This is a genomic window from Lactococcus sp. DD01, assembly GCF_001578715.1.
Lineage (GTDB): Bacteria > Bacillota > Bacilli > Lactobacillales > Streptococcaceae > Lactococcus > Lactococcus petauri.
The window spans coordinates 1,191,399-1,249,069 of the sequence record NZ_KQ968939.1 but is presented as its reverse complement, the minus strand read 5'-3'; the positions used below and the strand labels follow the sequence as shown (position 1 = coordinate 1,249,069).

Below are 57,671 nucleotides of genomic sequence, written 5' to 3'. Positions count from 1 at the left end.
AATTCGGTCATATAATTAAATCAGGCTTCAAAATGGCAAGTCTATAAGAGACGGTTGGTTCGATTCCAACTTGAAGTCATTCCTAAAAAATGCAGCTGTATGTTAGGTAGAACAATCGGTAAGTCGACGGGTTTATTAGAATTGTATAAAAAAAAGGAGGAAAATAAACTGGGACAACAAGAAACAGCAAAACAAATCTGGGACTATCTTACGTCACGCGGATGGACAAAACAGTCAGTATCTGCTCTCCTAGGTAATATGCAGAGTGAGAGCGGTATTATTGCCGATCGCTGGGAAAGTGATAGAGTTGGTAATATGAATGGTGGTTATGGGCTTGTTCAATGGACACCAGCGACAAAATATATTGACTGGGCAAAATCAAAAGGTTTAGCTTATCAAGATGTTTTCTCTCAATGCAAGCGTATTGAGTGGGAAGTTGCAAACAATCAACAGTTTTATCACCCAAGTATGACTTTTGCACAATTTACTAAGAGTACGGCATCTCCTGAAACATTGGCGGATATTTTTATTCGATATTATGAACGGCCGTTAAATCCAAATCAACCTGCTCGAGGTACACAGGCACGTTATTGGTATAACCTTTTCCAAGGTTCAACTCCAAGTAATCGTAGAAAAGTAGTTGATTGGTTCAATACACATCGTAATCAAATTACCTACTCCATGACAGGCTCTCGTATTGGTACAGATGGAACAGCAGACTGTTCGGGCAGTATTGTTATAGCCCTTAAAGAAGCGACAGGAGTTGCTTATGATTATGTTTATAATACCGTAACCTTAGGTGGCTATCTCTCAAAGTGTGGCTATACGAGAATTCTAACAGGAAATATGTCAGGTTCTAATCTGAATCAAATGCAGGATGAAGATATTATTCTACTATCTGCTGGAAATTCAATGGCGGAATCAGGAGGCGCAGGAGGCCATACAGGTGTAATTACTGGAGGTGGCAAAATTATTACCTCGACTTGCTATTATACTAATGGTCAAGCTAATACAGCAATACAAGATTTACCAATTAATAGTACATATTTAAGTAGCAACAGTTTTAAGTACTATGAAGTATGGCGCAAAGCCGGTGAATCAGAAATAGATGAAGGAGAAATTGAAATGATTTTATATAAAGTAAACGACAAAAATTCTAAAATGAATGGTTCAATCTGGATGTTCAATGGTGAACAACTCACACGCTTAGATGGTGTATCAGCAGCGAAGTTTGCAAAAAACTTTAAGACTACAGATGTCAATCAAGCCGAAATGAGTTCATTTAAAAATATTGGATTCCGTACTGTAGGTGAATTTAAATATTAAAAATTATTCCAACCTTATGGGTTGGTTTTTTATCCCAAAATAATTAGTTTTATTGTTGACAAAACTAATTAAAAGTTTTATAATCGATTTTGTTAGTTTGGTTAAAATAAAAACTAAGTAATTAAAGGAGATAAAAATGGAAAAAGAAATAAAAGCCAATAAAATAAAAAGTAAGGATTTTTTGAAACTCATTGCCAAGAGTAAACCAAAATACTCCTATTTTGCCATTGGGATGTTGTCAGGGATTGTGGGAGCGGTACTACAGCTCATTGTACCTCAAATGATACAGCCGCTTATTTCAGGATTTGCACAAGGGATTGATTATGGTCTTTTAGGAAATGTAGTTCTGGTTTACATCCTTTCGGCCTTACTTGGTGCAATTGGCGCCTCAGTGCTTGGATTTTTTGGAGAAAATGTAGTAAAAAGATTACGTTTAACAGTGTGGAATAAGATGGTTCACCTACCTGTAAAGTACTTTGATGAAGTCAAAACAGGAGAAATTGGAAGCCGCTTGGTCAACGATACAACACAAGTGAAAGATCTTTTAGCTAATACTGTACCTCAAACCTTAACAAGCCTTTTGCTTCTTGTGGGTTCAATTTTTATGATGTTTCGTATGGATTGGCAGATGACTGTAGCAATGGTGATAGCTGTTCCTATTGCGACATTGATTACTATGCCCTTGGCCACTTTTGGCCGAAAATTTGGAATCCAGCGTCAAGATGCTCTTGCAGGGTTTTCTGGCACAGCAAGTGAAGTGCTTAGCGAAATTCGTTTGGTCAAATCTTCCAATGCGGAGGTACAAGCGACACATTCAGCTGAAAAAAACATCAATAAGCTTTATAAAATCGGGCTTCGTGAAGCAATTTTTGATGGTTCCATGCAACCAATTATGATGTTGTTAATGATGTCAACAATCTTTGGATTGCTGCTTTATGGAATTCATCGTGTTGCCGTAGGAGCAATGACGATGGCCACTTTGATGAGCTTCTTGATGTATCTTATGAACATGATTGGTTCTGTTCCTACTCTAGCACTTTTCTTTACCGCAAGCTCTAAAGCCTCAGGAGCCACAGCCCGTCTGAATGAAGTTTTAGAAGAAGAACAAGAGCAGTTAAGTCTTGGAGAAAACCTAGATATTGAAGGCCAAGTTTTACGTGCAGAAAATATTAGTTTTTCATATGATGACTCTGAAGAAATATTGAAAAATATTACTTTCGAAGCGAAACCAAATACTATTGTTGCCTTTGCAGGTCCTTCTGGGGGCGGAAAATCAACTATTTTCTCTATTTTGGAACGCTTCTACAAACCAACAGGAGGAAAACTAACAATGGGGAATCATGATATTGAAAACTTAGCCCTCAAAGATTGGCGTAGCCAAATTGGGTTTGTTTCACAAGATTCAGCGATTATGGCAGGAACAATTCGTGACAACTTGACTTATGGTTTAGACGGTACATACAGTGATGCACAATTATGGGAAGTGCTAGACTTAGCCTTTGCACGCGGTTTTGTCGAAAATATGCCCGACCAATTGGACACACAAGTAGGGGAACGTGGAGTGAAGATATCAGGTGGGCAACGTCAGCGTTTAGCTATTGCACGTGCCTTCTTGCGCAATCCGAAAATTCTCATGCTCGATGAAGCCACAGCTAGTCTAGATTCAGAGTCAGAAGCAATGGTTCAAAAAGCTTTGGATAGCCTGATGAAAGGTAGAACAACATTAGTTATTGCTCATCGTTTATCCACAATTGTTGATGCAGATAACATTTACTTTATTGAAAAGGGAGCAATTACAGGAGCAGGTAAACACAGTAATCTTGTAAAATCACACCCACTTTATGCACAGTATGTTCAAGAACAACTGACCGTTGCATCATAAATAAAAAAGCTGCTTGCAATCAGCTTTTTTATTATAAAGAACTTAGTTCTTAGCACCATATACGGAGTCAGCATCTAAGAGCTTGTCTTGACGGTGCATTTGATAAAATTCTTCTAAACCGGGAGTAACACTTGGAGCAACAGCATCAAAGGCTTTAGCTTGCTGGATAGCTTGGGTCGTTGGTGGCTCAGTAAGCTGGGGCAGCTCTGGTAATAGAGGTTCATGGGACATCGCTGTGCCTGAGTAACTAAATGGCGGCACATTTCTGCCTTGATTCATATATCTGATGGTGTTGTTCAAAAGATAGACACGCATATTGTTTTCTTGTTCAATAGGCGCAGCTGGCACATAATATTTCCCACTCATATCTGGGCTTCCAACCCATACAGCGGTTGAAACACCTGTAGAGGTAGCAGCCATCCAAGCATCAGGAGCACCTTGACTACGGGCCGGTTCTGTGGCAGTATCGGGGAAATTAGAGAGCCCGGACTTAGTGGCGAAAGCATTCGGCCATTGCGGCTGAGCAGCTAAAGGCTCGGAACCATTGGGCTGTGTAACATTTTGCATGAGATTAACAAGCGAGCGAGCTGTTGAAGAACTCATGGCGCGTTGTGATTCAGGCTGAGTAAGTGGCAGTTCTTGACCATTTACCGTGACAGAAGCCACAGCAGTAGGGGTAACGCGAACGCCATCATTACCAATCGCAGAATATGCAGATGCAGACTGTAAAGGAGACAAATTATAGTCAATAGACATGGATTCTTGGTCATATTTGACAGAAGCAATACCAAGTGGCTGCATAATACTGTTTTTTTGCTCATTATTGGTCATGTTAAAGGTTTGCAGGGCTGCAGAGTTCAAGGAGTTACCAAGGGCAAAACCGACAGGAACAGGGCCATAATTATTCCCACCGTAATTCATCAGCGGTGTGCCATCAGCGTAAGTTGTAGCATTACCATTCAAGGTACTGTTTTCATTGATATAGCCATATTCAAGTGCGGGCGCATAATCGAGTAATGGTTTAATCGTTGAACCTGAAGAACGGCCAGAGGAAATTGGCAATTGTGGATTGTCCGAATTTGTATTTAAAGCTAAGATATGACCTGTTTGGGTATCAACCACAGATATTGCAGTTAAAGTACCTTCTGGCAGATTATTACGTGGAATATTTGAGACATCGGGTGCGGTATGATTTGCAACGCTCTCTAGATAATCCAAGTGTGCTTTCGTAGCATATGTTTTGACGACAACCTTAGCGTTTCTTGGTAAAGCAATCTGACCAAGCTCTTTTTGTACTTGTGCAATATAGGCTTGATAAGCATGGGGGATGCCTTGTGTATAACTTGGCTTAAGTGCGAGTTCTTTTTTCACAGCTTCGGCGCTGTCTTTGTATTCTTGGTCAGAGATAATTTTGTTGGACTTCATCACCGAAAGAACAGTCAAGGCACGTTGTTTCCCTGCGCCTTCAAAATCTTGAACATAGGTTGAAGGTGCTTGACCCAGCCCCGCTAAATAAGCAATTTGAGCAATATAGAGTGGTGTTTTCTCTGAGGTAATCATCGGTGTAGAGAAAAGGTTGTTCCAAGCAGCACCAGGGCCAATGGTTTCAGGTGTCAAACGCAAGGTGTCGAGATAACTGGTGAGAATTTCTTCTCGAGAATAGCGTTCAGCAAGGCTATGCGCATCAATCAATTCGACGATTTTTCGGGACAATGATTTATCGGCAGTAAAACCACCATGCGCAAGATTTTTTGCTAATTGTTGATCAAGGGTTGAGCCACCACGTGCACCGTTTGCGAGATGTAATTTCGTAAGTACTTCTGATAAGACGGCATTAGTTACCCCTTTGATAGAATAACCTTTAGTTTTACGGGAATAGAAGTCACTATCCTCAACTGCGACTAAAGCTTTTGTGTATAGTTCAGGAATATTTTTATCTTTGCCTGAGAGCTGTGCTGGAATGTACTTATAGATATTTGAGGAATCCTGAAGTGCTTCCCCATTAATATCCGTAATAGTAAAGGATTGGGAGATGGCTTGTGGGGAAGGCTTAAGCTCGATCGTATGTGCCTGGTGTGATTCTTTATCCAGGAGATAGACAGCACCAACAGCACCAACAGCGCCTACAAACAAGAAGAGTAGAAAAAGAACGGCAAGGGTGCGGAGAATTATTTTTTTAGCCATTATTCATCTCCTTTCTTTTTATCTTTAGTGTCCTCTTTTTTGGAGGCTTCTGTTTTTTCTTTGTCTTTTTTGGCAGAATCAGAAGAAGCTTTCTTTTCTTCAACTTTTTTCTGTGTTTGAACCGTAATTGTTTGACCTTTTAGAATACGAGTATACTGAGAAGAATCAGGTTTTTGTTGAGTTACAATCGCTGTATCTTTGTCCTCATAGTTTGGCTCCACTTCAATTTTATAATCGATGCCTGCTTGTTTTCTTATGGCCGCAAGTGTTTGACCTTTGAGATTAGGCATTTCTATGCTTGAACTTTTTAACTGTTCTGATTTTTCGACTTTTTGTTGGAAATCTGTTAATTCTTTGATACGAGCTTCTACGGTTTCCTTCTGGCTGAGATAAGCATTTACCTTGTTAAATACAGGGAGAAAGTCTACCATGAGTGAATTATTGGTAGAAATTTTATCAAATTGAAGTTGTGTGATAGCTGTGTAATTATTGGTATAGTTTACAAACTGTGTAAAGTTACTAAGGAGAGAGTTTGCATCATTGAGGGCTTGAACCGAAGCAGAAATCGTCGATTTAGAAACAGCATTATTATCTTCAATATAAGATTGAATGCTCTTCTCAGTCTGTTGTGCCAATTGGTTTGCATCTTGAATAAACTGAGGCAACTGCTCAGCTTTTAAAGTTTTTGTTTCTGCTTGGAGCTGATCAATGGAACGATTAAGGCGGGCATTCTCATAAGTTTGAGCAAGTTGCGTCATTTGCTCATCACTTGCGCCCAGCGCTTGTTGTAATTCGTCCTGATTTTGTGAAAACTGTTGTTCGGGAAGTTCGCCATTGACAATACTGTTGACGCGTTTTTCGTTCTCCTCTAACTTTTCCGCGAGTTCACTGGAAGCATTACTTAGGTAAACGTCAAGCGCATTATTTTTTAATTTTTTAATATAGTCGTTATCCTCAGGTAGGATATTCGTTGTTTCGACAATCTCTTTTTGGGACATTGACTGGAAAACAGGATAATCACGAAAAAGTATCTGTCGACCAATAATACCAGCTGTTATGATGATGATACCGAGCAAGACCGCCAGTATCATCACAATCTTATTAAAAATCTTTTTCTTCATTAAAAACCTCATAAAAATTAAGCTTAACATAAGCTATTGAACTTCTCCATTATAACAACTTTCTTACTCCGAGGAAACCGAAAAATATGATAAAATTATTAGTATGAATATCGAGTCAAAGATCAAAGATTTAACGGAGTTATTAAATAAGTACGCTCACGAATACTATACCTTGGATATGCCCTCGGTTGAAGATGCGGAGTATGATCGCCTTTATCGTGAGTTAGAAACTCTAGAACACGATAACCCACATTTGATACGCGCTGATTCACCGACCCATCGTACGGGCGATGTTGTGCTATCAGGATTTGAAAAATATACTCATGAATACAATCTCTACAGCCTAGCAGATGCTTTTTCACGTGAAGAGCTGGAAGACTTTGATGAACGTGTACGTAAAGTCATTCCAAAGCCTGAATACATTTGTGAGTTAAAAATTGATGGTCTCTCACTTTCTCTTAAATATACAGCAGGTAAACTTGTCGTAGCTGCGACACGTGGAGATGGCAGTGTAGGGGAAAACATTACAGAAAATGTTAAACGCATCAAAGACGTCCCACTGGTATTAAAAGAACCTATTGACATTGTGGTGCGAGGTGAAGCTTATTTGCCACGCAAAAATTTCGTCAAACTCAATAAGGAACGCGAACTTGAAGGTAAACCTTCCTTTGCCAACCCGCGTAATGCAGCAGCCGGAACTTTACGACAGTTAGATACGAAAGAGGTGACCAAGCGTGGCTTGGCAACCTTCCTTTATCAAGAAGCGAGTCCTGCGACAAATGACACTCAAGAAGAAGTTTTGGAGTACTTAGAAAAGCTTGGACTTGTCGTCAACAAAGAACGTGTTTTTGCGCGAAATATTGATGAAGTCTGGGCCTTCATTGAGCGCGTGGCTTCTCTTCGGGATGACTTAGACTATGATATTGATGGTGTTGTCATCAAAGTTAATAATCTAGCCGAACAAGAAGAGTTAGGCTTTACAGTCAAGGCTCCACGTTGGGCCATCGCTTATAAATTTCCAGCTGAGCTGGCAGAAACAGAAATCCTATCTGTGGATTGGACAGTAGGGCGTACAGGGGTCGTTACACCAACAGCGAATATGGTTCCTGTGACCTTAGCGCAGACGACAGTATCACGCGCCACACTGCATAATGTTGACTACATTAAGGAGAAGGATATCCGTCTTAAAGACAAAGTCATGATCTATAAGGCAGGGGATATCATTCCAGCAGTTCAACGTGTTTTGTTTGAGAAACGTCCAGCAGATTCTGTAGAAATGGCAATCCCTCAATATTGTCCGGAATGTTCATCTGAACTTTTGCATTTCGAAGATGAAGTAGCCTTACGCTGTATCAATCCGCTTTGTCCAGCACAAAATCGTGAAAAACTTATTCACTTTGCCAGTCGTGGTGCAATGAATATTTCTGGTTTGGGGCAATCGATAGTTACGCAACTTTTCAAAAATAACTTAATCAAAGATGTGGCAGATATCTATAAGTTGCAGCTTGACGAATTAGTGGCACTGGATAAGATTCAAGAAAAATCAGCAACCAAGTTATTAAATGCCATTGAAGCCTCAAAAGAAAACTCCGCAGAAAAGCTCCTTTTTGGCTTGGGTATTCGTCATGTAGGATCGAAAGCTGCTAAACTATTAATGGAGCGTTTTGGTAATCTTCGGGCCTTGTCGCAAGCAAGCTTAGAAGAAATTGCTGAAATTCCAAGCTTAGGTTCAGTTATTGCCAAAGCTGTAACCAGCTACTTTGCCACAGAAGGTGCGCAAGTCTTGCTTCAAGAATTGGCAGAAGCGGGAGTCAACTTCGACTATCTTGGTCTTAAGCCCAAGACAGACAGTGTGTTATCAGGGAAAACCGTTGTTTTAACAGGGAAATTAACAGCTATGACACGAACTGAGGCAAAAGAAAAATTAGAAGCTTTAGGTGCAAATGTCTCAGGCTCAGTTTCTAAAAAGACAGATTTAGTTATAGCTGGAGCAGATGCTGGGTCAAAACTGGCTAAAGCACAGGATTTGGGCATTGAAGTTTGGTCAGAAGAGGAGTTGCTGAAATTATGAAAGCAAGATTGATTTACAACCCAAGTAGTGGGCAAGAAATCATTAAAAAAAATGTCGCGGATATTTTGGATAAGTTAGAAAGTTTCGGCTATGAAGCCTCTGCTTTTCAGACAACACCAGAACCACAGTCTGCTCAAAAAGAAGCTGCACGTGCTACTGAAGCAGGGTTTGATCTCATTGTAGCAGCTGGCGGTGATGGCACTATCAACGAAATAGTAAGTGGAATGTCTCCATTTGATAAAAGGCCGAAGTTAGCCATTATCCCCACAGGGACAACTAATGATTTTGCGCGTGCACTTAAAATCCCACGCAATAAGCCCTTAGCAGCTGTTGAAATGATTGGGAAAAATCAGACTTTGAATATTGATGTGGGTCAAGTGAATGATGCCGAGTATTTTATCAATATTGCTGCTGGTGGAAGCTTAACAGAGCTGACTTATAGTGTACCAAGTCGTTTGAAAACAGCTTTTGGCTACTTGGCTTATCTTGCCAAAGGTGTTGATTTACTGCCCCAAATTCGTAAACGCAAAGTCAAGGTTACGCATGATGATGGCGTGTTTGAAGGTGAGATTTCCATGTTTTTTGCGGCCTTAACCAACTCTGTTGGAGGATTTGAAAAAATCGCACCAGATGCCAAACTAGATGATGGTCTGTTTACTCTTATCTTGGTGAAGACAGATAATTTATTCGAGTTACTGGCTTTGATTTCCATGGTGATTAAAGGCAGTCACGTGGATGATGTCAATATTGAATACCTAAAATCAAGCCAAATCAAAGTCGAGCCCCTCACAGATAAAAAAATGATGATTAATGTGGATGGCGAGTATGGAGGCGATGCACCAGTAACTTTCAGAAATCTCCATGGGCACATCGAAATTTTTGTCAACCTCGATGAAATCAATAATGACCATTATCTGGGAGATGAGGAAGAAGAAGATCTCGAAGCCGTTGCTCAGAAATTTGCTGAGGAAGCGGAACAACTCAAAGAAGAAGTAAAATAGAGTTAGAGCATCTTCAAAGTTATTGTTATTGATGCTGTGCAAGTTGAATTTAATCTGGAAGGGTTCCGATAGTACCCTAACTCCATTGCTCATAAAGAAACAAAATATAAAACTGTACATCATGTACAGTTTTTTTGTGCATCTTAGATATTGTCTAAAGGAAGCGTTTGCATTAGAATAAAGATAGCTTAAATACAGCAAGATGAAGGAGAAGCAATGACAACACTTAAATTAGACAAGGTTTATAAAAAATATCCGAATGCCACACAATACTCGGTGGAAGATTTTAATTTAGATGTCAAAGATAAAGAATTTATCGTCTTTGTTGGACCATCAGGTTGTGGGAAATCAACAACTTTGCGCATGATTGCAGGTCTTGAAGATATTACAGAAGGCGAATTTACTATCGATGGTAAACTGATGAATGACGTTGCACCTAAAGATCGTGATATAGCCATGGTTTTCCAAAACTATGCCCTATATCCTCATATGACGGTTTTTGACAATATGGCTTTTGGACTTAAACTGCGTAAGCATAAAAAAGATGATATCAAGCAACGTGTAGAAAATGCAGCGAAGATTCTTGGACTGACTGATCTACTTGATCGTAAACCTGCCGATATGTCTGGTGGACAACGTCAACGTGTAGCTATGGGACGTGCCATTGTTCGTGATGCTAAAGTTTTCCTTATGGATGAGCCTTTGTCAAACTTGGATGCTAAGCTTCGTGTTTCTATGCGTACAGAAATCGCTAAAATTCACCGTCGCATTGGAGCTACAACCATTTATGTCACTCACGACCAAACTGAAGCGATGACCCTCGCAGATCGTATTGTCATTATGAGTTCAACACCGAACGCGGACAAATCAGGTACTGTTGGACGCATTGAGCAGATCGGCACACCTCAAGAACTTTATAATGAACCAGCGACAAAATTCGTTGCGGGCTTCATCGGTAGCCCAGCGATGAACTTCTTAAATCTCAAAATTGAAGGCAACAAACTCATCGGTGAAGGCATCAGCTTAACACTTCCAGAAGGCCAACACAAGCTTCTTAAAGAAAAAGGTTATTCTTCAAAAGAAGTCATCATGGGGATACGTCCAGAAGATATCTCAGCCTCAATTCTTGCAGAAGAAGCTTATCCTGAAGCACAAATTGAAGCTGAAGTCACTGTCTCAGAACTTTTGGGAGCTGAAACGATGCTCTATCTGAAGGCAGGAGATGCAGAACTCGTGTCACGTGTAGAAGCAAGAGACTTCCGTCAGCCTGGCGAAAAAATCACTGTCACACTTAATCTTAATAAAGCACATTTCTTTGATAAAGATACCGAAGTACGTATTAAGGAAGGTTAAATCAAATTTATTTACAAGAAGTAAAAGCTTAGAATGCCTAGAGATAGGCATTTTTCTTGTCAAATAAAAAAACGTTTTAGTTCTTGATAGTACGTATGAAAAATGCTATGATGAAAACAGTTTGTACGAGGAGAAAGATGAAAAAAATAACTATTAAAGATGTGGCAAAAGCTGCAGGTGTGTCCATTAGTGCTGTTTCTCGTGTTTTTAATGGCTACGAGGATATTAGTGAAGAAACTCAGAAAAAAGTTTTTGCTGCGGCTGAGAAACTAGAGTACACCCCTAATAGTGCAGCGCGACACTTATCCACCAAAAAAAAGAAAATCATTGCCCTCGTTTTGAATGAAATAAATGTAACACGCGGTGTTGCGATGCCTCTCGAAATATTAGGTGGAGTCATTGATAGTGTTGACCAAACCGATTATGAATTTATGTTTATTCCGACAGACCGAAAAAAGCAGGAAAAAAAGTCGCTCTTGCAGCTGGCTCGAGAATATGATCTTTCAGGAATCATCATCCAAGGCTTACGGACATCAGATCCTTATTATGAAGAATTGTCGGGCTTACCCTTGCCAATCGTAGGAATCGATCTGGCCTTGGATGATTTGAATATCGGATCGGTAGCTGTCGATAACTATGGGGCTTCGATTGAAGTGACAGAGCGCTTAATTCATGCGGGCTATAAGAAGATTCTTTTTGTAAATGGCTCTAAAGAAGCCGTCGTTTCGCAAACACGTGAAGCCGGATATCGAAAAGGCTTAGGGCAATGTGAGCCACATGTTCTTTATGCTGATTATCAAGAACAAAAAGCATTTGATTTAATTCGGGAATATCCTGATGTGGCACAATTTGACGCTATTTATGCAGCCAGTGATTTGATGGCAATTGGGATTATTAAAGCATTAATTCAACGCCAGATGATAAATGAGATTGCTGTTGTGGGTTTTGATGACATCACTTTGGCCTCATACATTACCCCAACTTTAAGTACGGTAAGACAGAATATTAGTGAAATTACAAAAAATGCCGTTTCGGATGTGATTGAGCAGATAGAAGAAGGACGCGTACGAAAACGACTGATTCCATATGAAATTATTGTGAGAGAAAGTGCACGATTTTAGTGAGTGCACTTTTTTTGTGATATAAAATAAAAGTAAAAAAACATCAGAAGCACTTGACAAATGATAACGATTACATTACACTATAACTAGCTAAAACGTTTTAGGAGATTGAAATGAAATTCTTACTAATGATTCAACGTCTTTTAGCCAGTATGATTGATCTCATCGTTGTCTATTTGCCAGTCTTACTGATAAGCAGTAGCTTATTTCCAAGGCTGGGGAGTTTTAATCAACTTATAGCAGCTTTTCTCTTCATTGCTTACAATGCTCTAGCAGTGGCGAGTTTTGAGGGCAAAACCATTGGTAAATATTTTGCCAAGCTACGTGTAGAAGCTTTTTCAAAAAATTTAGCAGATGTCGCACAAAGGGAGGGAATTAAGATTTTATATTTAATACCACTCGCTGGTTGGTTCTTTATTGGTGTGAGTCTTGTCACCTATGGTTTAAGAGGTCAATTTTTGCACGACTGGCTCGGGAAAGGAAAGGTAATTATAGATGGTAGATAACTTATCCACTTGGTCTTTACTTTCACCCTTGGTCATGACAGTATTGGTAAGCTATGCTATTGCATGGTATTATCGTGAAAATTATGATCCGAAATACTATTTAAGAGCTTATATAGTTTATACGATTGCGTTTTTAATAACGAGTCCGGTATGGCATATTCCTCTTATCTTGATTTTAGGTATCATCCTTTTAGGAGCAGTCGTACTTATTTTCAGAAACCAACACTATTTTGATAAATAATTTTTTTAACTAAAACTAAAACGTTTTAGTGATAAGGAGTAATAAATAAATGAGCGCAAGAATGAGTTATGGAGATTGGACAATTAGTCAAGAAGGCTTTGATGTACGTTATCTTGGAAAAACAGAAAGTGTGATGAGCTTAGGGAACGGGTATATCGGCTCACGCGCGGCAGAAGAAGAATCTTATATCGGTCAAAGCAGGGATACATTTGTTTCAGGAACCTTCAACTATTTTGATATAAATGAAGTCACTGAGTTGCCAAATGTCCCCGATGTTTGGGGCATGGATTTTCAAATTAATGGTCAGCCATTTTCTCTTTTGACAGGAAAAATTGAAACTTACAAAAAAACGCTTAACTTAAAAAGTGGTCTCCTCACGCGAGAAGTGAGGTGGTCTAAAGACGATGTGTCCCTAAAAATGACTTTTAAACGTTTTATCTCCAAAAAACGGCGGCATATTATGGCTGCGCAAGTTCATATCGAAAATCTTGGTTCTCCTGTTTCCATTAGCATCAAAACAGGTATCAATGGCCAAATATCAAATGAGGGAAGTCAGCATTTTACGGAAGGTGAAAAGGGCCTCATTGATGGTAAGATTTTACAAATGTGTCCACAAACCACACACCGTAAACTGGATTTTGTTATTTCAGTTTGCCATGAGTTGAAAAAGGTTCAAGCCACATCCCGTCCGGAAATTGGGCGGCGCAGTTTCTCTATGAACTTTGATTTTAAACTTGCAGAAAATGAGCAAGTCACCTTAGAAAAGCGTGCTTCTGTTTATACCAGTATTGATAATGATATCAACGATTCCAGTATTCAAAACATGCGCCATGTGGCAGTAAGTGAACTTCAGGACTTGGAAAGTCAAAGTTTTGAAGAGCTGCTTGCTGAATCTACTCAGGCTTGGGCGGAGATCTGGCAAAAGCATCCTATAAAGATAAAATCTGAAGATCCACGTGACCAACTGGCGATTCGTTTTGCTAAATATCATTTACATAGCATGGTACCTGCCCACGATGAGAGAATGAATATCGGGGCTAAAGGCTTATCTGGCCAAGGTTATAAAGGCCATACCTTTTGGGATACAGAAGTTTTCATGTTGCCTTATTTTACTTTTACGCATCCAGAAATTGCCGAGAAATTGTTGACTTACCGTTATTTAGGATTAGCTGGTGCACACAAGAAGGCCATTGACAATGGCTATGAAGGTGCGCAGTATCCTTGGGAAGCCGCTTGGCCTACAGATGGTGAAGTGACACCGGTTTGGGGAGCAGCGGATATCGTAACAGGAAAGGCCATGAAAATCTTGTCTGGCTTTATTGAACAACATATCACCTCGGATGTAGCTTTTGGGGTAAAACAATATCTCGATGTCACAGGAAATCAAGCTTTCGCAAATGAAAAAGCTTATGAAATATTAGTAGATACTGCTAAATTCTGGGCTTCCAGATTAGAATTTGATACCTCTAGTGCTCAATATGTCATTACAAATGTTATGGGACCCGATGAATATAAAGAAGAAATTAACAATAATGCTTATACGAACTACACGGCACACTGGAACATTTCTTATGTTATTGATTTGATTGAACATTTGAAAGCTAAAAAACCAGAAGTGTACGCTAGATTAGATGAGAAATTTAACTTAGAGGCGCTACAGGCTGATCTTAAAGCGAAGGTTGATAAAATTTTCTTGCCTCAACCTACAAATGCTGGCATTATTCCGCAAGATGATAGCTATTTAAGCAAGCCTGAACTTGATTTGACCAAGTATAAATCAGCAGATGGCGTTGATGGCCTCTTCCATGACTATAATTTGCACCAAGTAAATGGTTTCCAAGTGACGAAACAAGCTGACGTATTGTTACTCATGCTGTTGTTTGAAGGATTGTTTGAAAAGGAATTAAAACTTAAAAACTTTGATTACTATGAGCCAAAAACGACACACGATAGCTCCTTGTCGCTCTCGACGCACGCTATTTTATCTGCAGACTTAGGTAAGCTCGATCAATCCTATGACTTTTTTAAGCAAGCTATGAATATTGATATGGGAGAATACATGAAATCTTCTGATCCTGGCATTCATGCGGCATCTTTAGGAGGAATATGGCAAATGGTGGTATTTGGTTATGGTGGCGTACGTATGATTGAAGGTAAGCTCCGCATTGAACCCAATCTACCTCAAGCTTGGTCTCATTTATCGTATGGTTTCGACTACCAAGGACAAGCTATTTCTGTTGAAATTGGTAAAGGAAAAATGGTTCTGACAAAAGCAGAAGGTCCTGCTCTACAATTTATCCATAAAGATCAAATCATGAATCTTGAAGACACATTAACAATTACACTATAAATTGGGCATTTCTGCCTCTAAAATAAAGGAGTTTTTCAAATGAAAAATTGGAAAAAAGTAACAATTTTCGGCACAGCAGCCTTGGCTGCTTTAACATTGGCGGCTTGTGGTCAGGGAACGTCCTCTGCAGAAGATGGTAAAAAGCTAACTATTGGTTATTGGAAAGGGTCTGATACCGAAAATGCAACCCTTGATAAAATGATTAAACAATTTGAAGAAGAAAATGATGTGGATGTTGTCCCTAAAGTTTATACAGATATCACCACACAGTTACCAACAGATCTGTCGGGCGGTACAGCACCGGATGCTTTCTATATTGACTCGGCGTTCTTTCCCTACTTACAGGAGCAAGGTGTGTTGAATGATCTGTCAGACGTTATTAATCAAGAGGATTTCTATCCAACGATTTCAAGTGCTTTTGAAGCAGATGGAAAGCCTTATGCTGCTGCAAAAGATGTTTCTACACTGGCAATTTATATTAATAAAGACATCTTTGAAAAAGCAGGGATTGATCAAGCCAGTATTCCAAAATCCTATGAAGAACTGGTCAAATGGGCACCTGAAGCTCAGGCTAAGATTGATGCAGCATATGGCAAAGGCAAGGTTTATCTGATTAACCAAAATGCTGATTTGGCACGTACATGGCCGTTCCAAATGGCAAGAGGAACGTCACCAATTACGGAGGAGGGTAAGTCTGATCTGGCTAATCCAGATTCGATAGCAGGTCTTAAAACGATTGTTGACTTGTTTAATGCGGGTGCAGCAGCAACTCCACAACAGGTTGGTGCTGGCGATGAAGGTGCAGGCTTTGCGACAGGAAAATTTGCAATGACTCTGACCGGAAACTGGAATTATAAGGTTTATTTGGATGAATATAAAGACTTGAACTTTGATATCATCCCTAACCTGACATATCAAGGGAAGCCGATGACCATGCAATTTACTGTCGGGTGGGGCGAGTATAAGAATACTAAATCAAAAGACTTAGCAGATAAATGGATTAAGTTTGTAACCGGTAAGGAAGGAATGACAACATGGACAAATGGTGTGGGTACCTTAGCAACTCGTCCAGATGTAGCTGAAGGATCAGCATTCTTGAAAGAAAATCCACGCTTGCAAGTTCATCAAGATTCGATTAAATTTGCGACATCATGGCAGTCCGGTACTAACTTAACGACCGTTCAGAATGCTTTTGGAAACTTTATACCAACAGCTTTTAAACAAGGTGCAACTGCAGATGATTTAAAAGCAGCAATGGAAAAAGCAGATAAAGAAGCCAACAGTAAAATTGGAAATTAATTAATATTTGGACAGTCAGTAAAAAATTTGAGAGTATCAGAGTTCTGGTACTTTCATAAGAGTTACTGACTGGAGGAAAAACTATGGAAAAACAAAAACGTACCAAGAGCCAGATTTCAGAAATGATTCAAGGCTATGGATTCATCACACCTGCATTGTTAATCATTTTAGTCTTCTTTGTTTTAGCGATTCTTTTCGCTGTATATTTATCCTTCAATGATGTTAATCTCATCATGCATACTTACGAGTGGAATGGATTTAGAAATTATCAAAATTTATTTCAAGACAAGCAGCTACTTCGTGCCTTGCAAAATACGGGTTTCTTTGCTCTTGTTGTTGTGCCTGTGCAAACGATTATCGCCTTAGTCATTGCTTACATTTTAGCTTCCAAGGGGATTAAAGCTAAGAAAATGTTTCGACTCATTTATTTCTTACCCACTTTGACTTCAAGTGCCGCTTTGACATTGATTTTCATGTTTGTCTTTAACCTTAATGGGCCAATCAATGGCTTTCTTGAAAGCATCCATTTGATTGATGGACCGATTAACTTTATCAATGATACAGACTGGACGTTGAAAGTAATTATGGTGATGAATATTTGGTCTACTGTACCTTACTTTATGACCATCTACCTTGCTTCGTTGGTTGATTTACCAGATGCCATGTATGAAGCAGCTGAAATCGATGGGGCGAATGCTTTTCAAAAATTGCGTTATATCACGATTCCTTATTTGCGTCCGATTACAACTTTTGTTTTGCTCACAGGTATTATTGGGACATTCCAAATGTTTGACCAAGCCTATATCTTTTCTGGAGGAACGGGAGGACCTGAAAATTCAACCTTGACAGTCAGTCTCTTGATTTTCCAATATGCTTTTGGTCAACAAAATCAAATGGGGTATGCAGCGGTCATTGCGATTATGCTTGCGATAATCATCTTCGTAGTCTCACGCATTGCTGAAAAATTGAATGGAGGAAATGGGCATGAGAAAAACTAAAAAGCAAAAAGCCTTGAAAATCTTACTTTATATTATCCTGATCATCTATGCTTTCGTCACTTTCTATCCTTTCATGTGGGCAGTAGCAGCATCATTTAAACCCTTAGCCGAAATTACATCAGGAAATTTATCACTCTGGTCTGATAACTTTACCTTGGAGCAATATCGCTATCTCTTTGATCCTGTTTCAGGCTCTCTTTTCCCACAGTGGTTGATGAACTCTATTATTATTTCTGTCATTGGTACAACTGTGAATATTTTCTTAAATACAATGGCTGGTTATGCCTTAGCTCGTCTCCAGTTTCCTGGACGCCAACGCATTTATTATGGCATTTTAGCGATGATGATGGTTCCCACTCAGGTTCTTCTCATCCCCAACTATTTGATTATCCAAAACTTGGGCATGATGGATTCCTTTGCTGCATTGATTTTACCTATGGCAATCAACATTTCAAATATTTTTATGATGCGTCAATTTTTCTTAAACTTCCCTAAGGACGTTGAGGAAGCCGCACGTATTGATGGCTTATCACGGGTAGGAACCTTCTTTCGTATTGTGATGCCCTTGGCTAAACCATCCATTGCAACACAGGGTGTTTTCGTCTTCATGGGCTTTTGGAATAATTTCCTCTCGCCCATGCTTTATTTGAAAACACAGAGTAAATTTACGCTGACTGTAGGTCTTCAAATGTTGCAATCAGCTGACCAAGGAGGACAGATGTGGAACCGCGTGATGGCAGCTTCAATCCTCACGATCTTACCTATCATCGTTCTCTACATCATCTTTAACCGTTACTTCTTACAAGGTGTACGTATGGATGGAGAGAAATAAAAACGAGGATGAATAAATAATGAAAAATTTTGAATTACGACTTGAGGACTTAGGCAACCATTCTTCAGGAAATATTGAAACTCTCTTTGCCCAAGCTAATGGTTTTATGGGGATACGTGCCAGTGAGCCAATAGCCACAGCACAAGCTACGCCGGGTGTATTTGTAAATGGATTTTATGAAAAACATGAAATTATTTATGGAGAAAATGCTTATGGTTATGCGAAACATCATGAAACAATGATAAAACTGTTTGATTTACGACGAATCGATATCGAAATAGATGGTGAAGTGCTTGAAGTCTTAAAAAATCAAGAGCGCTGTCTAGATATGCAAACAGGTTTACTTCATGAAAAGTTTGTTTATGAAACAGTTTCAGGGAAACAAATTATGCTGAGTTTAGAATCCTTTGCAAGTCATGCAGATCGGCAAGTGTATGCCCAATACTGGACAATATCAGCACTGAATTTCTCTGGTCAAGCTAAGATTACGAAAAAGGCACGGTTAATTCAGCCGCAACCTAAGAAAGCATTTGACCCACGGGTGCGTGAAGCCAGCACACAAATGCACCAAGAAGGAAATTGCTACCAAACTTTAAATAGTCAGTTGAAAATTTATGTTAAGTTCGATGCTTTTGAAGGGACAATTGATTTGAGAGAAGGTCAGGATGTTAGCCTGACACAGCTTTACCAAATATCGAAGGCCAATCATTTTGAGACACATTCTTATGAAGCATTGAAAAAGCAACAAATTGATATTTTTAAGGCCTTCTGGGAGAGTTCCGATATCGAAATCAACGGGGATGATGTGCTGCAAAAAGGTATTCGAGTAAATCTTTTTCATCTGTTCAACTCTGCTGGTCGAGATGGAAAGACGAACTTTGGAGCGAAAGGTCTGACAGGTGAGGGATACGAAGGACATTATTTCTGGGATACTGAAATGTACTTATTACCTTTCTTTATTCACACGCAGCCAGAACTGGCTAAGCAACTCCTAACCTATCGTATACATATTTTACCTGCCGCACAAGCGCGAGCAGCAGAGCTTGATTTTAAAGGTGCTTTATATCCTTGGCGGACAATTTCAGGCCAAGAAACCTCAGCCTACTTTCCAGCAGGCACAGGACAAGTTCATATAAATGCAGACATTGCACATGCTTTTAGACTTTATCATAAAGTCACAGGTGATGATGTCTTTATGGAAACAGCCAAATCAGTTATTTATGAAACGGCCAATTTTTGGTTATCTTACGGTTTCTTTTCAAAACGAGGTTTTGAGATTCACGAAGTCACTGGACCAGATGAGTATACAGCTTTGGTTAATAATAATTACTATACGAATAAAATGGCCCAACAAAACTTGAAATACGCTGCCGAACTTGCTCAACAATTTGGTGATAAAGATGAGAAGAGTAAATTATGGGCTGAAGCGGCTCAGAAAATGTATTTTGTACCTGTCAATGAAGCTGGTATTACGCCGCAAGATGAATCTTTCTTGACGAAAGAAGTCTGGCATTTTGAAGATACACCTTCAGAAAATTATCCCTTACTGCTTAATTATCATCCCATGAAAATTTATAAACATCAGGTTTTAAAGCAAGCGGATACTTTACTTGGGCATATGATTTTCGCCGATGAAACAAAGCGTGAACAAATGGGGCGGGACTTTGATTATTATGAACCAATGACCACCCATGACAGTAGCTTGTCACGTGCGGTTTATGGTGTTGTCGCGAGCCATTTAGGACGTCATGATTTAGCTTATGAATTCTTTAAAGATGCGGCTACAATGGACCTGACTGACCTGCAAGGGAATGCCAGCCATGGCATTCACGCGGCCAATATGGGAGGCTCTTGGCTAGGATTAATCTACGGCTTTGCAGGTTTACATCTTACAGCTGATGGCTTTGCTGTCAAAAATAATCTCCCAAAGGAGATAAAAGGGCTTAGATTTAAGATTAAGTTCAAAGGACAAACTAAAATATTTGAAATTGGAGAAATTGAGCATGTTTAAAGCAGTTTTATTTGATCTTGACGGGGTGATTGCAGATACCGCAGAATACCATTATCAGGCGTGGCGAATTTTAGCAGAGGAACTAGGAATTGAGGGAGTCGATCGTACATTTAATGAACAACTCAAAGGCGTTTCACGAGAGGATTCTTTGAGGAAAATATTATCTTTAGGAAACCGAGAAAATGATTTTTCTATGGAAGAATTTGCCACACTAACAAAACGGAAAAATGACAATTATTTACAGATGATTCAAAAAGTCAGTCCAGCAGACGTTTATCCAGGGATTTTAGAGTTGCTGCAAGAATTAAAGGGCTGTGATATTAAAATTGCTTTGGCTTCAGCTTCTAAAAATGGTCCGATACTTTTGGAGCGTATGGCATTAACCCCTTATTTTGATTTTATAGCAAATCCAGAAAAGGTTGCAGCCTCAAAACCAGCACCAGATATTTTCCAAGCGGCAGCAGCAGGAGTTGGTATTTCTCCAGAAGAAGCCATTGGAATTGAAGATGCACAGGCAGGAATTACAGCTATTAAAGCTGCGGGAAGTTTACCTGTTGGAGTAGGGCGTGCGGAAGACTTGGGCTCCGACATTACTTTAGTGCCTCAGACGGACTGCCTAACTTTAAATTATTTGACAGAAATTTGGGAGAAAAATAAAGGTGCTTATTAAAAGTACCTTTTTATTATTATGTGTTGGCTTTTACCTATGAAAATGAGGCTAGGAAAGTTGTGGTTTACTTACAGTGAACACTCTTTTTGTCAAAAGTGTTTGACACTCATCACTCATGGAGCCTATAATTAAAAGTGCTAAAATAGAAGTAGTCAAAAATTTAAGCGTAAGAGCTCTTGGATTTTCAGGAATATTTCCACAGAAAAAACAAATGACACCGTTTTTTCTGATGAAAAACCAAATAAATGCTTTTACATAAGGACTTTATCATGAAAAAAACTATGGATGGAAATATGGCAGCCGCACATGTTGCGTATGCTTTCTCTGAAATTGCAATGATTTACCCCATTACGCCAAGTTCACCAATGGCTGATTATACAGATGCTTGGTCGATTTCGGGCCGCAAAAATATTTGGGGACAACCTGTTAAACTGAGCGAGATGCAATCAGAAGCAGGTGCTGCTGGAGCTTTGCATGGTGCCATAAAAGCTGGAGCTCTAGCAACAACATTTACCTCATCTCAGGGGCTTTTACTGATGTTGCCCAATATGTATAAGATGGCAGGCGAACTTCTTCCTGGGGTTATCCACGTGGCAGCACGTGCTATTGCAACAGGTGCACTGAATATCTCAGGCGATCATTCGGATGTTATGGCAGCGCGTTCCACAGGTTTTGCCATGTTAGCAGCATCTAGCGTCCAAGAAGTTATGGACTTGTCAGCTGTATCCCACCTGACAACAATTGAAGCATCGGTGCCCTTTTTAAACTTCTTTGATGGTTTTCGCACCTCACATGAAATCCAAAAAATTGATGTTCTGGATTACGAAGACCTAGCAAAATTGATTAATCAAGAGAAATTAAGTGCTTTCCGTCAACGTGCGATGAATCCAGACCATCCAACTGTGTCAGGAACCAATCAGAATGCTGATATCTATTTCCAACAGCGTGAAACGGTCAATCCATATTATGAGAAACTTCCTCAACTCGTGCAAAAATACATGCGGGAAATAAATCACTTGCGTGGGACGGACTATGATCTGGTAGATTACTATGGAGCACCAGATGCCGAAGAAGTTATTGTAAGTATGGGATCTGTTGCCGGAACAGTTAAACAAACTGTTGATTACCTGAATCATCAAGGGCGCAAAGTAGGCTTTTTGAATATCCATCTTTACCGTCCATTTCCCTCAGAAAATTTTCTTGAAAAATTACCTAAAACGGTGACTTCACTTGCCGTACTTGACCGGACAAAAGAAGCAGGAAGTAATGCTGAGCCTCTTTTACTCGATATTAAAGATTTGCTGTTTGAGCAAAATATTTCTGTTATTGGTGGACGTTACGGTATAGGTGGTAAAGATACGCGACCAGAGCACATCGTGGCAGTTTTCGAGCAGCTGAAAAATAAATCTGTGAAGAAAAGCTTTACTATCGGTATAGATGATGATCAGACTCATCTTTCCTTACCGCTTGCAGGGAACTTGGATCTCACTTCAGCAGATACTTATCAAGCAAAATTTTGGGGCTTTGGTTCAGATGGGACCGTGGGTGCAAATAAAGCTGCTATCAAAATCATTGGTGACCATACGGACAAATATGTTCAAGGTGCCTTTGAGTACGATTCGAAAAAATCAGGTGGACTGACCGTAAGTCATTTGCGCTTTGGTGACAGTCCTATTCAGTCGGAGTATATGATTTCGCATCCTGACTTTGTAGCCTGCCATAATACAACTTATGTGCGCCAATATGATTTAACAAAAGGCTTGCGCCCTGGAGGGATTTTCCTCCTCAATACAAGCTGGACAGATGAACAACTTGATCGAAATTTACCTGCCCAGCTTAAAAAGTATATTGCGAAAAATGCGATTCGTTTCTACACAATCGATGCTGCTAAAATTGCACAAACCACTGGTTTGGGACGACGCATTAATACCATCATGCAAGTTGCTTTCTTTAAGTTGACCAACATTATGCCCTTTGATAAGGTCTATGCGATTCTTAAAGAGGATGCACAGAAGTATGCCCGTAAATCGCCAAAGATTGTAGAGCAAAATTTACAAGCTATGGAAGCAGCTCTGCATCATTTACATGAAGTAAAAGTACCTACCTCATGGGCTGACACAGAAGAAAAAGTTACCAAAGCCGCTCCGGCAGATACAGCCCGTAAACGCTATGTTTTCAACTTTTTAGATAAGGTCAATGCCTTTGAAGGTGATCAATTAACTGTTCAGGATGTGGCTACCAATGTAGCAGCAGGAAGTAGTCCGCTAGGGATTTCTGCCTTTGAAAAACGAGGCATTGCTTTGGAAGTTCCCGAATGGAATGGCGCTGCTTGTACGCAATGTAACGAATGTTCTTTTGTCTGTCCACATGCTGCCATTCGTCCTTTCCTCGCAGATGAAGATGAATGGAATGTGGCGCCAGAAGGCTTCAGTGTGATGGATTACCGTGGCAAAGACGGTCTGAAGTACCGGATTCAAGTTTCCGTAGAGGATTGTACAGGCTGTGGACTCTGCGTGGAAGCTTGTCCGAAAAAAGGGCAAGCCCTAAAAATGGTACCTTATGAAAGTCAAAAAACTCAAGCCATCAACTGGGCTTTTGGGATGACACTTAAGCAAAAAGAAAATCCAGCACGCTCTGGTACAGTCGCTGCTACACAGTTTAACCAACCACTCTTTGAGTTTTCTGGTGCGTGTTCTGGCTGTGGGGAAACGCCTTATATCAAACTGCTTACACAGATGTTTGGTGATCGTATGATGATCTCCAATGCCACAGGGTGTTCTTCTATTTATGGGGGGACACAGGCTGCCCCTTATGCCACAAATAATGTTGGGCAAGGTCCAGCATGGTCAAATTCGCTCTTTGAAGATAATGCTGAATACGGTTATGGTATGTGGTTTGCGAGTCAAACAAGACGGCAAAAACTTGCAGCACAGGTTAAGGTAGCCCTACCTGAAATGTCGGATACCTTAGCACAGTTAGCTGAGGATTGGCTGGAGCACCTGGAAGATTCTGAAGGTACAAGAGCACGTGCTGAAAAGTTCAAAGCCGTGCTTAAAGAGGAAAAAGAAAATTCAGCTCTGCTACAAGAAATATATAATGAAAAAGACCAATTTGTAAAACCTACACAGTGGATTTTTGGTGGCGATGGCTGGGCCTATGATATTGGATTTGGTGGATTGGATCACGTTATTGCCAGCGGTGCAGATGTAAATATCCTCGTTATGGATAACGAAGTTTATGCCAATACAGGTGGACAGGTTTCCAAAGGTACACCGGCAAGTGCGATTGCGCAGTTTGCTTCTGGCGGAAAGGTTGCTGCGAAGAAAGATCTTGGCTTTATGGCTATGACTTACGGCAATGTTTATGTCGCTCAAATCGCAAGTGGTGCAAACATGATGCAAACAATCAAAGCCTTTGATGAAGCGGAAAAACATAAGGGCCCTTCTCTAATTATTGCCTATACACCATGTATTACACATGGAAACTATGAGGGAATGAGCAAGGTGCTTGATGAAGCAAAAGCTGCAGTAAACAGTGGATATTGGCAACTTTACCGCTACAATCCAGCACTTGAAGAAGTTGGAAAAAATCCTCTGACATTAGATTTTAAACGTCCAGATTTTGGACAAGTCAGAGAATTGTTGGTGAAACAGTCTCGCTTTGCCAATCTTATGAAGGTCAATGCAGAGCAAGCAGAATTGCTTTATGCAAAAGCTGCGGCAGATGCGAAGAAAAAATTCTTACGGTATGCCCGAATGTCAGGGGATTACGAAAAATTTATTGCTCGTGAAGCAAAAGCTTCGGATAAAAAAGCTGCGCAGCCAGTTCGTGAAAAAAGAGAAAGAAAAGAACGCCCAGTAGATCCTGAGCGTGAGGCAAGACGAGCTGCACGAAAAGCTGCACGTCAAGCAAAATAAAAAAGAGAAAAGCGGCAACTTAGTGTAGGTCGCTTTTTCTTTATGTGGGAGATAACATAAAGAAATGTATTTTTGGTATAATAGTAAAGAATAAGTCAGTGAGGAGGGCAGTATGTGAGTGATTTTAGTCAAATTTTTAATCTTGACTTCTGGCAAAAAATATTGGAGTTAAACCAATCGCCTTGGCGTGTGTTCATTTCAATCATCGATATCGCTATTGTAAGCTTTTTTCTTTATTTAGCTATGCGTTTTGTACAAGGCACAAAGCTGGTCAGCTTAGTACGTGGTGTTATTATTTTTGTTCTCATAAGAATAGTTGCTGGTTTGATCGGGTTGACCACTTTAGAGTGGCTACTCAATCAAGTAATTACCTATGGTGCGATTGCCGGTGTTATTATCTTTCAACCAGAAATACGTAGAGCTTTGGAAGGGTTAGGTCGGACGACCAATCGGTTATCCGGTGGACGCAATCGGTCTATCAATAGCTATATTGAGGCATATGAAAAATCTTTTGCCTATATGTCTGAGCGTAAAATTGGAGCACTCATTGCTATTGAGCGAACACAAACTCTGAGTGAGTATGCTTCAACAGGGATAAGATTAGATGCAGATATCTCCAGTGAGTTAATCATCAATATCTTTATCCCGAATACGCCTTTACATGATGGGGCAGTGATTATTCAAGATGATAAAATTGCTGTAACCAGTGCCTACCTTCCTTTAACTGAGAAAACGGGAATATCCAAAGAGTTTGGGACACGACATCGTGCAGCTATTGGTTTATCAGAATCTTCAGATGCTTTAGTTCTTGTTGTTTCGGAAGAAACAGGAGGAATATCTATCGCTTATAATGGTGAGTTGTACGCGGATATTTCAAAAGAAGTGTTCCATGAAAAACTTATCGCTATTTTGGGACCAGAAGAAACAGGAGGCAAAAAATAATGAGAAATAATTTTTTCGCTTCAAAACTTTTTACAATCTTAGCTTCTATTTTCTTTGCAGTAATTTTATTCTTTAATGCAAGCTCTGCTGCGTTGAGAAATCAAGGTAACTCAACAACTGGAGAAGTTTATACGACAACTATTTCCAATGTACCAATTGAAATTAAGTATAATTCTGATGAATATTTTGCCAGTGGTTATAATAATACTGCTAATGTCTACCTGACAAGTTACAATCGTGTTCAGATTAATACAGAAGAAAACCCGGATTCTCGGAACTTTTATCTTGTGGTGGATTTATCCAATGCAAAAGAAGGAACAGTGACGATGCCCGTACGTATCCAACAACTTCCTAATGGCATAAATGCACAAATTGAACCTACAACCTTGACCGTTCGCTTAGAAAAGAAAGCCAGTGCTGAATTTAATGTAACACCCTTGATTGAACAAGCGCAGCTACCAGATGGTTTCAAAGTTAATGACATCAAGCTGAGTCAAGAAAAAGTCAAAGTAACAGCAGGTGAAACAAGCATCAAACAAATCCATGCCATCCAAGCGGCCTTACCAAGTGATGCATACTTAAATGATGATTACTCTGGTACGGTTACCTTGCATGCAGTTGATGCTGACGGAAAATTACTTCCCGCACAAATCAGTCCGGCGACAGTGCAAATGAAAGTGAGTGTGGAAAAGCCGTCAAAAACAGTTCCAGTTAATGTGAAGAAAACGGGAACACTTGACCAAAGTCTTTCAGACATGAAGACGTCTCTCTCTCAGAAGACAGTCACCATTTCAGGAGAACAAAGTGCTCTAGATAAGATTAATAGTGTTGATGCGACGGTAAATATATCTAATATTACGGAAAAAGAGACTGTAAATGTCGATATACAGGCAGATGGAGCAAGTGTGAAACCTAGTCAAGTAGAAGTAACAATGACTCCAGTAAAAAAAATAAATAAGTAAAAAAAGAAAAGAGAAGAATAAAATGGGTAAATATTTTGGAACAGATGGCGTTCGTGGAGAGGCAAATGTAGAGTTAACGCCAGAAATGGCATTTAAACTTGGGCGCTTTGGTGGCTATGTTCTTAGCCAACATGAAATCGGAACACCAAAAGTGTATGTAGCACGTGATCCACGTATTTCGGGTCAGATGCTTTCAACAAGCCTTATTTCAGGTCTGTTATCAGTAGGGATTGAGGTTTATGATTTGGGTGTTATTGCTACACCAGGAGTGGCTTATTTGGTCCGTAAAGAAGAAGCCTCTGCAGGGGTTATGATTTCTGCCAGCCATAATCCAGCCTTGGATAACGGAATTAAGTTCTTCGGAGCAGATGGTTTTAAACTTGACGATGATAAAGAGTTAGAAATCGAAGCTTTGATTGATGCTGAAGAAGATAAATTACCACGACCTTCTGCTGAAGGTTTGGGAATTTTACACGATTATAATGAAGCTGTACGTAAATATCAAGCATTTTTGAAAACAACAGCTGAAGGCGATTTTGAAGGTTACAAAATTGTACTCGATACAGCCAATGGTGCTTCATATACATCTGCTCGTGCTGTGTTTGCTGATTTAAATGCCGAACTCACAGTGATTGGTGAAAATCCAAATGGACTTAATATTAATGACGGTGTTGGTTCAACACACCCAGAGAAAACAGCAGATACGGTTGTAGAAACTGGAAGCGACATTGGTCTGGCTTTCGATGGTGATGCGGATCGTCTTATCGCAGTAGATGAAAATGGCAATATCGTTGATGGTGACAAAATTATGTTCATCGTTGGGAAGTATCTCCTTGAGCAAGGGAAATTAGCAAAAGATACCGTAGTTACAACTGTAATGTCTAATCTTGGTTTTCATTTAGCATTGGAAGAAGCAGGTATGAATTCCGTAGTAACGGCTGTAGGTGACCGCTATGTTGTGGAAGAAATGCGTAAAAATAATTACAATTTTGGTGGTGAACAGTCAGGTCATATGGTCTTCTTGGACTACAATACGACCGGTGATGGACAACTCTCAGCTATCCAACTTGTAAAAGTCATGCGTGAAACAGGTAAAAAATTATCAGAACTAGCAGCTGAAGTCACAATTTATCCTCAAAAACTTGTAAATGTTCGTGTAGCAAATAACGCTGCTAAAGAAGGGGCAATGGATATTCCAGCTATACGTGAAGTTATTACGGCCATGGAAGAAAAAATGAACGGCAAAGGCCGCATCCTTGTCCGCCCAAGTGGAACAGAACCCCTTCTCCGTGTTATGGCTGAAGCACCAACAGATGAAGAAGTAAATGAAGTTGTTGACACAATAGTTGACGTAGTCAAAGAAGAAATTGGCGTAAAACTATAAAAGAAAAAGATTCGTAAGGAATCTTTTTTTGTTCCCAGACATACTGCATGAAAGAGGGAAGTAGTCAATGGCCAAAGACAAGACTCCTTTAGACTTTGCTAGAGTCACACAAGACTTAGCGAAAAACAATCATTTCCGCTTTCCGGGATTTAATTACTAAAGTTCACGTGTTGAGTTGTGCTATAATAAGGCTATGAAATTAAAAGTTAATGAAGAAAAGATGCTCACATTTGCAGAGCGTCTAGGTGGCCTTCTTCAAGCACAAGATATTGTTGTTTTGACAGGAGAACTTGGTGCAGGTAAAACAACCTTTGTGAAGGGTTTAGCTGTGGGCTTAGGAATTTCGCAGATGATCAAGAGCCCAACTTACACCATTGTACGAGAATACGAGGAAGGAAAGCTCCCTTTATATCATATGGATGTTTACCGTGCAGGAGATGATCCTGACAGCTTTGACCTTGACGATTATCTTTTTGGTGAAGGCGTTTCTGTTATTGAATGGGGCGAGCTACTGGGAGAAAGTCTACCTGAAGCCTACTTAGAAGTGAAATTTGATAAATACGCGGACGGCTTTGCAACGGATGCTGAACGTGTCTTAGAACTTCTTCCACATGGACAACGCTATGAGGCACTACTAGGAGAATTATGAGCACAGAGTTACTGATTCGTGAAGCAACTCCTGAAGATAGCATAAAGCTTATTGCTTTTCTTAATCAGGTAGGAAAAGAAAGTCATTTTTTGACTTTAGATGAGGCGGGGATTCTTATGTCGCCCACGCAGATGCAAGATTACTTGACACAGATTCTTACGAAGGACAACAACGCTTATTTTCTAGCCTTTATTGGTCAAGAAATTGCTGGTGTTCTACATATTACGGCAGATTTTCACTATCGCATACGCCATATTGGGGATATTTTTATTGCTGTAAGTTCACAATTTCAAGGTTATGGTATTGCTTCTTTTTTATTTGAGGATGCCCTTGAATGGATTGAGGAGATGGACGTGATAAAGCGACTTGAATTAACTGTTCAAAAACGCAACAAAGCAGCTATCCATTTATATGAAAAGTTTGGTTTTGAGCTTGAAACAGTCCAAAAATATGGCGCACGCGATGAACATGGACAATTGATAGATGTGTATCAAATGGTCAAATTTTTCTAAGTGAAATAAGAGTGATCAGATAGAAAAAAAGAAGCCTATCTGGTTGCTTTTTTCATTTCCTGTTGTTTATTTGTAGAAATTTGATATAATTTTACTATGAAACTTTGGAAAAAATCGCTGTTGATGATCGTTGGGATCATCGCCTTAACGGCTGGAGCAGCCACTGTCTATGTTTCGACAGTTTTAGATAGCACAACAAAAGCATTTTCGAAAACCTATGCGGAAGTTGGAAGCACAGATGCGGGAAAAATTATCAAAGCGACTGAGCCATTAACAATTTTACTCATGGGTGTCGATACTGGAGGAGCTGACCGCGGAGGATCAACCAGCTGGGATGGTAACTCTGACTCACAGATCGTTATGACCCTTAATCCCAAAACGAACACAACAACGATGGTTTCTCTTGAGCGAGATGTCATGTCAAACATTTTGGATAATAAGGGTAATACTGTTTCGACACAGAAGATGAATGCCGCTTATCCGATGGGGTATAATGCAGGAGGGCTGGAAACAGGTGTCCAATATGCCATGAAGACAATCGGAGAACAGGCTGGTATTAATGTTGATAACTTCCTCATGATTAACTTTGATGGTTTGGTTAACTTGGTCAATGATGTGGGTGGTATTGATATTGACAATACAACTGGGCAGACTCTTTATATCTCTGACACAGAGCCGGAGTACACTGCGAAAGTTCCACCAGGTAAACAACACATTAATGGAGACCAAGCGCTGGTTTATTCGCGTGATCGCCATCACTTACCTAATGGAGACTATGGTCGTGCAGCACACCAGCGTGAAGTTATTTCAGCAGTTGTGACGAAGCTCTTGGCATTGAACAATATCACTCAATATCAAAAATTCTTGGACGATATTAGTGAAGACATCAAAACAAATATTCCAATCAATGGCTCAACTTTAACTTCTTTATTAGGTTATAGAGATTGTTTTAATAAAGTAGTTTCGATTCAATATCAAGGGATTGATTATATGAATCCAGGAGATGGTGGTTCTTATCAGCTGTTGTCTACAAATACGACTTTAGCCGTTCAAAACGCTTTACGAAACTCTCTGAAAAAAGAGACAGGCAATAGTTTAAGTAATAATTTAATTACATACGAAACATTAACTGGTAATATACCTGATGCCTATTTCATGCCTTCAGCAACAGTAACAGAAAATGGCAAGTCAACTGTTTATGGTATTGATGTCAATGGTTCTTTTGTAAATCTTGACAGCAGCAATTCTGCTACCTATGTTGCGACAGATGGTAGCGCAGCGACAAGTGATAAGCCAACTTCATCGGATAAAACAAAATCTTCTGAAGAAAGTCAGGCTGATGCAACTACCCCAGATCCTTATGGGGCTTCTGTAAACGATGGCGCAGCATATGGAACGACTGACCCAGGAATGGGAGGTGCGAGTGCAGATGGTACAACCACTTATGTTGATCCTTATACAGGACAATAATTGCTTCAATTAGAAAAATATGATAGACTAGACAAGTAGTGTAAAAATCTACTTGTCTATTTTGGTCCGATAGCTCAGCTGGATAGAGCATTCGCCTTCTAAGCGAACGGTCGAGGGTTCGAATCCCCCTCGGATCATGGTGCCAAACCTCGCTCCGCCTTCGTGGCGGGGCATTTTTTGTTCTAAAAGTAAAGCTTAAAAGATGGCTTTTTAAATTAAAAAAATAAAGCACTTCATGGGAAGTGCTTTATTTTATACTATATATCGAAAGGCGTACTCCGCATTAGTTCAAAGTTAGCACGCGTAATCCAACTTTAAAATCTTTTTAAAAATTTCGACGGCAGCATCATAATCCTCATAAGGCAAATTATAGGCTTCAAGAAATTGATAAGTATTGATTTGCTCAACAACATCAAAGTGTGAGATGTAGTCAATCACACATTCTTTGAGCGACATCGTGCTAAAATCTTTCGTTCGGCTGTCTGATTTGTTTAATGCGTGTATCACTTCCTCGTTCACTTTACAGAGTAGCGCAAAAGAAGTGTCACATGGACAACCAGAAATTTCGATAAATTTTTGGAAGAGTTCAAAATTTCCGCCTTCGGACACAAAGATATCCCAGAGGAAGAGGATAGCTTCTTTATTTGTTCGTTTCTCCTGAGGGCTGGTTGTATCACATTCTCCAAGACGATAGCGATCATTATTCTTAATGTGCATTAACTCATGGCACAACTTAAAGGCCTTGACCGTTTTCGGATTAAAAATAGTAATCTTTTTTCTGTTATGTGTGACAGCATCCAATGGAAAATAGTTGTCCCCGATAACTTCAATTCCATATTTTTCTATCTCAAGGATTATACGCTCTATTAGTTCCTGTTCGTTCATAGAGCCCCCACTTAGTCTTCAAGACGCTTACCTAAAATAAGTTTTAATGCCGTTTTGACTTCATCAGTAAGTGGTTTGCCATCAAAAGACACCCATTCGTCCCAGTCAACCTTACTCTCGTCTACTAAAGGAGCAAGGTCGATAGGTTCTTGATGATTGCTTTTTTCTTGGTGACCAAGGAGATAATCAACACTGACATTAAAGTATTTGGCGACTGCTGTTACTTTATCAACACCAGGTGTTTGTTTACTCCAGCGGCGTATTGTTCCATTACCATAGCCCAGATGTTCTTCAATTTGTCTGATGGATACATGCTTTTGGGCCGCTAACTCTTTTATTTTTTCGTATAAATCCAAATTTATTAACCTTTCAGAATAGCTTTATCTATTTATAGCATATTGGTATATTCTAGCTTGACAATTTATACCAATGTGCTATAATATTTCTTGTAAAGAAGATTTGCAACTTTTATAAAGAAGTCCTATAAGGTATGTGTGAGTAAGAATATACACACCAATCAATAGGTTTTTCATTCTACATTAATTGTAGCTTATTAGTATACAAAAGTCAAATTGAGATAGACAAAAGTTCTATAAAAGGTGTGAGTTGAAAAAAGGTACAGAAAGGAAAAAGATATGACAATAATCCAAACAAAAGTCTCTAGGGCTAAAGAAAGAGTTAAAATATCGCAAAGGAAAAGCAAGCAGGAAGAATTAGCCTTTGAGGAGGAACTGCTCAAGCTAGAAATAGAGCGACGCAAGCATGAAAGTAAGGAGAAACGTAGAATGCGGCGCAAGATGCAAAGAGAAAAAATGCTTGCCAACTTGCATCAAAATGATTAAGGAGGAAGACGATGAAAAAGTTATATGCGGTTTATAGAGGAGAAGCATTTTTAGATTGTGGAACAGCCAGTGAACTTGCAGCACGTTTTGATACTAATCTAGAAAATGTCTATTCAAAAGTTAGTAAAGAACGCAAAGCAAGAAGTAGGGGCCAGTCTTTTTCAGACAATACCTTGCATTGGTATAGCTTTGATGATGGTAATGATGAGAACATCTGGCTTTCTTAGCAAAATTTTCCTTTGGATGAATCAAAAACGTATGTGAGCATTTTTGGCCTCTATATTGACACATAACATAGTTGTGTAAAAGAGCTTCTAACCTAAATAATGCAAGGTTGGTCGCATTAAAGGGTTTTCAAAATAGAGTAGAAAGTTTGCAGAATAAGGGAAACTCTAAATTAGGTTAGACAAATCTATACTTGATTTTGCTATAATATAAACATGACTAGATATATGGCAACGATTGCTTATGATGGCACAAATTTTGCAGGTTTTCAAACCCAAAATAATCAACGGACTGTACAAGAAGAGATTGAAAAAGTTTTGACAAAATTAAATTCTCACCAGACTGTGATATTGCATGGCTCAGGACGTACAGATTCGGGAGTGCATGCGCATGCTCAACGTATTCATTTTGACTTACAAGGGCAGCGAGATGAGGAACGTTTACGTTTCGCTTTGGACACGCAAACCCCATCAGATATTGCCTTTCGTGAAGTCATACAAGTTGAAGAGGATTTTCATGTTCGCTTTAACAAGCATGAAAAGATTTATGAGTATTTTCTGGAAAACAGTAAAGTTCGGAGTCCTTTTCACCGTTTGTATCGTGCACATTTTCGCTATCAACTTGATGAAGATTTGATGCGACAAGCTCTAGCAGATTTGGTTGGTACACATGACTTTACTGGCTTTACAGCAGCTGGTGCTACAGTTGAAGATAAGATACGAACGATAACTCAAGCTGAGCTTGTAAAACTAGACGATGAAAACTATAAATTTATTTTTCGGGGCAATGGGTTTCTTTATAAACAAGTTCGTAATATGATGGGAACTGTGATTAAAATAGGAAATGGGCGGATGCCTGTCTCGCAAATTAAAAAGATTTTAGAAAGTAAAAATCGCGACCTAGCAGGTCCGACTGCTGCCCCAGAAGGGCTCTATCTCAAGGAGGTAATTTATTTTGACTAAAAATATTGTTGCTGTACATGACATTTCTTGCGTAGGTCGTTGTTCCTCAACAGTGGCGCTTCCGATTATTAGTGCTTATGGCATAGAGTGTCGACTATTGCCCACAGCGCTTTTATCAACACATACAGGTGGTTTTACCAACTTTACTTATCTTGACCTTACAGATGAAATGCGCAACATTATTCAAGCCTGGCAAGAATTAAATCTCCATATGGATGGAATTTATAGTGGCTTTATGGCTTCTGCGGAACAAATTGACGTGCTCAAAGACTTGATTGACATATATAAAGATGCGGACAATCTGGCTATCATTGATCCAGTCATGGCTGATCATGGGGAACTTTATAGTGTTTTCGATATGCACTTTGTAGAAAAAATGGGTGAACTTTTGCCTTATGCAGATGTTCTTTTGCCTAATATCACAGAAGCGTGCCTTTTAACAGGAACACCTTACCAAGAAGGTGTGCAGTCAGAAGCATTTATTGAAATGCTCATTGAAAAATTACAAGCACGTGGGGCAAAAAATGTTGTTTTGACGGGTGTTATGCTTGATGAAAAATATATTGGAGCCGCGGCTGCAAGAAGTACCGGACAGATTGACTATGTTTTGGCAGAAAAATTGCCAGGTGCATATCATGGCACTGGAGATATCTTCGGTTCTGTTTTATCTGCAGAGTTAACTAATGGTAAAACTTTAGCCGCAGCAACACGAGAAGCTGTTGACTTTGTAGTTAAATCAATAAAAAATACACCAAAGTCTGCTGACAAACGTTATGGAGTAGAATTCGAGCAAACTTTGAAAAGTAAAAGAAAGCAGGAGCAATGAAGTACTCAACTAAAAAATTAACCCTGTTGGCTTTGTTAGCTGCCTTGACATTTGTCTTAGGCTATTTCACCAAAATACCTATTCCTGGTGGTTATTTTACCTTGCTTGATGCGGGTATTTTCACGACAGCAATGCTTCTTGGAAAACGTGAAGGTCTAATTGTTGGTGCACTAGCAGGATTTCTCAATGATTTTATTGCAGGATATGCGGCATACGTGTTCTTTACCTTAGTCATTCATGGACTCCAAGGTTATTTAGGTGTTATAACAAAAAATAAAGCACTTAATTACGTGTTGGCTACTGTGGTTATGGTCGGCGGTTATTTTATAGCAGATATGTTTATTGTTGGAAGTTTAGCCGTGGCATTACCAGACATGGCAATCAATGCCGTGCAAACCAGTGTCGGTTTTGTCGTTGCTTTGCTTCTTACAGAAATTCTTAAGAAATCAGGTGCTCTTCATGGACTTAAAACAAATTAAAGAAGAAACAAAAACAATTATTGAAGATGTTATTGCAAAAACAGAGATAAAAGCTGGACAGATTTTTGTCTTGGGCCTATCTAGTTCCGAAGTCAATGGCGGTACAATTGGTAAGAACTCCTCAGCTGAGATCGGCGAAGTGATTGTCGGAACGATTTACGAAGCACTCAAGGCGCGGGATATTTATTTAGCTGTCCAGGCTTGTGAACACCTTAACCGTGCTTTACTTATAGAGCAAGAATTGGCGGACAAAAAAGATTTGGAAATCGTTTCTGTTGTTCCACAGCTTCATGCAGGAGGGAGTGGACAAGTCGCAGCTTATAAGCTGTTTAAGGCACCAGTAGAAGTTGAGCATATCACGGCATATGCTGGACTCGATATTGGCGATACAGCTATTGGAATGCACGTAAAGCATGTCCAAATCCCTGTGCGACCTCTCTTGAAAGAACTTGGCGGAGCGCATGTCACAGCTCTCAAATCACGTCCTAAGCTTATTGGTGGGGAACGTGCAAGTTATGAGTAAGTAAAAGTCTGGATAAGTGCCTCACTGGAAATTTTGCATATGAGTTGGTAATGAAGGCAAAGTGTGAGAAAATGTATTTAACAATAAAGAGGGAGGTGCAGATGACATTTAAAGTCGAAGTAGATGACCTCAGAGGGAAACCAGTTGCTCGCGAGTTCTACTGATATTCACTAATTTCTAAAAGGAGGATAGATGTTCTTATCCTCTTTTTTACTCCAGATAAAATCTAGGACCTTGACAAAAAAATCAAAATCATATAGAATAATATTCGGGCACCGCTTTTTGCGGTAAAGTCAGAAGCTCCCTTACAAGAGGGAGCTTATTTTTTTGTTTCGCTACCATCATTTGTGGCTAAAGCCACTAAATGCTGGATGGCAAGCTCTACGGAGCTTTGCCTAAGCGCCTCATTAGGAAAAATAAAAACAACTATTTTTCCATTATATTTTCCCAGGCTTAATATAGAAAACAGAGGAGATTTCGCATTGGCAACTAAGTATATTTTCGTCACAGGTGGTGGTACATCATCAATGGGTAAGGGTATTGTTGCAGCGTCTTTGGGACGTTTGCTCAAAAACCGTGGCCTTAAAGTAACTGTACAAAAATTTGATCCGTATCTTAATATTGACCCAGGGACAATGAGTCCTTATCAACACGGTGAGGTTTTTGTTACAGACGATGGTGCTGAAACAGACCTTGACCTTGGACACTACGAGCGTTTTATTGATATCAATCTAAATAAATACTCAAATGTAACTTCAGGTAAAGTTTACTCTGAAATTTTACGCAAAGAGCGTAAAGGGGAGTACCTTGGAGCCACAGTTCAAATGGTACCTCACGTTACGGATACGTTAAAAGAAAAAATTAAGCGTGCAGCAACTATGACTGATGCGGATGTTATCATCACTGAGGTGGGTGGTACAGTAGGTGATATGGAATCCCTTCCGTTTATTGAGGCTCTACGTCAAATGAAAGCCGAAGTTGGTTCAGATAATGTGATGTACATTCACACTGTGCCAATCCTCCACTTGCGTGCAGCTGGGGAGTTGAAGACAAAAATTGCACAAAATGCAACAAAAACATTACGTGAGTATGGTATCCAAGCGAATATGTTGGTGCTTCGTACAGAAGTTCCAATCACACGTGAAATGCGTGATAAAGTAGCTATGTACTGTGACGTTGATCCTGAAGCAGTTATCCAGTCTCTAGATGTGGAACATCTTTACCAAATTCCGTTAAACTTGCAAGAGCAAAACATGGATCAAATCGTTTGTGATCACTTGAAACTTGATGCACCTGCAGCTGATATGACAGAGTGGGCAGCAATGGTTGACCATGTGATGAACCTCAAGAAAAAAGTCAAGATTGCCTTGGTTGGGAAATACGTAGAATTACCAGATGCATATATCTCAGTGACAGAAGCATTGAAACATGCCGGATACCCAGCAGACAGCGATATCGAATTGGACTGGGTAAATGCCAATGACTTGGACGATAGCAATGCTGCTGCACGTTTGAAAGATGCACATGGTATTATCGTTCCTGGCGGGTTTGGTGAACGTGGATCAGAAGGTAAAATTTCGGCTATACGTTATGCACGTGAAAACGACGTTCCAATGTTGGGGATCTGTCTGGGTATGCAAATGACATGCGTGGAGTTTGCGCGCAATGTTCTCGGCATGGAAGGGGCACATTCTTACGAATTAAACCCAGAAACACCATATCCAATTATCGATATCATGCGTGACCAAGTTGATGTTGAAGACATGGGAGGAACCTTGCGCTTAGGACTCTACCCATCAAAACTAAAAGCAAACACTAAAGCACGTGCGGCATATAACGATGCGGATGTCGTTCAACGTCGTCACCGTCACCGCTATGAATTTAACAATAAATATCGTGAACAATTTGAAGCGGCAGGCTTTACATTCTCTGGTGTTTCCCCAGACAACCGTTTGGTCGAAATCGTTGAGTTAACCGATAAAAAATTCTTCGTTGCTTGTCAATATCACCCAGAATTACAATCACGTCCAAACCGTCCAGAAGAGCTTTATCAAGCCTTTGTTAAAGCTGCAGTGGAAAACATGTAAAATAAAAATCCCTACTTAAGTTGGGGATTTTTTTAGTGCTTACTTTTTAATATTTTTTCCTATCATAATTTGATATACTGGATGCAATATTGAGAGGAGAAGCCATGTCAGAGTATCAACGTATGATTTCAGGACAACTTTATAGAGCATCTAAGATTGAAAAAGAGTATGATCCACAACCAGGAAGAGTACTTGTCCAAAAGATAAATCAAACCAACCTAATGGATCAAAAAGAAATTATTGCTTTAGAGAAACAATTGTTTGGGAGTACAGGAAAATCTATTTATGTGAATCCGCCACTTCAAGTCGATTATGGTTTTAACACACACATTGGTGAAAATTTTTATGCCAATGTGGATTGTATTTTTTTGGATGTTGCACCAATCACTATTGGAGACGATGTGATGTTTGGACCTCGCGTAAGCCTGATTACACCATTGCATCCTATCGATGCAGCTGTTCGGGTTCGAGGGCTTGAATATGCAAAACCAATCACTATTGGTGATCGTGTATGGCTCGGTGCAGGTGTGATTGTGAATCCAGGTGTTAGTATTGGCGAAGGAACGATTGTAGGGTCAGGAGCAGTAGTTACTAAAGATCTGCCCGCACATGTCATCGCTGTGGGAAATCCGGCACGTATTTTAAGAGAAATTAGTGAGACAGATCAAGAGTATTGGGAGCTACAAGAAAAGGATTATTATGACACAAAAAAAGCAGATTAAAAACCTGCTTTTTTTGATCGGTCTTTGAAAGAGAGATTAATGCTTTGGTTCCACAACTCCGACTTTACTAATGAGTAAAACAAAAAGTCCGAATACCAGTGAGACAACCAAAGTGCTAAACGGCTTGTCAGCTACCCCAGCGAGTGCGGTCATGATGTAACCTACAACTTCGCCGATAACGGCTGACCAGAAAAGAGTTACAAGTACTTTCATAATAATTCTTCTTTCGATTTTTCTTCAAAATAAAGTATAATACTATTAGAGCTAAAATTCAAGAATTATGCGAAAAAAGTATAAAAACAAAGGAGAAAGGGGCCAAATGTTTGCACAACTCAACACCAAAACAGAGTACAGTTTTTTAGATAGTGTTGTCCGAGTAGATGATTATCTGAATGTGGCAGAAAAAATGGGCTATAAACAGCTCGGCATTTGTGATGTCGGAAATTTACATGGTGCTTATCACTTTGCGATTGAAGCACAAAAGAGAAACATACAGCCCATTATTGGGGTTGAGCTTGTTTTTGAGCTGGACAGTTTACCTGTATCCTTTAGTTTTATTGCTAAAAATACTGAGGGGTATAAAAATCTTTTAAAAATCTCTTCCAGTCATAATTACGGTCGTCACCGTTTTTCTGATATTGAGAGTTTTTTAAATGATGTCGTTTTAGTGGTACCAGAGTCTTATGCGAATCTCTCAGCCCTTTCACAGATTCAAGCAGAAGTATATATTGGCATCTTGCCTACAGGTGCTGGAGGAACTTCGCTTCAGTTTCCGTACCTTCCTTTTCAGCCTGTGCGCTACTTGTCACAGGTCGATAATGAAAGCCTTGAAGTTCTACATGCGATTCGTGATTTAATACCTTACAATCAAGAGTTGACTTTGTCAAATGACCAACTTTTGCAGAGACCAGAAATTTACGAAAAATTATATGCTAAGAATTATCCTCAAGCCTTAGATAATCTTGAAAACTTAGTTGCAAATATTGCGTATGACTTTAGTGAGAAGTTAGGCTTGCCTCAGTTTGATAAACAAAGAAATGCAGCAGAGCTTCTTCGTGAAAGAGCAGAAGTCAATCTGCCTGCAGGAGAAGACTATCGTGCACGTCTCAATCATGAACTATCGGTCATCCATCAAATGGGCTTCGATGACTATTTCCTTATCGTTGCCGACTTATTACGCTATGCAAGTGAAAACGACATCTATTGCGGCATGGGGCGTGGCTCTGCTGCTGGGTCATTGGTGGCTTATACCTTAGGTATCACTCATGTTGATCCGGTGGCAAATAATCTCTTCTTTGAACGTTTCCTTAATCCTGAACGTGTAGCAATGCCCGATATCGATATTGATATGCCTGATACCAAACGGTCCGAGTTGCTTGCTTATATGAAGCGGCGTTATGGTAGCGACCATGTGGCGCAGATCGTGACTTTCTCGACCTTAGGTAAACGACAAGCTTTACGTGATGTCGGAAAGGCTTTTGGGATGAACGAAGCTGAGCTTTCTTCTCTCACACGCATGTTGAGACAACGGTTTGGTTCGCTTCGTGATGAGTACGAGGAAAATCCTAAACTTAAGGCTGAAATTTTACGCGACAGTCGATTGCAGAAGGTGTATGAGATAGCTACTCGTATTGAAGGCTTACCGCGTCAAACATCGACACACGCTTCAGGCGTGGTGTTAAGCCAAGAATCCTTGGTCAATTACGTGCCTCTAAAACCATCCGATGATTTGGCCTTGACACAATATGAGGCACCGGATGTTGAAGCAATTGGTCTGTTGAAAATCGACTTTTTGGGTTTACGAAATTTAACGATAATTGAGCGATTATGTGAATTAGTACAAAAACGAAAAAATGTTCACATCGATCCTTTGCACATAGATTTAGAAGATGACAAAACGTTAGCACTTTTCCGGGCTGGAAATACTCTAGGTATTTTTCAATTTGAGAATCCACAGATGAGACGCTTTTTGCGTAATTTAGCTCCAACAAAGTTTGAGGATATTGTTGATGCGACATCTATTTTCCGTCCAGGCCCTTCACAGTTTATTCCCCAATTCGTTGCCCGCCGACATGGACAGGAAAAAGTAGAAGTCATTGACGAGACACTGACAGAAATATTAGCGCCAACCTATGGCATTATGATTTATCAGGAACAGATCATGCAAGTTGCACAACGCTTTGCCGGCTTCTCTTTGGGTAAGGCTGACTTGCTCCGCCGTGCAATCTCAAAGAAAAAAGGAAAAGAATTTGAAGAACTCCAAGCCGAATTTTTAGCAGGAAGCTTAAAGTTGGGGCACACTGAAGCACAAGCGATGGAGATATATCGTCTGATTGAACGTTTTGCTAATTATGGTTTTAATCGTTCTCATGCCTATGCTTATGCTGCTCTAGCTTTTCAAATCGCTTATTTCAAGGCGAATTATCCCGATGAATTTTATGAGGTTCAGCTTCGAGACCGTAAAAGAGAGAGCATGATTCAAGATGCTTTGGATAATGATTTTCAAATGGAGCAACCTTCCATCAATCGGATGCCTTATCATGATAGAGTAGAAAATGGTAAAATCGCCTTGGGCTTAGCAAATGTACGGAGCATTCCACGAGATATGGCATTTTGGATTGTTGAACATAGGCCCTTTAGTGATTTAGCAGATTTGGTGAAAAGTTTACCTCAAAATTTCCAGAAAGAAGATTATTTGCTACCACTTGTACAGATTGGAGCTTTTGATGACCAAGACATGAACAGAGGGAAGCTGGCTCAAAACTTATCAACTCTCATTGATTATAGTCAAAATATTCAACTGGATCTCTTCGGTGCATCTGCCTTAAAATTCTCTTTTCAAGATGCAGAAGATTATCTGCAATCCGAGAAATACGAGTATGAAAAGCAGTTTTTAGGTGTAGGGATTACGCGACACCCCTTGCAAACTTTAGCACTTAAACTGAAAACAAATTTTACAGCACTGACTGATTTGCAAAAAAATAAGCGAGCGACTGTTTTAGTCGAGCTACTTACTGTGCGTACCCATCGTACAAAGACAGGAGAGACAATGGCTTTCCTATCCACAACTGACAGTAAAGAAAATTTTGATATTACACTTTTCCCAGAAAATTATCGGCGGTTTATGGCAAATCTCGAAAAAGGAAAATTTTATTTAATTTCTGGCAAAGTTTCTGAAAGAAATGATGCTTTACAGATGCTAGCTGATCGTGTCATCGAAGTAGAAGAGACAGACCGTAAACTTTGGTTGAATCTTGAAGATGCAAGTCATAATACGCATATTTCTCGAATTTTACGGGAGTTTCCTGGAGGAATACAAGTCATTTTGCATTTTGCTGACACAAAAAAAACCACACAGACTCAAGTCTATGTGGAAGAAAATGATTTACTTTTGAACAAGTTGAAAACCTATGTCTTAAACGCTGTTTATAAATAGCGTTTTTTCTCATGATCCCACATAACCATAGATGGAGAACCACATCAGCATTGCAGCACCAAGAACAAAAAGATGCCAGACCACGTGAGCGAAAGGGAATTTATAACGGTATATAATTGCACCGACAGAGTAAATTACGCCTCCTCCAACGAGAAACCAGAAGCCATAGGCAGGCAGAAGCTGCCAGAGAGGGTAAATGGCAAAGAGGATGACCCATCCCATAACAATATAAAGGACAGTTGAACCTCTAGGCACGGTATTCCATCGTGGAAGGTAGATAGCTGTAACGACTATTCCCAAGATCGCACAAAGCCAAACAAGTGCTAACATTCCCCAGCCTAGCCAATTTCCTAATGTAACGAGGCAATAAGGGGTATAAGTTCCTGCGATGAGTAAAAAGATACCGCTATGATCAAAAACTTGAAAAACTTTTTGAGCGCGTGTAAAGTGTAGGCTGTGTGCCAAAGTTGAAAAGAGAAAAAGTAGTACAAGAGAGGCTCCATAAATTGAGAAAGCAACAATCTGTATCGGTGAATGATTGGCTACTCCTTTAAGTATGAGTAAAACAAGTCCTGTAATAGCAAGACCAGTGCCGACTCCGTGTGTGATGGCATTAAAGACCTGGTCAACAATTTGATAAGCGCGAGAAGCTGGCTTTTCCATTGATCTCCTTCTTTCCATAATAATTTCGCTTTCTAAAATCAAAATATTTATAAATTTGAAAAAGAGGATTAGCGAAATTGCAGTTCATTTGGTATAATATTAATATATATTAACATAGATTGTTTAGAAAAGAAATCGAAGTCTTTTTATTTTGATTTGGAGAAAATATGACAATTAAAATTGTGACAGATTCATCAATAACTATTGAACCAGAATTAGTAGAAGAACTTGATATTACTGTAGTTCCATTGTCGGTAACTATTGACGGGACAACTTACCTTGATTCAGACTTACCCTTGGACTCATTTATGGAAAAAATGAAGGCTTCTAAGGCATTGCCTAAAACAAGCCAACCTCCTGTAGGGGTCTTTGCAGAAAAATATGAAGAAATTGCCAGTGAAGAAGATGCGATTATTTCCATTCACATCACTGAAAGTTTAAGCGGTACAGTACAAGCAGCGCGTCAAGGGGCAATGCTATCTGGCCGTGATGTAACAGTTCTTGATAGTGATTTTACGGACCAAGGTTTGAAATTCCAAGTAGTGGAAGCCGCACGATTGGCTAAAGAAGGTCTTGGAAAAGAAGAAATCTTGAAGAGAATTAATCATGTACGTGAAAATACAGAACTGTTTATTGGGATTTCGACGCTCGAAAACCTGGTTAAAGGCGGACGTATCAGTCGTACAACCGGAATCGTGGGAAGTCTCTTGCATGTACGTATCGTGATGGAACTAAAAAACCGTGAGCTAGGTGTAATGACACGAGGACGTGGGAATAAGACATTTACCAAATGGTTAGATGAAACGGTAGAACACATCGCAAACTCTGGACGTAAAATTCGTGAGATTGGCATTTCACATGTAGAAGGACTTGATTTTTCTAATAAAGCGAAGGAAGCTTTGCAAAAATTTGTTGAAAAACCAATTTCTATCCTCGATACTAACTCTACTATTGCTACTCATACAGGACCGGGTGCTTGGGCTGTAATGATTGATTATGAATAAAAAACTGAAAATTATTCTTGAACTTGCTGGCTTTTTGCTAGCAAGTTTACTTGTATTCTGTTTGCTTTCTTTGATGAGTACTCCAGCTGGCAACCGTTTAAAAGAAGAAGTACAGGATCAAGATAAAATCGTGAATTACGTGGCATTGGGAGACTCATTAACAGAAGGGGTTGGTGATGCAACAGGCCAAGGTGGTTTCGTCCCTCTTTTAGCAAAAGAGGTAGAAAACCAAACCACAGGAAAAGTAGAGTCACAAAACTTTGGTCATGCAGGTGATACAAGTACCCAAATCTATGAAAAAATGCAGGATAGAGAAATCCAAACTGCTATAAAAAATGCAGATTTTATCACTTTGACTGTTGGTGGGAATGATGTTATGAAAGTTATCCGGGATAATGCTGCTCATCTTTCAAAACTTAAAGAAAAAGACTTTGAACAACCTGCGCGTAATTATCAAAATGAGCTGAAAAAAATCTTTGAGACTATTCGGCTAAATAATCCTAAGGCTCATGTCTATGTTTTAGGGATTTATAATCCTTTCTATATGAATTTTCCTAATATAACAGCCTTACAAACAATCATTAATAATTGGAATATCGCAACAGAGGAAACGGTAAAAGAAGAAAAAAATACGAGTTTTATTGCCATTAACGATTTGCTTTACAAAGGAATCGGAGGGGAGAAAGGGATTTCTGAAAGCCAGTCTCAAATCAATGATCTCCTTTATACAGCAGATAGTTTCCACCCCAACAATATTGGCTATCAAATCATGGCTGATGCAGTATTTAAAGAATATCAGGTGATCAATGAAAAATAAAAAAACAATCTGGAAATGGCTCTTCCTTGCTCTATTAGCAATTAATATTGGAACTTTTGCTTTTATTTCGAGCCGTGTATTTAATGTGCGGGACCAACAATCTTTGGGGCAAGTAAGTAAGCCTAAAGAGACGACAGAAGTCGCTAAAATAACGACTAATCGGGACCAGTTAAACCAGCTTATCAATACTTATCTGCAAGATTTTCAGACTTCAGACATGAGTTATAAATTCTATCTATCAAATAGTCAAGCTGTTTTAGAAGCTTCTTACCAACTTTTTGGCCAAAAAATTCCACTCTATATTTACTTTGAGCCTTTGGCTTTAAATGATGGTTCTGTTGCACTTCAGGTGAAGAATGTTTCGGCAGGGTCATTGAACTTACCAACAAGTGCTGTTCTCGCTTATGTGAAGTCAAGCATTAAGCTACCAGGCTTTGTGGAAGTCTTACCGACGAAGGATCAAGTCATATTACATCTGCCACAACTTACTTTAGCAGATAATTTATATTTAAAAGCAAATCAGTTAGATTTAGTCAGTGGAAACTTTACTTTTAATTTGATGATTCAACCTTAAAATCAGCTAAAAACCGCAGAAAAACGCTGTTTAGGCTTGCAAAGGTTCACAACATTTGATAAAATGAAAAGTGCCTAATAAGAACAGGTAAAACAAAATATGGAGGACATTTTTAAAATGGCTAACAAACAAGATCTTATTGCTGAAGTTGCAGCAAAAGCTGGATTGACAAAAAAAGATGCTGAAAAAGCAGTTAACGCTTTCGGTGAATCAGTAACTGAATTCCTCGCAAAAGGAGAAAAAGTTCAACTTATCGGTTTCGGTACTTTCGAAACTCGTGAACGTGCAGCTCGCGAAGGACGCAACCCACAAACTGGTGCAGCTATCCAAATCGCAGCAACTACAGTTCCTGCATTTAAAGCTGGTAAAGCTTTGAAAGACGCTGTTAAATAATCTAGCGTAGAAATACTGATACCGTGGTTAACCATGGTATTTTTTATTGTCTTTGAGTACAAAAATTTGTAGCTCTTGCATGTTTACTTACAGTAAAACAGAATGAAGATAACAGTTGAGTACATAATGATTTTCAAGCTGTAAAAAGCGAGAAAAAAGTGATAGAATGTAAGGATGAAAAAATGCTTCCGCTGCTTAAGCTAAGGAAGTTGCTAAATGTTATTCAGAAATGGGGAAACTAAAATCATTTACTTTGATAATTCAGCCACTACCGCTATAAATCCAGAAGTTTTACGCACATATACAGATGTAGCCACTAAAATCATGGGAAATCCCTCGAGCTTGCACAGTTTAGGAATAACTGCAACACGTCTTTTGGAGGCTTCACGCCGTCAAATCGCGGATCTACTTCATGTTAATGCAGAGGAAATTTTCTTCACGAGTGGTGGAACAGAAGGCGATAACTGGGTCTTAAAAGGTGTGGCATATGAAAAAGAAAGATTTGGGAAGCACATCATTATCTCAGCCATAGAACATCCTGCAGTTAAAAATACTGCAGCATGGTTAGCTACGCAAGGATTTGAAATTGATGAAGCACCTGTTGATGAACGGGGATTTGTTAAAGTTTCAGAGCTTGAGGGATTAATCCGCGAAGATACAATTTTGGTATCTGTCATGGCCGTAAATAACGAGATAGGCTCTATTCAACCAATCAAAGAAATCGCTAAACTCTTGGAAAATCGTCCTACCATTTCTTTCCACATCGATGCTGTCCAAGCCATTGGTAAAATAGCTGTTGAGGACTTTATGTTGGAACGTGTGGACTTTGCAACATTTTCAGCGCACAAATTCCACGGGCCACGTGGTGTCGGTTTTCTTTATATTAAATCAGGGAAACGCTTAGCCCCTCTTTTACATGGCGGTGGTCAGGAAAATAACAGGCGTTCGACGACTGAAAATGTTGCTGGTATCGCTGCTACAGCTAAGGCTCTTCGTCTTGCACTATCTGATTTTGATCATAAAGTTGAGAAAATTCGTCAAATGAAAGCAATCATCTTTGAGGAACTCTCTAAGCAAGAAAAAATTATCCTTTTTTCAGAAATGGATGACTTTGCTCCCAATATATTGACCTTTGGAATTCGTGGAGTTAGAGGAGAAGTTGTTGTTCATGCTTTTGAAAAACATGAGATTTTCATCTCAACAACATCTGCATGTTCTTCGAAGAAAAATGCTGCTGCCGGCACACTTATGGCTATGCATGTCAAACCTGATCTTGCAACCAGCGCTGTACGTGTTAGTCTGGACCATACAAATAATATGTTAGAGATTGAAGCCTTTCTTACAATCTTCCGCAATATTTATCAAGAAATGCTTAAAGTAGCGAATTGATAAAAGAATAAAAGCCCCGATTAAGTGTCGGAGCTTTTTTATCTGTTGTTTAAGTAAAGACGTGGCTAAATTACAACTATTGATGTTTCTCTTAAGTTAAGAGTTTAAGAATTAAAAATCATAGAGTTCTGTAGAGAGGTAGCGCTCGCCATTGTCGGCAGACAAGGTCAATACTTTCTTTCCTTTGCCTAATTTTTTCGCAACTTCAAGAGCAGCCCAAATTGCTGCACCACTTGAAATCCCTACAAGGAAGCCCTGGCTAAAACCAATTTCGCGAGCAGTAGTAAAAGCTTCTTCCACAGGGACATCAATTACTTCATCATAAGAAGAAGTGTCCAAAGCTTTAGGGATAAAAGGAACACCAATCCCTTGAAGTTTATGGGGCTGTGGTTGCCCGCCTGTTAAGACAGGAGAACTTGCAGGTTCTACCGCATAACTTTTGAGCTTAGGATTCGCTTTTTTCAGTACATGAGAAACCCCAGAAATAGTTCCACCGGTTCCCGCACCAGCCACAAAAGCATCCAAACCTGTTTCACCAAAAACGTCCAGTATTTCTACAGCTGTTGTGGCTTCGTGAGCAGCTGGGTTAGCCGGGTTGTCAAATTGAAGTGGAAGGAACCATCCTTTTTCTTCTGCAAGACGTTCTGCTGTAGCAATAGCTTCATTCATTCATTCCTCCAGCAGCTGGAGTTAAAATAAGTTCAGCACCGTAAGCTTGAATTAATTTACGGCGTTCAAGTGAGAAGGTTTCAGGCATGACAATCACAACTTTGTAGCCTAAAGCAGCTCCGACAAAAGCAAGTCCGATTCCAGTATTTCCAGAAGTTGGTTCAATAATAGTCCCACCTTCTTTTAGTAGTCCATCCCGCTCTGCTTGCCGAATCATATTGAGGGCAATACGGTCTTTTACTGATCCTCCAGGATTAAATGCCTCAAGTTTAACGTAAACCTCAGCACTGTCTTCAGGAAGATTGCGAAGCTTGATAACGGGTGTTTGCCCAATGAGTTCAGTAATATTTTCATAAATTTTAGACATAGAGTTCTCCTTTTATCTTTGATGATCCTGCTTCTTATTATAAAACCTACTTTATCAGTTTTACATAAAAAAAGCGAATAAGCGCTATAAAAATATAATATCAAGGATTATATAGTTTTACATTAGATAATAAATAGTATATACTTAGAAATAATGAATATTTTATTTATGGAGTTTTTATAAGATGAATACAAAACACAAATTTTTATTTGGCGCAGCTGCTGTAGCCCTTACAAGTCTTGGGGCTGTGAAAGCACAAGCAATGTCAGTACAAGAGTTGGCTGAAGCAGCAATTCCAGTCGCAAACGAATATGGTCTTTACCCCTCTGTTATGATTGCCCAAGGTATTTTGGAAAGCAGTGCTGGACAAAGTGCACTAGCTGTAAATTATAATAATATTTTCGGTGTGAAATACACTTCAGGAAATCCAGTTTATTTGCCTACACAAGAATTTCTTGACGGACAAATGCATAATGTCGTGGAACCTTTCCAAGCTTATGCTTCAGTTGCAGAGGCTTGTGCTGCACAAGCACGTTTATTACGTGGCTCTTTCTTGTATTCAGGTGTTTGGCGTGAAAATACAAGCTCTTATCAAGATGCAACCGCTTGGTTGCAAGGACGCTATGCTACAGATCCAAATTATGCCTCAAAATTAAATGCTGTTATCGCGCAATATGGTTTAACAGCTTATGATGGCGGAGAAGTCGCTACAACTTCAACAACAAGCTATGTGACAACTACAACTTCTACAGATACAAGTTCATACGGTACACAAACTTATACTGTTCAAGAAGGTGATACAGTCTATGATATTGCAGCACACTATGGTGTATCAATGGATGCAATTCTTTCCCAAAATGGTCTCTCAGCTACAGATCACATCATGCAAGGTCAAGTTCTCCAGATACCAACAGCTGGGACTAGTGCAACGACGACAACTTCAACTACAAGTGCTTCAACGATGGCAACAAGCACCGTTTCTAGTTCTTATACTGTTCAATCAGGTGATACTTTAACATCAATTGCCTCTGTTTATGGAAGAACAGCAGATGAACTTGCCGCAATGAACGGTATTACAGGAAATATCTATCCTGGCCAAACATTATCTGTATAATAAAAACATCTCTATATTAATATAGAGATGTTTTTTTGAGGGAAATTCTGAAAGCTTACTAAGCTTAATATAAAAAAGCCCAATGGGGCTTTTTTATATTAGAAAAATGGATTATAAAGTTTTTCTTTTCCAATCGTTGTGCTTGGACCGTGCCCTGGATAAACCGTATAGTCGTCGGGAAGGCTAAAAAGTTCTGCCTCAATGGACTGTAGTAATTGTGTGTGATTCCCACTTGGAAGATCTGTTCTTCCAATCGCACCAGCAAAAAGTGCATCACCGGAAAAAATAAGCTCCTCTTCTTCGAAAACAAGACTAATCCCCCCAATAGAATGCCCGGGTGTGTAGCGCACGTGGAATTTTAGCCCAGAGAGATTATAAGGTGTATCACAGACATAATATTCATCTATATTAGTCTTACAAGTGACAGGAAAGGGGAGCATTAAAGCTGAAGCATTAAGCTCGGGGTTTTTGAGCCACTCTTTTTCATTTTCATGTAGATAAACTTGAGCATTAGGATAGGCTTGCTTGAGGGTATCAAGCCCCATGATATGGTCAAAATGTGCATGAGTCAAGAGAATAGCAGTTAAAGGCTTGTCAATCTCTTGGAGTTTTGCAATAATTTTTTCTGGTTGACTGCCAGGATCAATAAGTATACTAAAAGCAGAATTGCTCAGGATATAAGCATTTTCCTGAGCAATTTCACTAACGATTTTCTCGATTATCATAAATTAATTTCCTGTTACACTAAGGTCAGAACCTTGTTTTACGACATCGCTTGGCATTTGCCAGTCTGCAACAGATGTTGGATCAGGATATAAATCTGTCATCATTGCTTTGAAAACTTTAGCAGCGATATACATATTTTCGCCATAGACAGGTTGTAGTCTATTTTTATAACCGGTCCATACAGCCATAGAATATTGTGGTGTGTAACCAACAAAGTTTTCGTCTGGTGCCATTGAACCACCTTGGAGCTGAGCTTGCGTGATTCCAGCTGTTTCAAGAGCTTTAGGATATTCAGCATCATCGTAGTTGGAAGTTCCTGTTTTCCCTGCTTCAGGAAGTCCAGGAGTTTGTGCATAAAGACCTGTAGAAAGAGCAGGTATTGTGCCGTCATTTCCTTTGATAACATCTTTGAGGATATCAGTAATAAGATAAGCAGTTGAAGACTTCATCGCACGCGTACGCTCTGGCTCATAAGTTTTTGTCGAGCCATCAGGCATTACAATTTTCGAAACATAGTAAGGTTTTGTGTAGATACCACCGTTCGAAAAAGCAGCATAGGCAGCAGCCATACGTTCAGAACTTGCACCATATTGAGAATCTGTGCTGATTGAATTACTAGAAATACCATTTGAGAAGACCATATTTCCCGGCTCATAGATGGCTTTTCCTTCGCTATCGGTACCAGTTTGTACAGGATACTTAAAGCCAAGTTTATTGGCAAAGGCAGTCGCATTATCTAATCCTACAGCAGCTAAAGTTTTAATAGCCGGGATATTACGTGAAAGAGCTAAAGCTTGTCGTACGGAGATGTTTCCTAGATACTGATTGTCCCAGTTGTTCAGTTGAATATTTTGAGCATCGGGATAGAAGTAAGGACCTGAGTCGGAAATGGTTTGGGCAGTGCTTGTATAAATGCCATTTTCAAAGGCAGGTGCGTAGTCTATGAGTGGCTTCATCGTTGAGCCCCAGTCACGAGTGGGTTCTGTAGCTTGATTTGAGCCAAAAGGAACGATTTCTTGCTTACGTCCACCGATTTGGGCAGCAACGCCACCTGTCTGTGTATCAATCAAAGTTGAAGCAACTTGAAGTTCGTCATCAGTGAATGGTACAGAATCATTGGTATTGACAATGTTGAATAGATTTTCCTGCGCTTTGCTGTCAAGCGTAGTATAAATCTTTAAGCCAGCATTTGGCGCATCTGTTCCTGTTTCTCGATTGGCTTGCTTAATGGCTTCATTGATGAAGTCATTGGCATAGTCGGGGATATTTACACCGCTCTTCAAGTCTTGAAGACCGTCATCGATTGGTGTATTGATGGCTTCATCTCTTTGTTTCTCCGTGATTTTACCATTGCGGTACATCGCATTGATTACCAAATCGCGACGATATTTCGCAGCTTCTGGGTTTTTATAAGGATTATAAGTATTTGGTGCTTGTGGCATACCCGCAAGTAGGGCTAACTGTGCGATAGACAAGTCTGTTAACGGTTTATTATAGTAAGCTTGAGAAGCTGTCCCCATACCGTAATAACCATTCGCCATATTGACTTTATTGACATAAGCAGTAAAGATTTGCTCTTTTGACCATTTTTGGTCCAGCTGTAAGGCAAGCCAAGCTTCTTGAATTTTGACTTTCATGTTTTGGTCAGCTGAGTCAGTAGAGAAGAAAGACAGTTTAATCAACTGCATATCTAAGGTAGAACCACCTTGCATATGTCCACCACGTAAGTTATTGACTAAAGAACCAGCAATACGTATTGGGTCAACACCACGTGTATTGAAAAAGCGACGGTCCTCAATTGAGGTTACAGCATTAACAAGCATGACAGGTATATTATCAGTCTGTACTAAATCACGTTGTTCCGCACCAAGAGTAGCAATTACTTTCTCATCCTTGTCATAAACGACCGTTGATGGGGGTGACTCTAATTTGCTCATATCTAATTTCGGCGCATCTTTTGCGTAATAAATAAAGAGCGCACCAGCAGCAACAAAAGTCAGAATAATTGTTGAAAAAATCAGAATTAAAGCCCATTTCAATGTTGAAATGAGAGATCTTTTAACTGCAGTGTTTTTATTTCGATTCATTTTTGATTTTTTTCGTTTGTTAGTAGGAATTTTAATTCACCTCGCAAAGTTGATTAACGATATCCAAGTAAGGGATTCTAGGAATCTGATTTGATGGGATTTGATAAGCGTGTTGCTTAATATAATCAAGAGGAATAGACTTTAAGCCTTTTTTTTCTTGATAAAAACGAATCAAATTCTCAGATGGCAAGTAGTAAGTTTCGTCCAAAGAGGCAAAGTGTAAGAGCACAAAGGCAATGCCTTTTTGTTCAAGAACTTTGGACATATGGACGATTTGATGCTCATGAAAATTTTTCAGAGGAAAACTTGTCTTCTGATGGGTTTCCTTAGCTTCAAAATCAATATATCTTCCCTGATAGACGCCAGAATAATCTGTAGTTGAAGCCTGTCTAAAGTAGGCTTCGGTAATTTTAGCACGGCTACGTTGGGGATAGTCAACCTTTACAATTTGGATAGGAGTGGGTTTTTTATGAATCACAGCGATATCATGTGCAAGATAATAATCATTAGTCGCATTGATCTCTGCTTCAAAGTTCATACCACGTTTACCAAATTTTACTGCCGATTTAGATTTTACCATATTCGGAGTACTTTTCGCAGCGTTATGCACCACTTTTTTCTCTGTTTGTTTTCCTGAAAAATTTTTTCTTTGTTTATTTAATCCTTGAGGATATTTTAGCATGTGTGTTTTTCCATATATTAAATTGTTACTTCTATTGTATAATGTAATTATAGCAAATTATTTGTCTTTTGGATTATTACAGTTAAAATGGTATCTTATTGTAGAGTTTGCGATTAGTTTCTTTACTTTCAAATTTTAATAATAGCAATAAAAATAGCTCTTTATTTTTGCTTAAGTCGTATAAAAAGTATAAACGAGGAGAAAAGATGTTTTTGGATAATCAAGAAAAGAAAAAATATGATGCCTTATATTGTGCAAGGAAGGACCCGTTATGAAAACATTGCTTATTACAGGTTACACAGCTTTTGATTTAGGGATTTTTGATGAGAAGGATATCAAAATCAAAATTATCAAAAAAGCCTTTAAAAGAAGATTGGAAGCGTATCTGGACAAAGGATTGAAATGGGTTATTTTCACGGGAAATTTAGGCTTTGAATATTGGGCATTACAAGTTTCTAAAGAATTACAAACAGAATACGAGTTCCATATTGCAAGTATTTTTCCCTTTGAAACGCAGGGAAAAAACTGGAACGAGGCGAATCAAGCAAAATTGCGTGAATTTAAAGATGTAGATTATGTTAAATATGCTTACGAAGATTACGAAAATCCAAGTCAATTTCGTCAGTATAACGATTTTTTGCTCGAAAATTCAGATGGTTCTTTAGTTTTATATGACGAAGAAAACGAAACTAGGCTCCATTTTATTACGGATAGGATGCAAAAGACATCAAATTATAATATGGAATTGATTAGATTTGAAGATTTACAAGAAATTTGTGACGATATGAACAATATGTAACATAGACACAAATTCTTACACAATAGTAAAAAAACGCACTTTTTTTAATCTATAATTTTTGGTATAATAAGTAACAAATAATAGCGCTGCTCAAGTTTAATAATTGGTTACAGCCTAGATAGAATGGGGAAAGAAAGTGGTTGATTTATACTTATCGCCTTCATGTACTAGTTGCCGTAAGGCACGTGCATGGTTGGACAAACACAGTGTCCCTTATACGGAGCACAACATTTTGACACAGCCGATGACAAATGATGACTTACGTAAAATTTTGTCAAAAACAGAAAACGGAACGGAAGATATTATTTCAATTCGGTCAAAAATATTTCAAAAGCTTGCTTTGGATCTTGATGAGTTGACCATTAACGAGTTGATTAATCTTGTAACAGAGTATCCAAACCTTTTACGTCGTCCGATTATCACAGATGATCGTTTGTTACAAATTGGTTTTAATGAAGACGAGATTCGTGCTTTCTTACCTCGTCATTATCGTCGTGCGGAAATGAAACGTGCCGTAAACGACTTCTAAATGAATAAGGGAGAGTGGAAATAATGAAAGCTAATTATCAATATCCACTTGATTTAAGTTGGAGTACTGCTGAAATGACTGCAGTGCTCTCTTTTTTCAATCAAGTGGAAAATTTTTATGAGAGTAAAGTGGACAAAGAAGAATTCTTGGAGGCTTATAAAACATTCAAGAAAATTGTACCTTCCAAGATGCAAGAAAAACAGCTGGGGCGAGAATTCGAAGAAAGCAGTGGTTATTCGCTTTATCGTGCCGTCAAGGAGGTACAAGCGAGTGAAAGACAATTTGTTCGCTTTGAAAAAGCTTAAACAAGCAAAAACTTGGGTGAGAGAAGCCGGTGCTTTTCTTCGTGATAATATTCATCAAACTTTGGAAGTTTCGCAAAAAAGTAATTTTAGTGATTTGGTGACAAATTTTGATCAGCAGGTTCAAGAAATCATCATTGAAGAAATTAGAAAGAATTATCCTGAGGATAAAATTTTAGCCGAAGAAGCCGGACGAAATACAGCAGCTTTTGACCGTAGTCAAGACAATTTTTGGGTTTTGGATCCTATTGATGGTACGATAAATTTCGTGGTGCAGCAGGATAACTTTGCTGTGATGCTGGCTTATTATGAAAAAGGGCAGCCCCAATTTGGATTAATTCTTGATGTAATGGCCGACAAACTTTATTGGAATAACGCGCAAGAAGTATATTGCAATGATAGAAGGCTTTTATATAAACCGCAAGCATTTGAAAAAAGTCTACTTTCAATCAATTCAATGATTTATCGTAAAAACTTATATAAACTAACGGACTTTAGTTTAACTACTTTAGGAGTAAGGATGTTAGGCAGCGCAGGAATGGCCTATGCGGACCTTCTTGAAGGAAAAACTGTCGCTTATTTTAGCCTTTTACAACCTTGGGATTATGCCGCAGGAGGTATTTTGACCGAAAAGCTCGGTTTTGTGACCAAAACCTTTGAGGGAGCAAAACCCAATCTTATAGACCGTCAGTACGTTTATAGCTTGCCTGCACATTTAGTTGAACAACTAATACAAAGGACAGACATAATCCTGTAAAGTTGACGAAAAGATTCATTGTGCTATAATTTAGGGTGTCTTTCAGAATAAAGAAATTATAGGAATGTATAAATGGATAAAATAATTGTCAAGGGTGGAAATACCCGCCTTAAAGGAACTGTAGAAATTGAAGGAGCAAAAAATGCTGTTTTGCCTTTGCTTGCAGCGACACTTTTGCCAAGCGAGGGAGAAATTATTCTTCGTAATGTTCCTATCTTGAGCGATGTTTACATGATGAACAATTTAGTGGATCATCTTGGAGTTGACTTAGAGTTTTCAGAAGAAAGCAAGACGGTTCACGCACAAGCAGCTACTAAAGTAAAAACAAAAGCACCCTACGAATTTGTAAGTAAAATGCGTGCCTCTATCGTTGTAATGGGTCCAATTTTAGCTCGAAACGGGCATGCTCGTGTCTCAATGCCCGGCGGTTGCTCAATTGGTTCACGTCCTATCGATCTCCACTTGCGTGGCTTTGAATTGATGGGGGCGGAAATTACTCAAGAAGCGGGTTACATTGAAGCTAAGGCTGAAACACTACGTGGTGCACATATCTATTTGGACTTCCCATCAGTAGGTGCCACACAAAACTTGATGATGGCTGCAACTCTTGCAGAAGGAACAACAATTTTAGAAAATGCAGCACGCGAGCCTGAAATTGTTGACCTTGCAAATTGGCTCAATAAGATGGGTGCAAATGTCAAAGGTGCTGGTACAGATACAATTATTATCAAAGGTGTTGAAAAAATGCATGGTGCTAACCACGCAGTCGTACAAGACCGTATCGAAGCTGGAACCTTCGTGGTAGCAGCGGCAATGACACAAGGCGATGTGTTAATCAAAGATGCGGTTCGTGAGCACAACCGTCCCTTAATTTCTAAATTGATTGAGATGGGTGTGGAGTTTGTCCAAGAAGATGAAGGACTTCGTGTTCTTGGTCCTGAAATCTTAAAAGCAACAAATGTAAAAACTTTACCACATCCTGGTTTCCCAACAGACATGCAATCGCAAATGACTGCGGCTCAAGCTATCGCTAAGGGTGAATCAACAATGATTGAAACGGTTTTTGAAAATCGTTTCCAACATTTAGAAGAAATGCGTCGTATGGGCTTAACGGTCGATATTACACGTAACACAGCCATCATCCAAGGCACACGAAAATTACAAGGTGCACAAGTTAAATCAACAGATTTACGTGCAAGTGCAGCATTAATTTTGCTTGGTATGGTTGCGCAAGGTCAAACTACAGTACGTAAATTAAGTCACCTTGATCGTGGTTATTACCGCTTCCATGAAAAATTAAAATCACTTGGAGCAGATATTGAACGTGTTCCAGAACTTGAGGAAATTGATGATTAAAAAAACGATTAAAGTATTAGGCGTTCGCCTTTCATTAGTCTTTTTAGTTCTTGTACTTGTCCTTATAGCAGGTGCAGCGGGCTTGATGTTAGGCTATGGTGTACTAGGCGGCGGACAAGCGTCCCGTGTTTTTAGTGGCGACCTATGGCAAGAAGTCATGCAACGTTTAAATCCATAAAAGTTTGCTTTTGCAAGCTTTTTTTTTGACTTAAACTCAAAGAAAAGCGCGAAAAATAATTGTTCAAAAAGTTGAATTCACTCAGTTTTTATGCTATTCTAGAAAGGTATGAAATTTCTGAGCTCAAGGCTCATAAATAAGGAGAAATAATTAATGACTGCAAGTTTTGAAAAAACTGGTGTTAACACTGGTACACTCTCATTTTCAATCGACCAAGAAACAATCAAAAACGGTCTTGACAAAGCTTTCAATAAAGTAAAAGGTAATATCTCAGTGCCTGGTTTCCGTAAAGGTAAAATCAGCCGTCAAATGTTTAACCGCATGTATGGTGAAGAAGCTCTTTTCGAAGAAGCTTTGAATGCCGTATTGCCAACTGCTTATGATGCAGCTGTAAAAGAAGCAGGTATTGAACCTGTTGCTCAACCAAAAATTGATGTCACTAAAATGGAAAAAGGTTCTGACTGGGAATTGACAGCTGAAGTAACTGTTAAGCCTGAAGTAGAACTTGGTGACTACAAAAACTTGGAAGTTTCAGTAGAAGCAACTAAAGATGTTGCTGATGAAGAAGTTGAAGCACGTTTGACACAAGAACAAAACAACCTTGCTGAATTGACTGTTAAAGAAGGTAAAGCTGAAAACGGAGATACAGTAGTTATCGATTTTGTTGGTTCTATCGATGGTGTTGAATTTGAAGGCGGAAAAGGTGCGAACCACAGTTTAGAACTTGGTTCAGGTCAATTTATCCCTGGCTTTGAAGAACAACTTGTTGGCACTTCAGCTGGCGAAGAAATCGACGTGAAAGTGACTTTCCCAGAAGACTACCAAGCTACAGATCTTGCAGGTAAAGAAGCAGTATTCGCAACTAAAGTTAACGAAGTTAAAGCAAAAGAAGTTCCAGAACTTGATGATGAATTAGCAAAAGATATTGACGAAGAAGTTGAAACTTTGGATGAGCTCAAAGCTAAATTCCGTAAAGAACTTGAAGATGCTAAAGCTGAAGCTTATAACGATGCTGTTGAAACTGCAGCTATCGAAACAGCTGTAGCAAATGCTGAAATCAAAGAAATTCCTGAAGAAATGATTCACGAAGAAGTTCACCGCGCAATGAACGAATTCCTTGGTGGAATGCAACAACAAGGTATCTCTCCAGAAATGTACTTCCAAATCACAGGTACTACTGAAGAGCAATTGCACGAACAATACCAAGAAGATGCTGGTAAACGTGTGCGTACAAACCTTGTTATTGAAGCAATTGCTAAAGCAGAAAACTTCGAAACTACAGATGAAGAAGTTAAAGCTGAGATTGCTGACTTGGCTGCACAATATAACATGCCTGTTGAACAAGTGGAAAAACTTCTTCCAGTTGACATGCTCCAACACGATATCGCAATGAAGAAAGCTGTTGAAGCAATCACAGATTCAGTTAAAGTTAAATAATTGTTTTATATAAAAATAAAAACTCATAGCCTTTGGTGG

The 57,671-nt window shown here is 39.3% G+C and carries 52 protein-coding genes, 1 tRNA gene and 1 pseudogene; 44 read left to right on the top strand and 10 right to left on the bottom strand.

Going from position 1 to position 57,671, the window contains the following annotated elements:
- Positions 1–99 precede the first annotated feature (99 nt).
- Both LACDD01_RS06005 and LACDD01_RS06000 read left to right on the top strand, forming a co-directional pair.
- Positions 100–1,326 carry a phage tail tip lysozyme gene (locus LACDD01_RS06005; RefSeq protein ID WP_061413734.1) on the top strand — a complete coding sequence of 409 codons (1,227 nt, stop codon included), beginning with the start codon at positions 100–102 and terminating at the stop codon, positions 1,324–1,326.
- 136 nt (positions 1,327–1,462) lie between these two features.
- On the top strand, positions 1,463–3,208 hold the full coding sequence (locus LACDD01_RS06000) for an ABC transporter ATP-binding protein (protein ID WP_061413732.1): 1,746 nt from the start codon (positions 1,463–1,465) through the stop codon (positions 3,206–3,208).
- Between the two features lie 42 nt (positions 3,209–3,250).
- Here LACDD01_RS06000 and LACDD01_RS05995 read toward each other — a convergent pair whose 3' ends face one another.
- Together LACDD01_RS05995 and LACDD01_RS05990 are read right to left on the bottom strand one after the other, a co-directional pair.
- Positions 3,251–5,392, bottom strand: coding sequence for a transglycosylase domain-containing protein (locus tag LACDD01_RS05995; RefSeq protein WP_061413730.1), 2,142 nt, complete (start codon positions 5,390–5,392; stop codon positions 3,251–3,253).
- Entirely contained in the window at positions 5,392–6,513 is a 1,122-nt protein-coding gene (locus tag LACDD01_RS05990; protein WP_061413728.1) for a PASTA domain-containing protein, read from the bottom strand. Before LACDD01_RS05990 ends, LACDD01_RS05995 begins: the two co-directional genes overlap by 1 nt.
- A 103-nt stretch (positions 6,514–6,616) precedes the next feature.
- On the opposite strand from LACDD01_RS05990, the gene ligA reads away from it, so the two are divergent.
- The 20 genes from ligA (at position 6,617) to LACDD01_RS05890 (ending at position 30,939) form a co-directional block, all read left to right on the top strand.
- On the top strand, positions 6,617–8,584 hold the full coding sequence (gene ligA / locus LACDD01_RS05985) for an NAD-dependent DNA ligase LigA (RefSeq protein ID WP_061413726.1): 1,968 nt from the start codon (positions 6,617–6,619) through the stop codon (positions 8,582–8,584).
- Positions 8,581–9,585, top strand: a complete 1,005-nt coding sequence (locus LACDD01_RS05980) for a diacylglycerol kinase (protein WP_019292903.1) — start codon at positions 8,581–8,583, stop codon at positions 9,583–9,585. Before ligA ends, LACDD01_RS05980 begins: the two co-directional genes overlap by 4 nt.
- A 216-nt stretch (positions 9,586–9,801) precedes the next feature.
- Positions 9,802–10,938, top strand: a complete 1,137-nt coding sequence (locus LACDD01_RS05975; protein WP_061413723.1) for an ABC transporter ATP-binding protein — start codon at positions 9,802–9,804, stop codon at positions 10,936–10,938.
- Between the two features lie 137 nt (positions 10,939–11,075).
- On the top strand, positions 11,076–12,059 hold the full coding sequence (locus LACDD01_RS05970) for a LacI family DNA-binding transcriptional regulator (RefSeq protein WP_061413721.1): 984 nt from the start codon (positions 11,076–11,078) through the stop codon (positions 12,057–12,059).
- Between the two features lie 113 nt (positions 12,060–12,172).
- Positions 12,173–12,565: an RDD family protein gene (locus LACDD01_RS05965; protein ID WP_019292899.1), complete on the top strand. Its 393-nt coding sequence runs from the start codon at positions 12,173–12,175 to the stop codon at positions 12,563–12,565.
- Positions 12,555–12,806 carry a hypothetical protein gene (locus tag LACDD01_RS05960; protein WP_061413719.1) on the top strand — a complete coding sequence of 84 codons (252 nt, stop codon included), beginning with the start codon at positions 12,555–12,557 and terminating at the stop codon, positions 12,804–12,806. Before LACDD01_RS05965 ends, LACDD01_RS05960 begins: the two co-directional genes overlap by 11 nt.
- Positions 12,807–12,855: 49 nt before the next feature.
- A complete protein-coding gene (locus tag LACDD01_RS05955) occupies positions 12,856–15,156 on the top strand; it encodes a glycoside hydrolase family 65 protein (RefSeq protein WP_061413717.1) in 2,301 nt (766 codons plus the stop codon).
- Between the two features lie 39 nt (positions 15,157–15,195).
- Positions 15,196–16,455 (top strand): ABC transporter substrate-binding protein, encoded by a 1,260-nt coding sequence (locus LACDD01_RS05950; protein ID WP_019292896.1) that lies wholly within the window; start codon positions 15,196–15,198, stop codon positions 16,453–16,455.
- Between the two features lie 83 nt (positions 16,456–16,538).
- On the top strand, positions 16,539–17,453 hold the full coding sequence (locus LACDD01_RS05945) for a carbohydrate ABC transporter permease (RefSeq protein WP_019292895.1): 915 nt from the start codon (positions 16,539–16,541) through the stop codon (positions 17,451–17,453).
- Complete coding sequence (locus LACDD01_RS05940; RefSeq protein WP_061413715.1) at positions 17,440–18,285, top strand: carbohydrate ABC transporter permease; 846 nt, start codon at positions 17,440–17,442, stop codon at positions 18,283–18,285. The genes LACDD01_RS05945 and LACDD01_RS05940 overlap by 14 nt, the downstream gene beginning before the upstream one ends.
- A 19-nt stretch (positions 18,286–18,304) precedes the next feature.
- Complete coding sequence (locus LACDD01_RS05935) at positions 18,305–20,296, top strand: glycoside hydrolase family 65 protein (RefSeq protein WP_061413713.1); 1,992 nt, start codon at positions 18,305–18,307, stop codon at positions 20,294–20,296.
- Complete coding sequence (pgmB, locus tag LACDD01_RS05930; protein ID WP_061413711.1) at positions 20,289–20,966, top strand: beta-phosphoglucomutase; 678 nt, start codon at positions 20,289–20,291, stop codon at positions 20,964–20,966. Before LACDD01_RS05935 ends, pgmB begins: the two co-directional genes overlap by 8 nt.
- Before the next feature lie 269 nt (positions 20,967–21,235).
- On the top strand, positions 21,236–24,883 hold the full coding sequence (nifJ, locus tag LACDD01_RS05925; protein WP_156468494.1) for a pyruvate:ferredoxin (flavodoxin) oxidoreductase: 3,648 nt from the start codon (positions 21,236–21,238) through the stop codon (positions 24,881–24,883).
- A 114-nt stretch (positions 24,884–24,997) separates the two neighbouring features.
- Positions 24,998–25,825, top strand: a complete 828-nt coding sequence (cdaA, locus tag LACDD01_RS05920; RefSeq protein WP_019292889.1) for a diadenylate cyclase CdaA — start codon at positions 24,998–25,000, stop codon at positions 25,823–25,825.
- The gene (locus LACDD01_RS05915) at positions 25,825–26,787 is read left to right on the top strand and encodes a CdaR family protein (protein ID WP_061413707.1); all 963 of its coding nucleotides are present in this window, start codon (positions 25,825–25,827) and stop codon (positions 26,785–26,787) included. The genes cdaA and LACDD01_RS05915 overlap by 1 nt, the downstream gene beginning before the upstream one ends.
- A 22-nt stretch (positions 26,788–26,809) precedes the next feature.
- Positions 26,810–28,171: a phosphoglucosamine mutase gene (gene glmM, locus LACDD01_RS05910; protein ID WP_019292887.1), complete on the top strand. Its 1,362-nt coding sequence runs from the start codon at positions 26,810–26,812 to the stop codon at positions 28,169–28,171.
- Between the two features lie 193 nt (positions 28,172–28,364).
- On the top strand, positions 28,365–28,820 hold the full coding sequence (gene tsaE, locus LACDD01_RS05905; protein WP_061413705.1) for a tRNA (adenosine(37)-N6)-threonylcarbamoyltransferase complex ATPase subunit type 1 TsaE: 456 nt from the start codon (positions 28,365–28,367) through the stop codon (positions 28,818–28,820).
- Positions 28,817–29,332, top strand: coding sequence for a GNAT family N-acetyltransferase (locus LACDD01_RS05900; RefSeq protein WP_019292884.1), 516 nt, complete (start codon positions 28,817–28,819; stop codon positions 29,330–29,332). Before tsaE ends, LACDD01_RS05900 begins: the two co-directional genes overlap by 4 nt.
- A 96-nt stretch (positions 29,333–29,428) precedes the next feature.
- Positions 29,429–30,802: an LCP family protein gene (locus LACDD01_RS05895; RefSeq protein WP_061413703.1), complete on the top strand. Its 1,374-nt coding sequence runs from the start codon at positions 29,429–29,431 to the stop codon at positions 30,800–30,802.
- A gap of 63 nt (positions 30,803–30,865) precedes the next feature.
- A tRNA-Arg gene (locus LACDD01_RS05890) sits at positions 30,866–30,939 on the top strand.
- A gap of 157 nt (positions 30,940–31,096) precedes the next feature.
- Here LACDD01_RS05890 and LACDD01_RS05885 read toward each other — a convergent pair.
- Together LACDD01_RS05885 and LACDD01_RS05880 are read right to left on the bottom strand one after the other, a co-directional pair.
- A complete protein-coding gene (locus LACDD01_RS05885) occupies positions 31,097–31,687 on the bottom strand; it encodes a hypothetical protein (protein ID WP_019294176.1) in 591 nt (196 codons plus the stop codon).
- Between the two features lie 11 nt (positions 31,688–31,698).
- Complete coding sequence (locus LACDD01_RS05880; protein ID WP_019292652.1) at positions 31,699–32,043, bottom strand: XRE family transcriptional regulator; 345 nt, start codon at positions 32,041–32,043, stop codon at positions 31,699–31,701.
- A gap of 279 nt (positions 32,044–32,322) precedes the next feature.
- Here LACDD01_RS05880 and LACDD01_RS05875 point away from each other — a divergent pair, with 279 nt between their 5' ends.
- From LACDD01_RS05875 to LACDD01_RS05840, 8 genes are all read left to right on the top strand, one after another.
- The gene (locus LACDD01_RS05875; protein ID WP_061413701.1) at positions 32,323–32,529 is read left to right on the top strand and encodes a hypothetical protein; all 207 of its coding nucleotides are present in this window, start codon (positions 32,323–32,325) and stop codon (positions 32,527–32,529) included.
- A gap of 11 nt (positions 32,530–32,540) precedes the next feature.
- Positions 32,541–32,756 (top strand): hypothetical protein, encoded by a 216-nt coding sequence (locus LACDD01_RS05870; RefSeq protein WP_019292650.1) that lies wholly within the window; start codon positions 32,541–32,543, stop codon positions 32,754–32,756.
- Between the two features lie 213 nt (positions 32,757–32,969).
- Positions 32,970–33,716 (top strand): tRNA pseudouridine(38-40) synthase TruA, encoded by a 747-nt coding sequence (gene truA / locus LACDD01_RS05865; RefSeq protein ID WP_061413699.1) that lies wholly within the window; start codon positions 32,970–32,972, stop codon positions 33,714–33,716.
- Entirely contained in the window at positions 33,709–34,542 is an 834-nt protein-coding gene (locus LACDD01_RS05860; RefSeq protein ID WP_061413697.1) for a pyridoxamine kinase, read from the top strand. Before truA ends, LACDD01_RS05860 begins: the two co-directional genes overlap by 8 nt.
- A complete protein-coding gene (locus LACDD01_RS05855; RefSeq protein ID WP_061413695.1) occupies positions 34,539–35,021 on the top strand; it encodes an ECF transporter S component in 483 nt (160 codons plus the stop codon). Before LACDD01_RS05860 ends, LACDD01_RS05855 begins: the two co-directional genes overlap by 4 nt.
- A complete protein-coding gene (locus LACDD01_RS05850; RefSeq protein WP_061413693.1) occupies positions 35,002–35,544 on the top strand; it encodes a TIGR01440 family protein in 543 nt (180 codons plus the stop codon). The genes LACDD01_RS05855 and LACDD01_RS05850 overlap by 20 nt, the downstream gene beginning before the upstream one ends.
- 482 nt (positions 35,545–36,026) lie before the next feature.
- Positions 36,027–37,631, top strand: a complete 1,605-nt coding sequence (locus tag LACDD01_RS05845) for a CTP synthase (protein WP_061413691.1) — start codon at positions 36,027–36,029, stop codon at positions 37,629–37,631.
- Positions 37,632–37,735: 104 nt separating this feature from the next.
- Positions 37,736–38,353 carry a sugar O-acetyltransferase gene (locus LACDD01_RS05840; protein ID WP_061413689.1) on the top strand — a complete coding sequence of 206 codons (618 nt, stop codon included), beginning with the start codon at positions 37,736–37,738 and terminating at the stop codon, positions 38,351–38,353.
- Between the two features lie 36 nt (positions 38,354–38,389).
- Here the strand turns inward: LACDD01_RS05840 and LACDD01_RS11540 are convergent, their stop codons facing one another.
- Positions 38,390–38,566, bottom strand: coding sequence for a DUF2929 family protein (locus LACDD01_RS11540; protein ID WP_017369403.1), 177 nt, complete (start codon positions 38,564–38,566; stop codon positions 38,390–38,392).
- Between the two features lie 106 nt (positions 38,567–38,672).
- On the opposite strand from LACDD01_RS11540, the gene LACDD01_RS05835 reads away from it, so the two are divergent.
- Positions 38,673–41,789 (top strand): DNA polymerase III subunit alpha, encoded by a 3,117-nt coding sequence (locus LACDD01_RS05835; RefSeq protein WP_061413687.1) that lies wholly within the window; start codon positions 38,673–38,675, stop codon positions 41,787–41,789.
- A 9-nt stretch (positions 41,790–41,798) separates the two neighbouring features.
- Here the strand turns inward: LACDD01_RS05835 and LACDD01_RS05830 are convergent, their stop codons facing one another.
- Positions 41,799–42,452, bottom strand: a complete 654-nt coding sequence (locus LACDD01_RS05830) for a PAQR family membrane homeostasis protein TrhA (protein ID WP_019292642.1) — start codon at positions 42,450–42,452, stop codon at positions 41,799–41,801.
- Positions 42,453–42,619: 167 nt separating this feature from the next.
- Here LACDD01_RS05830 and LACDD01_RS05825 point away from each other — a divergent pair, with 167 nt between their 5' ends.
- The 5 genes from LACDD01_RS05825 to LACDD01_RS05805 all read left to right on the top strand — a co-directional run bounded on the left by LACDD01_RS05825 (position 42,620) and on the right by LACDD01_RS05805 (position 46,629).
- Entirely contained in the window at positions 42,620–43,456 is an 837-nt protein-coding gene (locus LACDD01_RS05825; protein ID WP_019292641.1) for a DegV family protein, read from the top strand.
- Entirely contained in the window at positions 43,449–44,273 is an 825-nt protein-coding gene (locus tag LACDD01_RS05820) for an SGNH/GDSL hydrolase family protein (protein ID WP_061413685.1), read from the top strand. The genes LACDD01_RS05825 and LACDD01_RS05820 overlap by 8 nt, the downstream gene beginning before the upstream one ends.
- Positions 44,263–44,847, top strand: a complete 585-nt coding sequence (locus LACDD01_RS05815) for a YpmS family protein (protein WP_061413683.1) — start codon at positions 44,263–44,265, stop codon at positions 44,845–44,847. Before LACDD01_RS05820 ends, LACDD01_RS05815 begins: the two co-directional genes overlap by 11 nt.
- Before the next feature lie 117 nt (positions 44,848–44,964).
- Positions 44,965–45,240, top strand: coding sequence for an HU family DNA-binding protein (locus LACDD01_RS05810; RefSeq protein ID WP_003133973.1), 276 nt, complete (start codon positions 44,965–44,967; stop codon positions 45,238–45,240).
- A 243-nt stretch (positions 45,241–45,483) separates the two neighbouring features.
- Positions 45,484–46,629: a cysteine desulfurase family protein gene (locus tag LACDD01_RS05805; RefSeq protein WP_304438504.1), complete on the top strand. Its 1,146-nt coding sequence runs from the start codon at positions 45,484–45,486 to the stop codon at positions 46,627–46,629.
- A gap of 111 nt (positions 46,630–46,740) precedes the next feature.
- On the opposite strand, the pseudogene cysK reads toward LACDD01_RS05805, so the two are convergent.
- Positions 46,741–47,665, bottom strand: a pseudogene (cysK, locus tag LACDD01_RS05800) (cysteine synthase A).
- A gap of 184 nt (positions 47,666–47,849) precedes the next feature.
- Here cysK and LACDD01_RS05795 point away from each other — a divergent pair.
- Positions 47,850–48,779, top strand: a complete 930-nt coding sequence (locus LACDD01_RS05795) for a glucosaminidase domain-containing protein (protein WP_061413678.1) — start codon at positions 47,850–47,852, stop codon at positions 48,777–48,779.
- A gap of 98 nt (positions 48,780–48,877) precedes the next feature.
- Here LACDD01_RS05795 and LACDD01_RS05790 read toward each other — a convergent pair whose 3' ends face one another.
- From LACDD01_RS05790 to recU, 3 genes are read right to left on the bottom strand one after another with little or no spacing between them, the layout of a single operon-like run.
- Positions 48,878–49,504, bottom strand: a complete 627-nt coding sequence (locus LACDD01_RS05790; RefSeq protein WP_061413677.1) for an MBL fold metallo-hydrolase — start codon at positions 49,502–49,504, stop codon at positions 48,878–48,880.
- A gap of 3 nt (positions 49,505–49,507) precedes the next feature.
- Entirely contained in the window at positions 49,508–51,592 is a 2,085-nt protein-coding gene (locus LACDD01_RS05785; RefSeq protein ID WP_061413674.1) for a transglycosylase domain-containing protein, read from the bottom strand.
- 31 nt (positions 51,593–51,623) lie between these two features.
- Complete coding sequence (gene recU, locus LACDD01_RS05780; RefSeq protein WP_019294163.1) at positions 51,624–52,274, bottom strand: Holliday junction resolvase RecU; 651 nt, start codon at positions 52,272–52,274, stop codon at positions 51,624–51,626.
- A gap of 271 nt (positions 52,275–52,545) precedes the next feature.
- On the opposite strand from recU, the gene LACDD01_RS05775 reads away from it, so the two are divergent.
- The 7 genes from LACDD01_RS05775 (at position 52,546) to tig (ending at position 57,632) form a co-directional block, all read left to right on the top strand.
- Entirely contained in the window at positions 52,546–53,073 is a 528-nt protein-coding gene (locus LACDD01_RS05775) for an SLOG family protein (RefSeq protein ID WP_061413672.1), read from the top strand.
- Positions 53,074–53,209: 136 nt separating this feature from the next.
- Positions 53,210–53,602: a transcriptional regulator Spx gene (gene spx, locus LACDD01_RS05770; protein ID WP_003133982.1), complete on the top strand. Its 393-nt coding sequence runs from the start codon at positions 53,210–53,212 to the stop codon at positions 53,600–53,602.
- A gap of 23 nt (positions 53,603–53,625) precedes the next feature.
- Positions 53,626–53,907: a UPF0223 family protein gene (locus LACDD01_RS05765; RefSeq protein ID WP_019292631.1), complete on the top strand. Its 282-nt coding sequence runs from the start codon at positions 53,626–53,628 to the stop codon at positions 53,905–53,907.
- Positions 53,873–54,661 (top strand): inositol monophosphatase family protein, encoded by a 789-nt coding sequence (locus tag LACDD01_RS05760; RefSeq protein WP_061413670.1) that lies wholly within the window; start codon positions 53,873–53,875, stop codon positions 54,659–54,661. The genes LACDD01_RS05765 and LACDD01_RS05760 overlap by 35 nt, the downstream gene beginning before the upstream one ends.
- Before the next feature lie 72 nt (positions 54,662–54,733).
- Positions 54,734–56,017, top strand: coding sequence for a UDP-N-acetylglucosamine 1-carboxyvinyltransferase (gene murA / locus LACDD01_RS05755; protein WP_061413669.1), 1,284 nt, complete (start codon positions 54,734–54,736; stop codon positions 56,015–56,017).
- The gene (locus LACDD01_RS05750) at positions 56,010–56,195 is read left to right on the top strand and encodes a DNA-directed RNA polymerase subunit beta (protein ID WP_017370713.1); all 186 of its coding nucleotides are present in this window, start codon (positions 56,010–56,012) and stop codon (positions 56,193–56,195) included. The genes murA and LACDD01_RS05750 overlap by 8 nt, the downstream gene beginning before the upstream one ends.
- A 153-nt stretch (positions 56,196–56,348) precedes the next feature.
- The gene (gene tig / locus LACDD01_RS05745) at positions 56,349–57,632 is read left to right on the top strand and encodes a trigger factor (RefSeq protein WP_019292627.1); all 1,284 of its coding nucleotides are present in this window, start codon (positions 56,349–56,351) and stop codon (positions 57,630–57,632) included.
- The last annotated feature ends 39 nt before the right edge of the window (positions 57,633–57,671 follow it).

Coding starts and splice junctions, on each gene's coding strand:
- LACDD01_RS05840 (WP_061413689.1), top strand. CDS start 37,736: ATGTCAGAGTATCAACGTATGATTTCAGGACAACTTTATAGAGCATCT.
- LACDD01_RS05815 (WP_061413683.1), top strand. CDS start 44,263: ATGAAAAATAAAAAAACAATCTGGAAATGGCTCTTCCTTGCTCTATTA.
- LACDD01_RS05955 (WP_061413717.1), top strand. CDS start 12,856: ATGAGCGCAAGAATGAGTTATGGAGATTGGACAATTAGTCAAGAAGGC.
- LACDD01_RS05980 (WP_019292903.1), top strand. CDS start 8,581: ATGAAAGCAAGATTGATTTACAACCCAAGTAGTGGGCAAGAAATCATT.
- LACDD01_RS05990 (WP_061413728.1), bottom strand. CDS start 6,513: ATGAAGAAAAAGATTTTTAATAAGATTGTGATGATACTGGCGGTCTTG.
- ligA (WP_061413726.1), top strand. CDS start 6,617: ATGAATATCGAGTCAAAGATCAAAGATTTAACGGAGTTATTAAATAAG.
- LACDD01_RS05895 (WP_061413703.1), top strand. CDS start 29,429: ATGAAACTTTGGAAAAAATCGCTGTTGATGATCGTTGGGATCATCGCC.
- LACDD01_RS05820 (WP_061413685.1), top strand. CDS start 43,449: ATGAATAAAAAACTGAAAATTATTCTTGAACTTGCTGGCTTTTTGCTA.
- nifJ (WP_156468494.1), top strand. CDS start 21,236: ATGAAAAAAACTATGGATGGAAATATGGCAGCCGCACATGTTGCGTAT.
- LACDD01_RS05915 (WP_061413707.1), top strand. CDS start 25,825: ATGAGAAATAATTTTTTCGCTTCAAAACTTTTTACAATCTTAGCTTCT.
- LACDD01_RS05775 (WP_061413672.1), top strand. CDS start 52,546: ATGAAAACATTGCTTATTACAGGTTACACAGCTTTTGATTTAGGGATT.
- LACDD01_RS05855 (WP_061413695.1), top strand. CDS start 34,539: ATGAAGTACTCAACTAAAAAATTAACCCTGTTGGCTTTGTTAGCTGCC.
- LACDD01_RS05935 (WP_061413713.1), top strand. CDS start 18,305: ATGAAAAATTTTGAATTACGACTTGAGGACTTAGGCAACCATTCTTCA.
- LACDD01_RS05940 (WP_061413715.1), top strand. CDS start 17,440: ATGAGAAAAACTAAAAAGCAAAAAGCCTTGAAAATCTTACTTTATATT.
- LACDD01_RS05795 (WP_061413678.1), top strand. CDS start 47,850: ATGAATACAAAACACAAATTTTTATTTGGCGCAGCTGCTGTAGCCCTT.
- LACDD01_RS05765 (WP_019292631.1), top strand. CDS start 53,626: ATGAAAGCTAATTATCAATATCCACTTGATTTAAGTTGGAGTACTGCT.
- LACDD01_RS05950 (WP_019292896.1), top strand. CDS start 15,196: ATGAAAAATTGGAAAAAAGTAACAATTTTCGGCACAGCAGCCTTGGCT.
- LACDD01_RS06005 (WP_061413734.1), top strand. CDS start 100: ATGTTAGGTAGAACAATCGGTAAGTCGACGGGTTTATTAGAATTGTAT.
- glmM (WP_019292887.1), top strand. CDS start 26,810: ATGGGTAAATATTTTGGAACAGATGGCGTTCGTGGAGAGGCAAATGTA.
- LACDD01_RS05790 (WP_061413677.1), bottom strand. CDS start 49,504: ATGATAATCGAGAAAATCGTTAGTGAAATTGCTCAGGAAAATGCTTAT.
- LACDD01_RS05870 (WP_019292650.1), top strand. CDS start 32,541: ATGAAAAAGTTATATGCGGTTTATAGAGGAGAAGCATTTTTAGATTGT.
- LACDD01_RS05975 (WP_061413723.1), top strand. CDS start 9,802: ATGACAACACTTAAATTAGACAAGGTTTATAAAAAATATCCGAATGCC.
- tsaE (WP_061413705.1), top strand. CDS start 28,365: ATGAAATTAAAAGTTAATGAAGAAAAGATGCTCACATTTGCAGAGCGT.
- LACDD01_RS05885 (WP_019294176.1), bottom strand. CDS start 31,687: ATGAACGAACAGGAACTAATAGAGCGTATAATCCTTGAGATAGAAAAA.
- LACDD01_RS05945 (WP_019292895.1), top strand. CDS start 16,539: ATGGAAAAACAAAAACGTACCAAGAGCCAGATTTCAGAAATGATTCAA.
- pgmB (WP_061413711.1), top strand. CDS start 20,289: ATGTTTAAAGCAGTTTTATTTGATCTTGACGGGGTGATTGCAGATACC.
- murA (WP_061413669.1), top strand. CDS start 54,734: ATGGATAAAATAATTGTCAAGGGTGGAAATACCCGCCTTAAAGGAACT.
- LACDD01_RS05900 (WP_019292884.1), top strand. CDS start 28,817: ATGAGCACAGAGTTACTGATTCGTGAAGCAACTCCTGAAGATAGCATA.
- LACDD01_RS05750 (WP_017370713.1), top strand. CDS start 56,010: ATGATTAAAAAAACGATTAAAGTATTAGGCGTTCGCCTTTCATTAGTC.
- truA (WP_061413699.1), top strand. CDS start 32,970: ATGACTAGATATATGGCAACGATTGCTTATGATGGCACAAATTTTGCA.
- LACDD01_RS05825 (WP_019292641.1), top strand. CDS start 42,620: ATGACAATTAAAATTGTGACAGATTCATCAATAACTATTGAACCAGAA.
- LACDD01_RS06000 (WP_061413732.1), top strand. CDS start 1,463: ATGGAAAAAGAAATAAAAGCCAATAAAATAAAAAGTAAGGATTTTTTG.
- LACDD01_RS05970 (WP_061413721.1), top strand. CDS start 11,076: ATGAAAAAAATAACTATTAAAGATGTGGCAAAAGCTGCAGGTGTGTCC.
- LACDD01_RS05810 (WP_003133973.1), top strand. CDS start 44,965: ATGGCTAACAAACAAGATCTTATTGCTGAAGTTGCAGCAAAAGCTGGA.
- LACDD01_RS05995 (WP_061413730.1), bottom strand. CDS start 5,392: ATGGCTAAAAAAATAATTCTCCGCACCCTTGCCGTTCTTTTTCTACTC.
- LACDD01_RS05850 (WP_061413693.1), top strand. CDS start 35,002: ATGGACTTAAAACAAATTAAAGAAGAAACAAAAACAATTATTGAAGAT.
- tig (WP_019292627.1), top strand. CDS start 56,349: ATGACTGCAAGTTTTGAAAAAACTGGTGTTAACACTGGTACACTCTCA.
- LACDD01_RS05875 (WP_061413701.1), top strand. CDS start 32,323: ATGACAATAATCCAAACAAAAGTCTCTAGGGCTAAAGAAAGAGTTAAA.
- LACDD01_RS05830 (WP_019292642.1), bottom strand. CDS start 42,452: ATGGAAAAGCCAGCTTCTCGCGCTTATCAAATTGTTGACCAGGTCTTT.
- recU (WP_019294163.1), bottom strand. CDS start 52,274: ATGCTAAAATATCCTCAAGGATTAAATAAACAAAGAAAAAATTTTTCA.
- LACDD01_RS05960 (WP_061413719.1), top strand. CDS start 12,555: ATGGTAGATAACTTATCCACTTGGTCTTTACTTTCACCCTTGGTCATG.
- LACDD01_RS05965 (WP_019292899.1), top strand. CDS start 12,173: ATGAAATTCTTACTAATGATTCAACGTCTTTTAGCCAGTATGATTGAT.
- LACDD01_RS05835 (WP_061413687.1), top strand. CDS start 38,673: ATGTTTGCACAACTCAACACCAAAACAGAGTACAGTTTTTTAGATAGT.
- LACDD01_RS05785 (WP_061413674.1), bottom strand. CDS start 51,592: ATGAATCGAAATAAAAACACTGCAGTTAAAAGATCTCTCATTTCAACA.
- LACDD01_RS11540 (WP_017369403.1), bottom strand. CDS start 38,566: ATGAAAGTACTTGTAACTCTTTTCTGGTCAGCCGTTATCGGCGAAGTT.